The organism is Micromonospora sp. NPDC023888, from assembly GCF_040639415.1.
Classification (GTDB): domain Bacteria; phylum Actinomycetota; class Actinomycetes; order Mycobacteriales; family Micromonosporaceae; genus Micromonospora.
On the sequence record NZ_JBEZZW010000007.1, the window covers coordinates 56,605 to 113,253 of the forward strand.

A 56,649-nucleotide genomic window follows, 5' to 3' on the forward strand; every position below is an offset into this window, starting at 1 on the left:
TCAACGTGCCCGGCGCGATGAGCTGGAACGAGCTGGTCACCCCCGACCCCGAGGGTGCGAAGGTCTTCTACGAGCTGGTGTTCGGCTGGCAGCCCGACGACCAGGCGGTGGGCGGGATGACGTACACCGGGTGGCGGCTCGGGACGCAGATCGTCGCCGGGATGATGCCGCCGCTGGCCGACGACTTCCCGGCCGACCTGCCCGCGTACTGGACGGTGTACTTCGCGGTGACCGACGCGGACGCCGCCGCGGCCCGCGCGGCCGAGCTGGGCGGGACCATCCTCGTCCCACCCCGCGACATCCCGGCGGGCCGGTTCGCGGCGCTGCGCGACCCCCAGGGCGCCCTCTTCTCCGTCATCGACCTGGGCCCCTGACCCTCTCTCCCCCTCCCCCGCCCCGCCCCGCGTCCACTGTCAACCTCGACGATCATGGGGTTGACGGGTAGCTTCACCCTGTTCGCGCTCGCAAACCCCATGATCAAGCGTCAGGCGGGGTGGGAGTTGGGCCGGGCGGGGCGGACCGGGACCACCAGGGGGCCGTGGGCGCCGGGGACGACCCGCACGCTCGCCCGGTAGTGGGTGGCGAGCAGATGCTCGGTCAGCACCTCGGCCGGGGTTCCGGCGGCCACCACCTGACCGCCGGCGAGCATGACCATCCGGTCGGCGTACTCGCCGGCCAGGGAGAGGTCGTGCATCGTGGCGAGGACGGTCAGGCCGTGCTCGCGGCGGAGCTGGTCGACCAGCTCCAGCACCTCCTGCATGTGACCGATGTCGAGCGCGCTTGTCGGCTCGTCGAGCAGCAGCAACGTCGCGCCCTGGGCGAGCGCTCGGGCGAGGAACACCCGCTGCCGTTCGCCCCCGGAGAGGGTGGCCAGTTCGCGGCGCTGGAAGCCGGTGAGGCTCAACCGACTCAGCACGTCGTACGCGGCGTCGACGTCGGCTGTCGACTCCCGGCCCAGCGCCGGGATGTACGGGGTGCGCCCGAGCAGCACGTAATCGAGCACCGACATGCCGGGCGGTACCACCGGGGACTGCGCCACGGTGGCCACCACCCGGGCGCGGTCCCGGCGGCGCAGCGCGGCGCTCGCCGTACCGAACAGGGTGATCGCCCCCGGCGCGGGCAGCAGGCCGCCGACGGCGCGCAGCAGCGTCGACTTGCCGGCGCCGTTCGGGCCGATCACGGTGACCCATTCGCCGACGGCGACGGTGAGGTCGACGCCGGTCAGGATCGGCGTGCCGTCCAGGCTGACGTGCAGCCCACGTACCTCGACTGCCGGCGCGACGCCATCGACGGACCGGGCGCCGGTGGACGGGCCAGCGGGGGGTTCGGGACTCATGTGAGCGCCCGGCGGGCGGTTCGCAGCACGAGCACGAAGAACGGGCCGCCCAGCAGGGCGGTCACCACTCCGATCGGCACCTCGGAGGGAGCGGCGGCGGTGCGGGCCACCACGTCGGTAAGCGCCAGGAACGCACCGCCGAACAGCAGCGACATCGGCAGGATCACCCGGTAGCTCGATCCGGCGAGCAGCCGGACGGTGTGCGGCACGATGATGCCGACGAAGCCGATCAGCCCGGTCGCGGAGACCGCCGCTGCGGTGCCCAGGGAGGCGGCGGCGATCAGCAGGTAGCGGGTGCGCTGCGGGTGCAGGCCCAGGCTCCTCGCCTCGTCGTCGCCGACCGCGAGGACGTCCAGCTCGCGGCGGTGCAGCAGCACCACCACCGTGGTGAGCGCGGCGTACGGCAACACCAGCAGCACGTCGTGCCAACCGGCGGTGGCCAGCCGACCGAGCAGCCAGGAGTAGACCGGTTGGATGCTGTCGGAATGTCGTTGCAGCAGGTACGTCTGCCCGGCGGAGAGGAACGCGGAGACCGCCACCCCGGCCAGGATCAGCATCGCGGGCGAGCCGCGTCGCTCGCCCCCGCCGGCCGCCCCGAGCACGTAGGTCATCGTGACGGCCAGCAGCGATCCGGCGAACGCGGCCAGCGGGATGGTCATCGGTAGCCCGGATATCGCACCCGCCTGGCCGGCGCCGCCGAGGGCGATCGCCGCGGTGACGGCGAGGCCGGCGCCCGCGGCCACACCGAGCAGGTACGGGTCGGCAAGCGGGTTGCGGAACACACCCTGGTAGCACCCGCCGGCCATGGCGAGCAGGCCGCCGACGAGCAGGCCCAGCACCACCCGGGGCAGCCGCAGCTCGGTGACGATCGCGATCTCCCGCTCGGTCAGCCCGCTGTCGAGGTGCACCCCCGGGATGAGGTTGAGCAGCTCGGCGGCGACGCTGCCCGGGGGCAGACTCACCGGGCCGAGCGACACCCCGACGACGAGCGCGACGAGCACCGCGAACACCCCGGTCACCAGCCAGCGCATCCGCAGCCCAGCAGGCCGGGCCACGGACTGCTGCCCGACCGGCCGGGCCACGGCCGGCCGGCTGGTTGGTACCGGTTCGGACACCCGTGGTGACCCGCTCACCGGTTTACGACTGTCACGCGGGCACCTTGGCGACCGCGTCGATGATCACCCGGAGCAGGTCCACGACCCGCGGCCCCCAGCGGGACGCGACGTCGTCGTCAAGTGCGACCACCTGGTTGTTCTTCACGGCGGTGAGACCGGCCCAGCCACTGCGGGCCTTGACCGTGTCGGCGTTCTGCTGGCAGCACTTGGCGTCGGCCAGGAAGACGAAGTCCGGGTCGGCCTTGACGATGAACTCCTGGGACAACTGCGGGTAGCCGGCGTTCTTGCCGTCCGCGTCGGCCGGGTCGGCGATGTTCGTCAGACCGGCCTGGCTGTAGAGCGAGCCGATGAAGGTCTTGCTCGTCGCGCTGTACAGCTCCGGGCCCAGCTCGTGGAAGTAGGTGAGCTTCTCGGCGCGCTGCGGCAGGTCCTTGACCAGCTTGGCGATGTCGTCCTTCATCCGGGTGGTGACGTCGGTGGCCTGGTCGGCGTGCCCGGTCAGCGTGCCCAGCTCGGTGATCTGCCGGTACGAGTCGTCGAGCGTGGTCGCCGCCGGCGTCAGGTAGACCGGGATCTTCAGCTTGGCGAGCTGGTCGACGATCTTGTTGCGGTCGTCGGAGAGCACCACGAGGTCCGGGTTCTTACCGGCGATCGCCTCGGCGTTCGGCTGGAAGGCGGAGAGGTCGGTCTTCGGCGCGTCGGCCGGGTAGTTCGACTGGTCGTCGACGGCGGTCACCTGCGGGCCGGCACCGATCGCGAAGAGCATCTCGGTGGCGGTGGGCGACAGCGCGACGATCTTCTCGGGGCGCTTGTCGAGGGTGAGCGCGCCGACCGTGACCGGGTACGCGGCGGCAGCGGTGCCGGCACTGGGCTTGTCGTCGGCCTTTTCGGCGCAGGCGCCGAGGGCGAGCGCGGCGACCGCGAGGGTCGCGGCGAAGATCCGAGGGGTACGTCTGAACATGGGGGCCTCCTGTCGGTCGAGGAGTGTGGTGCTTCGCCGACAGGGACTTTCGTACGCCCGCCCACGAGGCGCCCTTCCTCGAGAGCGCGTATCGCGACCGATCCGTAGGCGACCTGGCTCGTCCCCACCGGGCGGTGGGGCATCACAGTTGCGGGACAGCGCCGGGTTTCGCACCGGCTTCGCTGCGGACTGGTCGCTAAGACGGTAGCGCACCGCCGGGACGTGCCGGATCGATCAAGGATCGATCGTCGCCCGTCGATCGGCCTGACAGCCGCAGGGAGGCATATGTCCCGGATCTGAAGGCTCGGGAGCGGGTGGTGGGGCCCCGTCGGGGGCGGGACGGGGCCCCACCCGATCAGGAGGACGTGATGGTGACGTTGTCCACAGCCGCCTCCACGAGGCTGGCTCCGGAGGCGTCCGCCGCTTCGACGAGGATGCGGACCGACTGGCCGGCGTACGGGCTGAGGTTGAGGTTGGACACCGCCCAACTCCCGTTACGGTTGGTCGCCGCGCCGGCCTGGGTGAGCAGCGCGGTCGTGCCGCCGTTGTGCACCACGCTCACCCGCAGGTAGTCCGCCGACGAGGCGTTCGACCCGTGCGCCAGGTACCAGGCCAGCGAGAGGGTGAGCGTTCCGGACGACGGCAGGGTCACCGCCGGGGACCGGGCGCTCGTCACGCCGCCGTCGAGGTCGTAGTCACCGGCGGCCGAGCCGGCGAGCCGGCCGGTGACCAGATCGTTCGATCCGGCGTACGGGGTGAGCTGCTTGGCGCCGGAGGACGTGGTCGCCTGGGCGGCACCCCGTTCCCAGGCTCCGAGGGTGGCGGTGTCGGTGCCGGCCGGGTTGATGGTCCACCCGGTGGCGGTCTCGAAGGTGTCCGACCAGACAGTGGTGCCGCCACCACCGCCGCAGTACTGCGCCTGCTTGCCGATGGCCCGGTACGGGCAGTCGGCGTACTCGCTGAGCAGCAGCACGGCCTCCCGGTTGCGGGTGGTCTGCGCGCTGATCACCTCGTCGGGCGGGTAGAAGCCGCCGCCGCCGGACGAGCCGGGGTACATCTCGAAGGTGTACGCCCAGATGTTGTGGGTGGCCCACATCCAGTCGAGGCTGTCCCCGTCGGTGATGTAGAGGTCGCTGGACTGCTCCGGGGTGTAGCTGTTGGTGGCCGCCATCTGCTGACCGATGGTGGCGAAGGTGTTGTACTGGTCCGCGCTCATCCCGGTCGCGGTGTTCGCTGTGGTGTAGCCGTACGGCCAGAGCACCAGCTCCGAGTACGTGTGGAAGTCGATGTTCGCCTTGATCTGCTGCACGCCGCCGACCACCCGGCCGTTGACGAAGTTGCGCAGCGCCTGCGTTTCGGGGGCGGAGAACGCCGACGGGCCTCGGTAGGTCTCCGACGAGGTGGTGCCGGACGAGCCGCCGCAGCAGCCCCAGTTGTAGCCCCAGTTGCGGTTCAGGTCGGTGCCGACGTTCGACGAACCGCTGTTGGGCTGCCGGTTCTTGCGCCAGGACCGGTACGACCCGGTGGCGATGTCGTATTCACTGCCGTCCGGGTTGACCGTCGGCACGATCCAGATCTCGCGGCCGTTGACGATGTTGGTGATCCGGGAGTCGTTGCCGTAGCTGTCGGTGAAGAGGTTGAGCAGGTAGATCGCCATCTCGACGGTCAGGTGCTCGCGGGCGTGCTGCTGGGAGTTGAACAGGATCTCCGGCTCGTTCTCGTCGGTGCCGACGTTGTCGGAGATCTTCACCGCCATCAGGTCGCGGCCCTCGTACGACGAACCGATGCTGATCTTGCGGGCGATCGCCGGGTGGTCGGCGACGACCTGGTTCACGACGGCTGTCAGTTCCGCGTAGTCGTGGTAGTTGGAGTCGGCGGGCGGGAAGGCCATGGTGCCGATCTCGCCGGCGCCACGCTCGGCGTTGGGCGGTGGGGCGAGGGGTTCGAGCCGGAAGCCGAGCTTGCCGATGGCGGCGGCCTCACCGGCGGTCGCCGAGATGTGCAGGACTCCGTGTTCGGAGTAGTCGATGGAGGCTCCGGTGCGGGCCACCGCGTTGCGGTCGGCGAGGGTCCGGGGGCCGAGCACCCGGTAGCTGGCGGCGGCCGGCTCGGTGGTGCGGTCCGGCGCCGGTTGGGCGGCGACCGGACCGGCGGCGACGGTGACGATGCCCAGCCCGGTGACGACGGCGAGCACCAGGACGCGGCGGAGAGGGATGGGCGTGCGGAGGGCCATGGACTACCTCCTCGATGGGCGGGAGATCCCGCTCGGTGAAGGACACTTCACCATCTGTCACATGGTCATATCAACATTGATCGTTATCTGGTCCATCCCAGGCGGATCATCACGGCGGCAATGATTTTCCATCCGTCAACATCTGGCGAAACTTCCTTCCGAGCGGAAAACTGACCTGCGACGATGTCCCCTCTCGACACCGCAGAGCACTCATGGCCAGATCCCGCCTACGCGCGGGCGCCCTCGCCGGCGTCACCGCGCTCACCCTGCTCGCCACCACCGCGCCCGCGGTGGCAGGCCGCCCACCCGTCACCGGTCACGACGAGCAGATCACCTTCCAGGACTGGTCCGGGCCCGCCGACTGGCACCGGGGCAGCCGGGCCGGCACCCGCGTGCTCCCCGGCGCCCAATCGGGCCTCACCCTGGCCCGCCCGGCCGGCACCACCGAGTACGCCGACCCACACACCGGCACCACCCGCACCTGGGAGTACGGCACCTGGACCTCACCGGTGACCCGGATCGGGTTCGACGCCACCGAACTGATCGCCTCGTGGAACGCCGAGACCCCCGCCGGCACCTGGATCCAGGTGGAGATGCAGGGCAGCTACACAAGCGGTGACCAGACCCCCTGGTACGTCATGGGTCGCTGGGCGTCCGGCGACACCGACATCAGGCGGACAAGCGTCAACAAGCAGGGCGACCCCTGGTCGACGATCTGGACCGACACCTTCAGCATCGACGACGCCACCGCCGGGGTGCTGCTGCGGTCCTACCAGCTCCGGCTGACCCTCTACCGGGCACCCGGGCAGACCGCCGCGCCGGTGGTCCGGATGGTCGGCGCGATGAGTTCGACAGTGCCGGACCGCTTCACCGTGCCGCCGAGCGCCGGGCACATCGCCTGGGGCGTCGAGCTGCCGGTGCCGCGCTACTCGCAGAACGTGCACGCCGGGCACTACCCCGAGTACGACGGCGGCGGCGAGGCGTGGTGCTCGCCCACCTCCACCGAGATGGTGGTCGAGTACTGGGGTCGCAAGCCGTCGGCGGCCGACACCTCCTGGGTGGACCCGACCTACCCCGACCCGACCGTCAACCACGCCGCCCGGATGACCTTCGACTACGCCTACGACGGGGCCGGCAACTGGCCGTTCAACACCGCGTACGCGGCCAGCTTCCCCGGGCTGGAGGGTCGCGTGACCCGACTGCACTCACTGGACGAGCTGGAACGTTTCATCGCCGCCGGCATCCCCGTCGTGACCAGCCAGTCCTTCCTCGCCAGCGAGCTGGACGGGGCCAACTACGGCACCTCCGGGCACCTCTTCGTGGTGGTCGGCTTCACCGCCGACGGCGACGTGATCGTCAACGACCCCGCCTCGTCGAGCAACGAGGTGGTGCGCAACGTCTACAAGCGCGCGCAGTTCGAGCAGATCTGGCTGCGGACCAAGCGCACCAACGCCAGCGGGGGCGTCTCCGGCGGCTCCGGCGGCGTCGCGTACCTGATCAAGCCCGTTTCGAAGCCCTGGCCCGAGGTCCCCAACTCCACCAACTGGTAACCCCACCCGGGTGATCAAGAGGTTTGCGTCACCGGAAGTCGACTCCCTGACGCAAACCTCTTGATCACCGCGCGGTGTCGGGGCCGTCGGTGGGGGGCGTGGGGTTGGGGGTCGGGTCCTGGTCCTCGCCGGCCAGGGCGGAGCGCAGGCGTTCCTTCTCCGTCCGGCGACGCTCGGTGGCGTCGGCCATCTCCCCCGCCAGCGCGTCGCGCCAGGGACGCAGCAGGAAGAAGGAGAGCGCGGCGGAGAAGACCAGCGCCAACATCAGCTTCAGGAACACGTTCATGTCGATCAGCCAGAGGCCCGCCAGCACGGCGACGAACAGCCCGATCCGGCCCAGCGTGTACTTGAGCGCGGCGCTCACCTGCACCACTCCGTTCTCTCCGTCGCCCGCCGGTGCCGGCGGTAAGGTCGATCCGCCCGGCGGGCGGTCCCGGTCAGCCGGTCCGGCGGGACAACCAGCGCACGCCCGGGAACCAGATCATCGCGTACGCCACGGTGAACGCCCCCGCCGCCAACGTCCCGGAGAGCAGCGTCGGCAGACCGGCGCCCAGACCGGCGATCAGCAGCCCGACGAACACCCCGACGGCGGCTGCCACGACCGCCGCCACCACCCGGGCCGCGCCGAACTCCCAGGCCCGAAAATCGTCCCAGAACAGCCAGACCGGCAGGATCACTGCCAACCAGCCGTTGGTGTGCCCGAAATCGCCGGCGCCGATCGAGGCGAACGCCCAGTCGAACAACACCAACGCCAGCGCACCGATCACCAGGCCGGCCAGGCAGACCCCGAGCAGATCACCAAGGGTACGAACGCGCCCCTCGGCGTCCCGGCGGGGGAACCCGCCCTGCTGCTCGGAACCACTCTGCTCGGTCATCGACTGCGAGGGTACGTGGCGGCTCAGGCCCAGACCTGCTGCGGCTCGGCGCGGCGCTCGGCAAGCGACGGGGCCTTGTCGTACTCGCGCACCACGTTGTAGCGGGTGTCCCGCTCGACCGGCTGGAAACCGGCGTCCCAGATCAGGTGCAGCAGGTCCTCGCGGTGCATGGTGTTCGGGGTGCCGTACGAGTCGGCGTCGTGCGTGATCTTGTATTCGACGACCGAGCCGTCGAGGTCGTCCACGCCGAAGTTCAGCGAGAGCTGGGCCACCGACAGCCCGTGCATCACCCAGAAGTTCTTCACGTGCGGCACGTTGTCGAAGAGCAGCCGGGAGACGGCGAACGTCTTCAGCGACTCGGCCGGCGAGGCCATCGTGGTGCGCGCCTGGATCCGGTTACGGATCTTGCCGTCCGCCGAGTCCACGAAGTCGTGCTGGTAGCGCAGCGGGATGAAGACCGCGAAGCCACCCGTCTCGTCCTGCAACTCGCGCAGCCGCAGCACGTGGTCGACCCGGTGACGGGGCTCCTCGATGTGGCCGTACAGCATGGTGGCCGGGGTCTTCATGCCCTTGCGGTGCGCCAGGGCGTGGATGCGCGACCAGTCTTCCCAGTGGCAGGCGTGGTCCACGATGTGCTGGCGGACCTCCCAGTCGAAGATCTCCGCGCCACCACCGGTCAGCGACTCCAGGCCGGCGTCCATCAACTCGTCGAGGATCTCGTCGGCGCTCAGGCCGCTGATCTTCTCGAACCACTGCACCTCGGTCGCCGTGAAGCACTTGAGCTTGACGTTCGGCAGCGCCGCCTTCAGCTCACGCAGCACCTTGGGGTAGTAACGCCAGGGCAGCGTGGGGTGCAGGCCGTTGACGATGTGCAACTCGGTGAGCTGCTCATCCTCCATCTCCTTGGCCTTGCGGACCGCCTCGTCGATGCGCATCGTGTACGCGTCCTTCTCACCCGGCTTGCGCTGGAACGAGCAGTACGCACAGGACGCCGAACAGACGTTCGTCAGGTTGAGGTGCCGGTTGACGTTGAACATCACCCGCTCGCCGTTCAGCTCGGTGCGCTTGTGGTGCGCCAACCGCCCCAGCCAGGTCAGGTCGTCGCTCTCGTAGAGGGCGACCCCGTCCTCCCGGGTCAGCCGCTCACCGGCGTACACCTTCGCTTCGAGCTCACGCTTGAGTCCGGCGTCCATGGCACGTCCCTTCCACCTGCGGTCTGATCGAGCGTACGTCGAGGGGCCGACCACCCCGGCGGCACGGTCGGTGACAGCGACCCACTTCACCAGACTCTCAGCCTCCCGTAACCCGGCAACGCATCGACATGAGTGGCGAGGTGCGGTAGTAACAAGGTGGGGCGGAACACACACACTGGTACCGTCCCGACGGTCGCGCCCACCGAGCGCGGCGACGAGCGGTTGGACGGGGAGCGGCATGGTCTACAGCGGGCGCGGGCGACGGCAGCGACGACGGAGCCCGGTGATCTCGCCGGTCCTGCGTCCGAAGCTCTGGGCAGCCCTGCTCGGCGCGATCGCCGCCGCCGTACTGGCGACCCCCGCGTACGCCGATCCGGCGGTGCCCACGACGGTGCCGGACACCGGCGCCCGCCCGCCGGCCGTCGGCGCGCTCCAACCGCCCGGCACCCCACCCCTCGGTGGCGTCCCGACCCCACCGGTGGGCGCCCTCGGCACCGGCCCGCTGGCCGCGCAGATCTACGCCGCCGAGACCCAGGTCGGCACGCTCGGCGAGGCGCTCCTGCAGAGTCGGCAGAAACGCACCGACGCCCAGGCCCAGCTCGACGCCGCCGGCAAGGTGCTCGCGACCACGCAGGACGCCCTGCTCCGGGCCCAGCAGGAGGCCGACGCGGCAGCCGCGGACGCCGTCAAGGCAGACGCCGCGCTGCCGCCCGGCGAGTTCGCCCAGGACCTGCGTGGGCTGAGCCGCCTACAGCAGATCACCCGCGGCGAGAAGGTCGACGGCGGCACCACCGGCGTGGCCGGGGCGTTGGCCCGTGCCCGTGCCGACGAGCAGGCCGCCTACCAGAAGCACACCGAAGCCAAGGACCTGCTCGCCACCGCCCAGGCGGAGTTCACCGCGGGCGAGACGGCACTCCGCACGGCCGAGGCGAGCCTGCTCAAGCTGCGCCGCGACAACGCCGACAAACTGATCGAGATCGAGCGCCAGCAGGAAGCCGCCGAGCAGCAGTACGGCGCGGGCTATGTCACCAACCAGAACATCAGCGGGATGGCCGCGCACCCCCGGGCGATGGCCGCGGTCCGGTACGCGCTGGCCCAGCTCGGCGACGACTACAAGTGGTCCGAGGAGGGGCCGGACGAGTTCGACTGCTCCGGTCTGATGTGGGCGGCGTACCGTTCCCCGGGCGCCGACTACTTCGACCTGCCGCGGGTCTCCCGCGACCAGTACGCCGCCACCCGGAGCCGGACGGTGCCGCAGAGCGCGCTACTCCCCGGGGACCTGCTCTTCTTCGCCTCCGGCAGTAGCTGGACGACGATCCACCACGTCGCCATGTACATCGGCAACGGCAAGATGGTGCAGGCGCCCACCAGCGGCGACGTCGTCAAGATCTCGGTCGTCAGCTGGTCCCGGCTGTATGCCGCGACCCGGGTGATCGGCGCGGTGCCGGCGCCGATCGTGACCGTGCCGACGCCGCCGGTCACGACGCCCAGCGTCAAGCCCACCCCGAAGCCGACGCTCACGCCCAAGCCCACGCCGACCACGAAGCCGCCGTCCACCCCGACGCCGACCGGGTCGGCCACCCCGACGCCCACCGGCAGCGCGACGCCGACGCCCACGCCCACGCCGACCGAGAGCGCCTCGCCAACCCCGACGGCGACCCCGGACGACACGCCGTCGACGCTGCCCCCACCCCCCACCAGCGCACCGGCCAGCAGCGACCCGCCCACCACCCCGAAGGCCAGCACGAGCGTGACGGGCAGCGGCAGCTCGGCGGGCAGCCCCAGCGCCACTGGCTGATCCGCCACGACCGGCTCCGGCTGTCCGCTCGGGGAGATCTGTGGCACCGTGACAACCAGGCACATCCGACCCGACGTCTCGGGTCCGGGTGCGAGCATGGCGCGGAGGGCGGAGATGGCCGAGCAGAGTGATCCGGCGGAGACTGTCGACCCTGTGGTCGACCAAGCCGACCCGTCAGGGCCGGGCACCGTCGACCCGGCGTCCACCAGCGACGCCTCCGCAGCGGCCCCTGCCGCCGGCCCGGCCACCACCGATGCCGACCCGGCGACCTCCGACACCGGCCCAGCCACCGCCGACCCGGCGACCTCCGACACCGGCCCAGCCACCGCCGACCCGACGGCCGCCGACACCGGCCCGGCTTCCGGCGGCACCGCCACCGGTGACGACGCCTCGGTCGACGCTGCTCCCGGTGGCAGCGACGTCGCAGCGGACGTTCCCGGCCCGCACGCCGGGAAGCCGGCAGCCGCCCATCCCAGCGCCGACCAGCCTGCGCCCGCGGACGATCACCCGGACCAGGCCGCCGCGCCGGTGCGCGCCCGCGCCAGCGTCGCGACCGCCGGGGCTCTGCGCAGTGACCTTCCGGCCAGCGCCCCGGTCACCGCAACCACCTACCGCGCGACCGGTGCCGCCGGCTCGACCGGTGCCGCCGGCTCTACCGGCTCAACCGGCTCGACCGGCTCAGCAGGTTCGCCCGGCTTCGCCGATGTCTCGATGCCGGTGCAGCGGACCGACTCGACCGCGCCGGCTCGGGCCAGTGCCACGGTTCGCGGCAGCAGTCGGGCCACGCCCGGTGCCCTGGGCACTCCGGACGCCCGGGGCAGCACTCCCGGCGTGTACCGGGCCGGGCCGGCACGCCCCGAGCCAGCCGACCCGGGGCACGCACCCGAGCCCGCCCAGCCGCCGGCACCGGAGCCGGAGCCGACACCCACGCCACCCGGCCCTGGGCCGACCCACCCGTCGCCAGCCGAACCGGAGCCCGCGCCAACCCCGGGGCCGTACCCGCCCGACCCGACGCCGACGCCCGGCCCCCCGCCCACGCCGCCACCCGGTCCGGTTCCGCCCGTCCCCGGTCCACCCATCCCGCCGCCATCGCCGATGCCGCCCATTCCGGGGCCGCCGGCACCGCCCATTCCGAGCCCGCCCGTGCCGCCACCCGCCCCGCCGGTGCCCGCACCGCCAGGCCCGCCCGGACCGATGCCGGCACCGCCGTTCCCGCCGCCGCCAGCGATGATCGACACGCCCGGCGTACGGGCCAGCGCGGCGGTTTCCGCACCGCCGGCCGGGTGGCCGTCCACCGCCGGAACGGCACGCCCGGCATCCGGCGACGGGCGGGCCGGGGCACCCGTCTCCGCGCCACCGGTGGTGCCCGCGCCGGCCTTGCCGAGCTGGCCGCCGTCCACCGCTGGCGCTTCCCGGAAGACCGGGAATGTCAGCGGAAACTCGCGCGGGGCCGCGTCGACGAACAAGCCGTCGATGGGCAAGCCGTCGGGAGGCCCTGCCGCCCAGGGCACGGCCGGTGCCGGCGGTGGTCGGCCCGACGGCGGCTCCGACCTGGCCGGCACCGTCTACGGCAGCGGCGAGGGGCCGGGCTTCACCACGATCGCGCTGCCCGCCAACGCGGTGGAGAATTCCGGGTCGTTGACCGGGCACATCCTGGCCCAGGGCTGGTCGGACACGCCTGCCGAACGGTCCCGGAACACCCGGGTGATGATCGTCCTGGCCGCCGCGCTGGGGCTGCTGGTGGCGATCAGCGTCATGGTCGTACTCCTCGCCGGTGACGCGCTCGACGGTCTGGTCGGCAACGTGCTCAACGGGTGAGCCGCCGAGCGGGACGATGGTGAGTCCGCCCACTACCGTCGGGCAACCGGCTGGCGGCTTCGCCGGATCGCCGTACACTTGCTGAGATCACTGACCCGGCGCGCGTGGTGTGCGCCCCTGGGCGATCTTGCGGGCGATCCGGCGGCATAGCCGCGGCAGGCCATCGCGAAGATGCGCCCCGCTCGAAAGGCTTTTGTTGACCACCTCTGCTGACCCCAGCACTGTTACGTCCGTTTCCACCGCCGCCCCGACGACCGATGCCGCCCGGGAGCAGTTCGACGCCTCCCCGAGCGAGGCTGGCACCGCGCCGGCCGGGACCGGCGCCCAGCCGGCCGAGGCCGCCGCGACGGCGACCGCCGATCCGATCAGCTTCGCCTCCCTCGGCCTGCCCGAGCCGCTGGTCCGCGCGCTGGCCCAGCAGGGCATCACCAGCCCGTTCGAGATCCAGCGGGCCACCGTTCCGGACGCGCTTGCCGGCCGTGACGTGCTGGGCCGTGGGCAGACCGGTTCGGGCAAGACGCTTGCCTTCGGTCTGCCGATGATCGCCCGGCTGGCCAACCGCAACCGGGCCCGGCCGATGCGTCCGCGCGCCCTGGTCCTGGTCCCCACGCGTGAGCTGGCCATGCAGGTCAACGACGCGCTCGTGCCACTGGGCAAGTCCGTCGGCATCTTCCTCAAGACCGCCGTCGGCGGTGTCCCGTACGACCGTCAGATCGACGCGCTGCGGCGCGGCGTGGAGATCATCGTGGCCACGCCGGGCCGGCTCGGCGACCTGATCGAGCGGGGCATCTGCCAGCTCGACGACGTCGAGGTCACGGTGCTCGACGAGGCCGACCAGATGGCGGACATGGGCTTCCTGCCCGAGGTGACCGACCTGCTGTCGAAGACGCCCGCGAACAGTCAGCGGCTGCTCTTCTCGGCCACTCTCGACGGTGACGTCGACGCGCTGGTCAAGCGGTTCATGACCGATCCGGTGACGCACTCCACGGCGCCGTCCACCGCGTCGGTGTCCACCATGGATCACCACATGCTGTTGATCCCGCCGCACGAGAAGTTCCCGGTGGCGGCCTCGATCGCCGCCCGCGACGGCCGGACGATGGTCTTCGCCCGCACCCAGCTCGGCGTGGACCGGCTGGTCGAGCAACTCGCGGCGGTCGGCGTACGCGCCGGTGGCCTGCACGGCGGCAAGACCCAGCGGATGCGTACCAAGACGTTGGCCGAGTTCCGTGAGGGCCGGATGAACGTGCTGGTCGCCACGGATGTGGCGGCTCGGGGCATCCACGTCGACGGCGTCACCCTGGTGCTGCACGTCGACCCGCCGAAGGACCCCAAGGACTACCTGCACCGCGCGGGGCGTACCGCTCGGGCGGGCGAGTCCGGCGCGGTCGCCACTCTGGTGCTGCCCAAGCAGCGCCGCACCACCCTGGCGATGATGGAGAAGGCCGGCGTCGCGCCGGCCGAGACCCGGGTGCGGGTAGGCGACGCGGCACTGGCCGAGCTGGTCGGTGCCCGCGAGCCAAGCGGCGTCCCGGTTCGCGTCGAGGCGGAGCCCCGGGGTTACGGGGACCGCTCCGGCGGCCCGCGTCGCTTCGACGACCGCTCCGGCGGCCCGCGCCGGTTCGGTGACCGCACGGGCGGCGAGCGTCGCTACGGCGACCGGCCCACCGGCGAGCGTCGCTTCGGTGACCGCCCGCAGGGTGACCGGCCCACCGGCGAGCGTCGCTTCGGCGACCGCCCGCAGGGTGACCGCCAGTACGGCGACCGCCCGCAGGGCGAGCGTCGCTTCGGCGACCGTTCCCAGGGTGACCGCCAGTACGGCGACCGCCCGCAGGGCGAGCGTCGTTACGGCGACCGGCAGCACAGCGACCGCCCTTCCGGCGAGCGCCGGTTCGGTGACCGGCCCACCGGCGAGCGGGGATTCGGTGACCGGCCGACCGGCGAGCGGCGTTACACCGATCGGGACACCCGGGGTTACAGCGACCGGCCGCAGGGCGAGCGCCGGTTCGGTGACCGGCCGCAGTTCGGCGACCGGGACGGTCGTCCGACCGGCGAGCGGCGTTTCGGCGACCGCCCGCAGGGTGACCGCCAGTACGGCGACCGCCCGACCGGTGAGCGTCGCTTCGGTGACCGCGACACTCGGGGTGGCTTCCGTCCGGAGAGCCGTGTTCGGGACGATCGTCCGCGCGACGACCGGCCCCGCGACGACCGGCCGCGCGACGACCGGCGCGGTTTCGGCGGGCGACCGCCGGCGCGTACCCACTGATCTGACCGTCCACCGAACGCCGTCGCGAAGCCCGTCCTTCGCGACGGCGTTCGCGCATGCCCTGCCGATGCCGGCGCGGTCGCGTAACGTCCGGCTCATGCCGACCATGCCGAAGTCGATCTTCTGGTCCCGGACGGACACCGCCGGCAGCGAGCAGGTGCTGCTCGACGACGGTCACGGGTTGACGGCCCGGGGCACCCTGCTCGCCGTGGACCCGATCCCCTGGACCGCCCGTTACCGGCTGACCACCGCGCCGGACTGGGCCACCACCCGGGTCGAGGTCGAGGCCGAAGGGCTGGGCTGGCTGCGCAGAGTGACGCTGGAACGGGCCGCGGACCGGTGGCGGGTGACCACCGCCGAGCAGGGCAACCTGGACGCGGCGCTGGTCGCGGCCGGTCATCCCCGGGCCGGCCTGCCGGGCACCGATGACCCGGACCGGCTGGCCGACGCGCTCGACGTCGACCTGAGCGGCTCGCCGCTGTTCAACACCCTGCCGGTCCACCGGCTCGGGTTGGCCGCCGAGCCGGCCGACGTGGCCCACCGGATCACCGTCGCGTGGGTGCTGCTGCCCGGCCTGGAGGTGGTGTCGGCCGAGCAGATCTACACCGGGCTCGGGCCGGGTCGGGTCCGCTTCGCCAGTGGCACCTTCACCGCCGACATCGATCTGGACGACAGCGGCTACGTGGTGCGCTACCCCGGCCTGGCCGAACGCATCGACCCGCGCTGACCCGGCAGGCTCAGGCGGGCCAGACCCCGTCGCTCAGGAAGCGGTCGATCGTCGCCAGGTGCGGTACCAGGTCGAGACCCTGGGCGGTCACCCAGTCGTCGGAGTAGTAGGTGTCGGCGTACCGGTCACCTGGATCGCAGATCAGGGTGACCACCGAGCCGGTCCGGCCCTCGGCGAGCATCCCGGCGATCAGGCCGAACGCGCCCCACAGGTTGGTGCCGGTGGAGCCGCCCACGCGCCGTCCGAGGAGCGCCGATCCGGCGCGCATCGCGGCAAGTGACGCCGCGTCCGGCACCTGGACCATCCGGTCCACCACCGAGGGCAGGAAGGAGGCCTCCACGGTGGGGCGGCCGATCCCCTCGATCCGGGAGCCCTTTCCGGTCCGCACCGACCAGTCGGCGGCCAGCCAGGCCGGGTAGAACGCCGAGTTCTCCGGGTCGACCACGCAGAGTTTGGTGGCGAGCCTGCGGTACCGGGCGTACCGGCCGATCGTCGCGCTTGTGCCCCCGGTGCCGGCGCCCACCACCACCCAGGTGGGGATCGGGTGCCGCTCCAACTCCAACTGCGCGTAGATCGACTCGGCGATGTTGTTGTTGCCCCGCCAGTCGGTCGCCCGCTCGGCGTAGGTGAACTGGTCCATGAAGTGCCCGCCGGAGTCCTCGGCGAGCCAGCGCGCCTCGACCACCACCGTCGCGGGGTCGTCCACCAGGTGGCACCGGCCGCCCTGGAACTCGATCTGCGCGATCTTCTCGGGCGAGGTGGAGGCGGGCATCACCGCGATGAACGGCAGGCCGAGCATCCGGGCGAAGTACGCCTCGGAGACCGCCGTGGAGCCCGACGACGCCTCGACGATCGTGGTGCGCGGCCCGATCCAGCCGTTGCAGAGCCCGTAGAGGAACAGCGAGCGGGCCAGGCGGTGCTTCAGCGAGCCGGTGGGGTGGGACGACTCGTCCTTGAGGTAGAGGTCGATCCCCCAGGCCCGGGGCAGGGGGAACGGCAGCAGGTGGGTGTCGGCCGAGCGGTTCGCGTCCGCCTCGACGGTGGCGATCGCCCCCGTCACCCAGGTCCGGCTGGCCTCGTCGCACCGGTCGAGATGAGTCACGCTCGGAAACGTAGCAAGCAGGCCAGGGCTGGTCAGCGCCGGTCCGGGGACGCGGTCCGGCGGCGTTGCCGGCGTTGGCCGGCCCGGCCGGCGGCCCGGACGAGCGGGGTGAGCGCGACGGCCACGCGGGGCAACGCGTCGAGCAGGCGCACCTGTGCTCCCCGCCAGCGGGGCAGGCTGACCACCGGGCGTGGCCGGCGGGCCAGCCGGACCGCCCGGGCGGCCACCCGCTGCGCGGTGAGCATCGACCCGGTGAACGAGGCCACCGCCCCCGGGTCGTCCAGCCGGTCGTGCAGCATCGGCGTCCAGATGCCGTCCGGGCAGAGGCAGGAGACGTGTACCCGCCGGTACCCGGCCATCCGCAGGTCGGACAGGGTGCCGAGGCTGAACGCCAGCAGGGCGTGCTTGCTTGCCGCGTACACCGTCTCGCCGGGCGCGGCGACCAGCCCGGCCAGCGAGACGACGTTGAGCACGTGGCCGTGGCCCTGCCCGCGCATGATCGCCAGCGCGGCGAGGGTGCCGTTCATGGCACCGTGGGTGTTCACGTCGAGCACCCGGCGGCGGGTCGCGCCGTCGTGCTCCCACGACGGCCCGGTGCGCAGGATGCCGGCGTTGTTGACCCAGAGGGTGAGGTCGCCCCGGCCGGCCGCGGTCGCGGCGATGCCGGCGCAGGCATCCTCGTCCCGGACGTCCAGGACGGCCGACCACCCGCCGAGCGGCGCCGCGGCGTCAGCCACCGCCCGGGCGTCGAGGTCGGTGAGCAGCACCGTCCAGCCGTCGGCGTGCAGCGCGGCGGCAATGGCGCGGCCCAGACCGCCGGCAGCACCTGTCACCACTGCCACTCGGCGTCCCTGCGGGGTCATCGGCGCACGCTACCGCCGGCCGATCCGGCGACACCAGGGGTACCCGACGGTCAGGCCGGGGGCGGGCCGACGGGCTGGGGGCGGTTCTCCCATTTGGTGGAGAGCGCGATGGCTGTGCGGGTGGAGGCGACCCCGGGGGTCCGGTTCAACCGCACGATCAACTGCTCCAACTCGGCGATCGTGCCGACCCGCGCCTTCAGCAGGAACGACTCCACCCCGGCCATGAAGTAGCAGGACTCGATCTCGGGCAGCACCCGCAGGGACTCGAGCATGTCGTCGCTGTCGGCGCCGGAGTCTTCGACGATGCCGATCAGCGCGGTGACTCCCAGCCCGATCGCCTCCGGGGCCACGTCCGCGCGGTAGCCGCGGACCACGCCGCTGCTCTCCAGCTTGCCGACCCGCTCGTGCACGGCCGGGGCCGAGAGGCCCACCTGCCGGGCCAACTCGGCGTACGACAGGCGGGCGTTGCCGCGCAGCAGGTCGACGAGGCTCAGGTCGATGGCGTCCACGGAGAGTGACCTTAGCCGGTTACGCGTAACGCGACGCCTTCAGCATCCGTTGGACCGAACAGTGAGTAACTGTTCACAAACCGACAGTCAAGGCAGGTGTTGCACCAGTACCATTTACTAACTTCCCACTCAGTGCATTTTTCGCGTTTGGCGGACACGCCAGGTCCCTGGTGCTGTAATTGCCATACGTCCCTCATGACGGCTCTGGGCTCGCACCAGCCGGGGGCAGTGTGTTCAGCCAGGGGCTTCGTCGACGCGAGGAGGGGGCTGTGGACACTGGAGATCGCCTGCTGACACCGGGTGAGGTCGCCGCGCTGTTTCGGGTGGACCCGAAGACTGTGACGAGATGGGCGGCGGCCGGCCGGATAGGAAGCATCCGGACTCCAGGCGGGCATCGCCGGTTTCGGGAATCCGAGGTGCGAGCCCTGCTTGAGGGGGAGGGCATGCTGGACGAAGTGGACGAGGTCGGTAAGCCACGCAATGTGGGACCGGCCGCATCCACGGGGCCGGGTCCGGCCAACGCCGGCATGTACTGAACTGGTGCGGACTACGCCACGCGGACCGGACGACAGTCCGGTCCGCGTACCACTTCGACCGAATCGGGTCGGGCGGCACGACGACTCGCGCTGAGCCGACAGCTCAGCCCCGGGCCGCGCCGAGCTGGCCGGACCACCTCCGGAACAGGGTGTGCGGGACGCCGAGCGCGTCCAGCACCTTGCCGGCCACGAAGTCGACCAACTGCTGGGCGCTGGCCGCCGCGCCGGCCCCGTAGAAGCCAGGGCTGGCCGGCAGCACCACCGCGCCGGCGTCGTGCAACGCGATCAGGTGCTCCAGGTGGCTGCGGGTCACCGGTGTCTCCCGGGGGACCACCACCACGGGCCGCCGTTCCTTGAGGTTGACCTCGGCGGCACGCTGCAACAGGTCCTTGGACAGCCCGATCGCGATGCCCGCGCAGGCTGCCGTACTGGCCGGGACCACTGCCATGCCGCGTACCCGGTAGGAGCCGCTGCTCGGCCCGGCGGCCAGGTCGCCGGCCGACCAGTACCGCACGTCCGCTCCGGTCAGGTCCCGGTCGAGCCACCCGGCGAGGTCCTCGGCCCAGTGCCCGTCGCGGAACGGTCGGCCGGTCTCGTCGAGCACGGTGAGCCGGGCCGCCCGGGACACGATCAGGTCCACCGACTCGCCCGCGTCGAGCAGTCCGCCGATGACGGCCGCCGCGTACGGCGTGCCGGAGGCCCCGGAGACCCCGACCACCCATGGTTCCCGCATGCCCCCAGCCTGCCTGGTCCGGCTGGTCCGCTGGTGCGCGCCCCCCGGACCCGCGTCCGACATGTCCGATGGGTGGATGGGCGTCCCGCCGACCTGACATGCTGCCGCTGGCGATTCGCACCGGACCCATCTCGCACAGGAGGCAGCGGTGACGACCGGCGAGATCCTCTGGGCGCTACGTGCCGACTGTCCGATCCCACCGCGGCTCTCACCACACGCCGACCAGGTGCAGGAGTGGCTGCTCGGCCTGCTGCCCACGCTCGACCTGCCGCTTGACGACACCTCGCTGCGCCGACTGTCCCGGGGAGCTTTCGCCAGGTACGCGGGGCGGCTCTACCCGGCGGCGACCGAAGCTGACCTGCGGGTGCTGACCGCCCTGTTCACCTGGTTCTTCCTCGTCGACGACGCCTGCGACGGGCCGGACCGGCTCGCCCCGGAGCAGATCCGGGCGCTGCGCGACGGCACGCTGGCGCTGCTGCACGACGGGCCGGGGTCACGACACCCCGGGCTGACCGGTCCGCTCCGACGACTGCTGGTGCTGGCCTGGCAGGAGCCGCACCAGCGGATGCCGGCCCGGTGGCGGCTGCGCTTCGCCAACGCGGTGGCCCGCCATCTCGACGGCACCTGGCAGGAGGCGGTCAACAAGGAGGCCGGCCGCCGACCCGGCGTCAACGAGTACGTCGAACTGCGCCGGGCGACGTCGGCGGCGGAGGTGTCGTACCCGCTTGTGGAGTTCGCCGGCGGCCGACCGTTGCCCGATCCGGTCTACCAGCACCCGCTGCTGCGCGAGATCGCCCACCTCGGCAACGACCTGCTCTCCTGGTACAACGACCTGGCATCCCTGGAGCGGGACCGGGACACCGCGGGCGGGCACAACCTGGTCCTGGCCATCGAGGGCGAGCTTGCCGTGTCGTCGGCGGAGGCGGTCGAGCGCGCGGCCGGGCGCTGGCGGGAGACGATGCGGCGCTTCGTCGCGCTGCGGGCCGGGGTGCCGTCGTTCGGCCCGGGGTTGGACGAGGCGGTCACCGACCATCTCGACGGGGTCGCGTACGCCGTCCGGGGCACCATCGACTGGACCGTGGAGAGCGCCCGCTACCCCGCCGCCGCCGTCCAGCCCGCCTCAGGGGCGTAGGTCGAGCCGGATCACCAGGTCGAGTAGGGCGAAGACGAACAGCGCGATGCCGACGAACCCGTTGGCGGTGAAGAACGCCCGGTTGACCTTGCTGAGGTCGGTCGGGGTGACCACCACGTGCTGGTAGGCGAACGCCACGGCGGTCAACGCCAGCCCGATCCACCAGAGCCAGCCGAGACCGATCAACGCGCCGAACCAGATGAACAGGGCGAAGGTCACCACGTGCGCGACTGTGGAGGCGTGCAGCGCGAAGCGCCGACCATACCGGGCGGGCACGCTGTGCACGCCGATCTCCCTGTCGATCTCGGAGTCCTGGCAGGCGTAGATCAGGTCGAAGCCACCGATCCACAACCCGACCGCGGCACCGAGCAGCCAGGCCGGCCCGGAGCCGTCCAGGGTGCCGGTGACCGCCAGCCACGCGCCGACCGGGCCGACCGCCTGGGCGATTCCGAGGATGGCGTGCGGCCAGTTGGTGAACCGCTTGGCGTAGGGGTAGACGACAAGCGGCACCACGGCGAGCGGCGCGAGCACCAGGCAGAGCGGGTTGAGCAGGGCGGCGGTGGCGAGGAAGACCACCAACGCGACCAGCGCGCCGGTCCAGGCCGTCCGCACGCTCACCGCGCCGGTCACCAGTTCCCGGCCGGCGGTACGCGGGTTCCGCGCGTCGATCCGCCGGTCCAGGATCCGGTTGGCGGCCATCGCGAACGTCCGTGCTCCGACCATCGCGACCGTGATCAGGAGCAGGTCGAGCCACCGCACGTGCCCGCCGTTGACCTGCATGGCGGTCAACGCCGACAGGTACGCGAACGGCAGCGCGAACACGGAGTGCTCGATCGTGACGAGCTTGAGGAAGGACTTGACCCGGCCCGGCTTCTCCACCGGTGCGTCGAGGACGGCCATCAGATCCCGTATTCCTTCCAGCGCTTGTCGACCAGGGCCGCGACTTCCGGGGCCATGGTCATCTCCTCCGGCCAACCGCGGGTGTAGCCCTCGGTGGGTAGCTTGCGGGTCGCGTCGACGCCCGCCTTGCCGCCCCAGAACTGCTGGTACGACGAGTGGTCGAGGTGGTCCACCGGGCCCTCGGTGAGCAGCAGGTCGCGTGCGTAGTCGACGTTGCCGAAGGCACGGAAGGCGACCTCGTTGTAGTCGTGCACGTCGCAGTCCTCGTCGACGATCACGATCAGCTTGGTGAGCGACATCAGGTGGGCGCCCCAGATCGCGTTCATCACCTTCTGCGCGTGCTTCGGGTAGCGCTTGCGGATCGAGACGATCGCGCAGTTGTGGAAGACACCGGCGGCCGGCAGGTCGTAGTCGACGATGTCCGGGATCATCAGCTTGAGCAGCGGCTGGAAGATCCGCTCGGTGGCCTTGCCGAGGCCGTGGTCCTCCTGCGGCGGCTTCGAGGTGATGATCGAGTGGTAGACCGGCTTGCGCTGCATGGTCATCGCCTCGATGTGCAGCACCGGGAACGGCTCGACCGGGGTGTAGTAGCCGGTGTGGTCGCCGAACGGGCCCTCGGGCAGCCGCTCACCGGGCTCCAGGTAGCCCTCCAGGACGATCTGCGCGTGCGCCGGCACCTGCAACGGCACGGTGAGGCAGTCGACCATCTCCACCCGTTCGCCGCGCAGGAACCCGGCGAACAGGTATTCGTCGATGTCGCCGGGCAGTGGGGCGCTTGCCGCGTACGAGACGACCGGGTCGCAGCCGATCGCGATCGCGACCGGTAGGCGCTGCCCGAGTCGCTCGGCGACCGCGTGGTGGGCTGTCGAGTCCTTGTGGATCTGCCAGTGCATGCCCAGGGTGTTGCGGCCGTGCTGCTGGAGTCGGTACAGGCCCAGGTTGCGCTTGCCGGTCTCCGGGTGCTTGGTGTGGGTCAGCCCGTAGTTGTGGAAGATCCCGCCGTCACCGGGCCAGACCTGGAGCCCTGGCAGCCGGTTCAGGTCGACGTCCTCACCCCGGTAGACGACTTCCTGGCAGGGCGCGGTCTTCACCTTGCGCGGCGGCACCGACTTGAGCTGCATGACCTTGCCGAGGCCCTCCCGGATGCCGGACCAGCCGACCGGCAGCTCCGGCTTGACCAGCGCCCCGATCCGGGCGCCGATCTCGTCAAGTGACTCGACGCCGAGCGCCATCGCCATCCGCTTCTCGGTGCCGAACAGGTTGATCGCCAACGGCATCTCGCCCCGGGTCGGGCGCTCGAAGAGCAGCGCCGGACCGCCGGCCCGCACCGTGCGGGTGACCACCTCGCTGATCTCCAGGGTGGGGTCGACCGGGACGTCGACCCGGCGCAGCTCCCCCGCGCGCTCAAGCGCCGCGAGGAAGTCCTTGAGATCGGTGTACGGGAAGCCACGAGCCGCCATGCCGCCCAGTCTCCCGCACCGGCTCCCGGGCGACCCAGGCCGGGTGCTGTGACGCTCGCGATCTGCGGCCGGTGGCGGGCCGCGAGGTCTAGATCGACTCGGTTTCCAGGGAGTCGCGGTGTCCTGCGGCCTGGAACAGCGCGGTTTCCTGTAAACCGAGTGGATCAACCGGCAGGACCGAACCTCGCGGGCATGGCGGGCGGTTGAGCGGGTAGCCGGGCAGCCGGCAGAGGGCGCGGGGCGGACGGCGGACGGGGGCGGCGATGGGCGCGGAGCGTGTTCCGGCGGGGTTCACCGAGCAGCGGGCGCGGGTCGGCCAGATCACCACGAACTACGTCCGGGGCGGCAGCGGTCCGCCACTGGTGCTGCTGCACGGGTACCCGCAGTGCTGGTACATGTGGCGGCACCTGCTGCCCGAGTTGGGGCGCTCGTTCGACGTGGTCGCGCCCGACCTGCGCGGCTTCGGGGCCAGCGACGCCCCGGCCGGTGGGTACGACAAGAAGACCGTCGCCGCCGACCTGCACGGCCTGCTCGACCAACTCGGCCTGACACGTGACCTCCGACTGGTCGGGCACGACCTGGGGACGATGGTGGCGTACGCGTACACGGCCGCCCATCCGCAGCGGGTGAGTCGGCTGGTGCTCACTGAGGCGCCGATCCCCGACGAGAGCATCTACACGTTCCCCGCGCTCACCCCGGCCGGCCCGGGGGTGTGGAACTTCGGCTTCTTCTCGATCGGCAACGGGCTCCCGGAGGCGTTGGTCAGCGGGCGGGAGTCACTCTGGGTGGATCGGTTCACCGACGCGCTGATGGTGCGCAAGGGCAGCATCGCCGCGCCCGACATCGAGGAGTTCGCAGGTCACCTGCGCGACCCGGCGCACCTGCGGGCCAGCTTCGCCTACTTCCAGGCGTTCGACCGGGACAGCGCGGACAACGCGGCGTACCGGGCGACCAGGCTGACGATGCCGGTGCTGGCGGTCGGCGCAGCGGCAAGCCTCGGTGGGCAAATCGCCGAGCAGGTCCGCCGGTACGCCGACACGGTCCGCGGCGAGGTGATCGAGGACTGCGGGCACTGGCTGTACGAGGAGCGCCCGGACGAGATGCTCGCCCTGCTGCGCGACTTCCTCGGAGCGGCCTGAGCACCCACCCGCCGTCTCCCGTCGCCGCTGGCAGCCCGTTCGCCGGCTCGCGGCCGTGGACGTCCTGGTCGTCAACGAGGCCGCACCCGTTCACGGTCAGGCTGCGGGCGTCCAGGCGTAGGCGGCCAGGGGCGGGTCGAGCGGGGCGCGGGTGAGTCGGTTGGCAACTGTCGACATGGTGTACGCGCCGATGCCGAGCACCACGTCCAGCGCGTGCCGGGGCTGGTAGCCGGCGGCCAGGAAGTCGTCAAGCCCGGCGTCGGGCACCGCGCCCCGGTGCGCCAGCACGGCCAGCGTGAACCGGCGTAGGGCCTCCAACCGTGGCTCCGGCAGCGCGGTGCCGGCGCGCAGCGCGGTGACCAGCTCGGGGCTCGCATCGAGTCGGGCAAGGGTGCCGGTGTGCAGAGCGACGGTGACGGGGCATTCATTGGTGGTGGCGACGACGAACGCGACCACCTCCCGCTCCAGCGGCGCGAGGTCGGTCTGCTCGAAGCCTGTGTTGGCGGCGAGGAAGCCGGCGAGCAGTTCGGGCGACTCGGCCAGGAGCGCCACCGGTGTGGGCAGCCAGCCGAACCGGTGACCGATCCCCTCGATGGTCGCGCGGGCGGCGGCGGGCGCGGTCTCGACTGTGTGCGTGGTGAAGACGGACACGGTTACCTACTTTCCAGAGTTCGGGCGAGGCACGCTACGATAGTCAACGTGGTTGACGAAATAGTAAACGTGGTTGTCGAACATGGCAACCACTGACCCCGCCCGGCCCGGCTTCGCGCTGCCACTGCTGCTGCTCGCCGGTTTCCGGACGCTTATCGACGACCTACACGCCGAGCTGGCCCGGGAGGGGCACCCCGAACTGCGACCGCTGCACGGGTTCGTGCTCCAGGCCGTCGGCGCGGACGGCACCACCGCAACCGAGCTGGGCCAACGGCTGGGCATCTCCAAACAGGCCGCCGGCAAGACGGTCGACCGGCTGGTCGCCGTCGGCTACCTGGAGCGGGCCGACGATCCCTCCGACGCCCGACGCCGGCTGGTCCGGGTGACACCGCGCGGTGCCGACGGGCTACGCCGCTCGGCCGAGATCTTCGATCGGCTGCGCGAGCGGTGGGCCGACACTCTCGGCCCGGGCCGGGTCGACGCCATGGAAGACGACCTGCGCACGATGGCCTCGGCCAACTGGTTCCGGCTGGACGTGCCCGGCTGGTTCGGCGGCTGAACCGCTGGCACGGCCACCCCGCCGCGCGGAACGACACGGCCACGCGGAACGGCACGGCCGCGCGGAACGAAACGGCCACGCGGAACGAGACCGCCGCGCGGAACGGAACGGCCACGCGGAACGGAACGACCGCGCGGAACAGCACGGCCACGCGGAACGGCAAGATCCACTCGGGTTTCAGGAAGTTGGTGCCTCTGGCCCGTGGGAAACCGCGACTTCACGGAAACCGAGTGGATCAACGGGCGACCGGACGAGCGACACCGCGACTTCCCGGGAAGCCGAGTGGATCAACGACCGGCCGGGCGCGAGACACCGCGACACTGCCGGCCAGGGCCGGGTCAAGCCCGGCTGACACATCTCACCCTTTGTGGCGGCTCGGCGGGATGCGGGGGCAGGGTGGACCCATGTCGGACGCCTTCGTCGTCGGCGACCCGGACGGGTTGTCCCCCCTGCTGGTCGCGATTCGCGACGCCATCGCCCGGGAGCTGCACGCCCAACTGGCGCTGCGCGGCGAACGGATCGAGCTGGCCGACCTGCCGGAGGTGTCGTACCAGGTCACGCTGCGCGTGGATGAGACCCTGCGCAGCACCCGACATCCTCCCCAGCGATTCCGACGCTCTCAGTCGCCCGAATAGAGCCGCAACGGATCGACGAGGACGACATCGGGACGCTGACTGGCCTCGTGCCGCAGTTCGTCGGTGAACCCCGCAGCACTCGCGAGCAGCAACCGGCTGTCCCGCACGTCCAGGCCAGGACGCGCGGTGAGCAGGTCACGTGCGCGGCCCAGTCGTTCCAACTCGGGCCGACCCAGCGTGCGACCCCACTTGACCTCTCCGATGGCGAGCAGCGGCCGAGGGCCGTCGCCGAACGGCGGCTCGCCGAACGCCACCAGGTCGAGTTCCAGGCTGGTACGGGTGGCGGGATCGGTGAGGACGGCCGCGCTGGCGTCCGCGACGACACCACCGAACGTCTCCGGCGTGGCGAAGCGCAGAGCCCACTGCCGGACGATCTCCTCGAACGCTGGCCCCAGCACCGCGCTCGAGTACCGGCGGCTGGAACGCCTCCAGACGTCCGAGCCACGCCGTTGCTCCAAGGCCGTCCAGGAGGGCCGCATGACAGCCTGATAGAAGGTGATCAGGGGTTCGGCGATGCGGTAACGGCTGCGCCCACTGCGGAGCGGATCGGGCTCGCGGATGAGGAGACCGGCATCCTCAAGGACGGTGAGCGGATGCTGGAGGTCGGTGGCCTTCCGTCCGATGTACCCGGCGATCCCGCCTCGGGTGCCGTTGCCTTCGGCGACCGCGGACAGCACGGAATGGTAGAGAGCGGTGTCCCGCAGGTCGGGATCCTCGGCAAGCAGATAGCGAGCCTCGCGGAACAACGGGCGGGCCGGATTCAGGACGGCGCGTACGACCCAGTCGTCGAAATCGTCTGGTCCGTCGGGCACATCGTCCTGGACGTACTCCCGCCGGTAGGCCGGTGTGCCCCCGACGATGGCGAACACGCGGGCAGCGAGTGAAGGATCATCGATCCCCCAGAACGTCCTCGCGGCCCGATAGTCCAGCGGTGGCACGGGCAGTTCCAGCCCTGCCCGTCCGCGCAGCGGGGCCGAACCGGCGAGCAGGCCACCCATGAACGACAGTGCCGAACCGCACAGCAGCAGGCGCGTACGGGATTCGGTGCGCTCGATCCGGCCCGGCGTGAGGGCGTGCTGAATGATCGACGGAAGATCCCGACTGGATCGGGCAAGATAGGGGAACTCGTCAATCACCACGGTGACCGGGCGGCGCTGGCCCAGCGCAAGCAGTGCGTCGATCGCGCCCGACCAGTCGTCCAGGCGAAGCGGACCAGGCGCGTCGGTGTGCCGGCCAAGAGCCTCTCCGAGTCGACGCAGCGACTCCACCGGGGTCGCCTCGGTCGCCCCGAAGTAGAAACCGTCGGTGGCGCGCGCCAACTCGTACAACAGCAGGGTCTTGCCCTGCCTGCGACGGCCGCTGACCACGCCCAGCGTCGCACCTGGGCGGTCGTCCGTGGCAAACCGGACCAGCTCCGCCCATTCGACGTCCCGGTCGAAAATCTCCGCTGGTTTGGAGAGCTTCACTGCCACATCCCCGCAGAATATAGAACTACGCTTCTAAGAAGTGTAGTTCTATATTCTGCAACTGTGGTTCAGTCCAGCCCGCCGTACGAGTGCAGGCCGGTGAAGAAGATGTTCACGCCGAACAGGTTCATCAGCATGGTGAGGAAGCCCAGCACCGCCAGCCAGGTAGCCACGTTGCGCCTGACGCTGGGCGTGGCCCGGGCGTGCAGGTAACCGGCGTACACGACCCAGGAGATGAAGGCCCAGGTCTCCTTCGGGTCCCAGCCCCACGGCCGACCCCACGCCGCCTCGGCCCAGATGGCCCCGGCGATCACCGCGAAGGTGAAGATCGGGAAGGCGAAGGCGTGCAGCGCGAAGGTCAGCCGCTCCAGGCCCACCGCGCCGGGCAGGCGCTTGGCCAGGGTGTACGGGAAGCTCCGCTTGCCCTTCTCGTACCCGTTGCGCATCAGGAAGCCGACCGCCGGCACCACACCGAGCAGGAAGATGCCGGACGCGAAGACGATTGTCGAGACGTGGATGACGAACCAGTACGAGTTCAGGGCCGGCACCAGCGGCACGATCGGCACGTACAACACCAGCTCGGCGGTGGCGACCAGCAGCACCATCACCAGGGTCAGGAACAGCCCGAGTTTGCGCAGCGTCGGCCGCTTCCAGAGCACCACCAGCCAGGCGGCGACACCGATGAACGTCACCGTGAGCACGAACTCGTACATGTTGCCCCACGGCATCCGGTCCGCGGCGAGGCCGCGCGTGACAAGCGCCGCCAGGTGCAGCACGGCGGCGACCGCGGTGCCACCCACCCCGACCAGGCCCGCGAGCCGGGCACGCCGGGCGGAGCGGTCGGGGGCAGCCGGCGCCGGAACCTTCACGGGCGGCATCGCGACGGGACCGCCGCCGGCACCCACCAGCTCGCGGACCGGAGCCGCGGCGGCGATCCGGGTACGCGCGTTGCCCAGCGCGTACTCCACGGCGTGGCCGATCATCGCGACCAGGTACGCGAGGATCGCGAAGGTCACCAGATTGTCGGAGAGTGCGGACATCACTCGGCTCCTTCTCGCACGCCGGCCCGGTCAGTGTCAGTGGCGTCAGCTTCGGGCTGTCCGGCACCGTTGACCGCGGCGACGAGCTGGGTGAACTCGTCGGCGAACCCTGGGTAGTCGGTACGCGGCAACCCACCGACCTCCATCAAGCTACTACCGCTCGTCGGAGATTCTTCCCCGGGGTCACCCGGCACCACCCGGAAGAACACCCGGCGACGCCGACCGAACAGCGAGCCCATCAACCCGACAAGCAGAACACCGCAGCTGATCAGCAGCGGAGTGGCGCCGGGATCGTGCCGGACGGAGAGGGTGACGTACCGCTTGGTGTCCAGGAACTCGACAGTCGAGCCGTCGTCCAACGTCCAGGTCTCGCCCTTGCGGAGCAGTTTGGTGCCGACCTCCTTGACCTTGCCGGTCCGCACCTGCCGCTGGTCGAGTTGGTAGATCGAGCCGGGGATGCCGGCGTCCCGGCCGAGGTTGCCCCGGTAGGCGACCAGGTTCAGCGCCGGGTTGCGCTCGGCCGGGTACTGGGAGCGCACGAACGGCCCCTGCTCGGGTGCCGTGGGCAGGTAGATGCCGGTGAACGCCATCTGCTGATCGGGTGCGCGCTGCCCGGTGGCCGGGTCGACGTTCGCGTCCGGGAAGGCCGCCAGCCCTTCGCTGGTCAGACCCATGTCACCGGTGGTGAGGAACGGGTCGTCGCTGAGCTGGCTGTTGCCGAACCGGTCGGTGTAGCGGATCACCGGGGCGTACCCGTGGCCGAGCAGGTAGACGCTCGCGTCCTTCAACCGCAGCGGCGAGTTCACCGAGAAGTTGGCGCTGCGGGTGGGCTCGTCCGGGCCGTCGACGGTGACCGTGGCGTTGAAGAACTCCGGCTGGCCGGACGGCAGGAACCGGGCCTGGAAGTCGTCCAACCGCAGGCAGAAGCGGGGCAGGTCGGCGCTGTCCACCCGGGGGCCGAGCTTGGCCTCGGCGAACTGCTGGCGGGTGTTGCAGAACGTGTTGTCCGCGCCGGCCACCAGCAGTCGGTTGCCGCTCCAGCCGTACCACGAGCCGAGCCCGACGCCGATCAACACCGCGATCAGCGACATGTGGAACAGCAGGTTGCCGGTCTCCTTGAGGTAGCCCTTCTCGGCGGAGACCTCGTTGCCGCGCACCTGCACCCGCCAGCGGCGCTTGCGCAGCACCTCGGCGATGGCCGTGGTGCCACCGGCAGGCGCGGGCAGCACGGTGTGCTGCGGCAGCCGTGCCATCCGCTTCGGCGCGGCCGGCGGCCGGGCGCGCAACGCCCGGACGTGGTCGCGCAACCGGGGCGTGATGCAGCCGATCAGGGAGGTGAACAGCAGCAGGTAGATCGCGGAGAACCAGACCGAGCCGAAGACCTCGAACGCGCCGATCCGGTCCAGCCGGGGTGCCCAGTCCGGGTGGTCGACGAAGTACTGGTTCACCTTCTCCGGGCTGATCCCGCGCTGCGGCAGCACCGAGCCGGGGATCGCCGCGACCGCGAGCAGGAAGAGCAGGATCAGCGCCGTACGCATGCTGGTGAGCTGCCGCCACGAGTTGCGCAGCAGGGCCAACAGCCGGTTGGGTCGCCGCCGTGGCGCCGGGGCCACGGTCTCCGGTCGGTCGTCGACGACAGTCATCAGATGCTCACCTCGCCCACCCCGACGGTGGTCTGCAACCAGATCACGAAGCTCTGCCATCCGCCGGTGACAAGCGCCAGGCCGATCAGGATGAGCAGGGCGCCGCCGACCCGGGTGACCCAGCGGCTGTTGCGCCGGACGGCGCGGAAGACCCCGAGCAGGCGTTCGAAGCCCAACCCGAAGACGACGAACGGTATCCCCAACCCGAGGCAGTACGCCACGGCGAGCACCATGGCGCGGTCGGTCTGACCGCTGGTGGCGGCCATGCCCATCACGGCGCCGAGCGTCGGGCCGGTGCACGGCACCCAACTCAGTGCGAAGACCGCCCCGAAGACCGGTGCGCCGAGCAGCCCGGCCGACGGCAACCGGGAGATCCGGAACTCCCGTTGCAGGGCCGGGATCATCCCGAGGTAGCTCAACCCAGCCACGATGATCAGCACGCCGACGCCGATCTGCAACTCGCGCTTGTAGTCGAAGAACACCCGGCCGATGCTGGCGAAGAGGATCGCGGAGGCCACGAAGACGACTGTGAAACCGCCGATGAAGAGCAGCGTCCCGGCGAAAACCCGGCCCTTGACCGCGCCGACCCGCGCGACCCGCTCCTTGACCGCGACACCCCCGGTGGCAGGTGCGGGATCGACCGCCGGCCGGCGGCCCTCCAGGTCGGCGCCGGCCAGACCTGTGACGTACGACAGGTAGCCGGGGACGAGTGGGAGCACGCACGGGGAGAGGAAGCTGACCAGGCCGGCGAGCGCCGCCGCGCCGATGGCGAGCAGCAGCGGCCCGCTGAAGGCCAACTCCTTGAAGGTCTCGCCCATCAGCCCGACGCCGGCTTCTCGGCCGCGATCCGCTCGACGATGGGCCTGAGCTCGTCCGTCGTCACGGCGCGACGGATCACCACGGCGATCCGGCCGTCGCGGTCGAGGACCACTGTCGCCGGCGTGGCGTTGGGCGGGATGTCGAAGTTCAGCGCCTGGCTGCTGGACGGGTCGAAGATGCTCGGGTAGGTGGCCCGCCCCTGCTCGAAGGCGATCGCCTTGTCCTTGTCGTCCTGCACGTTGACCCCCAGGAAGGTCACCCCGGACGCCTTGGTGGCCTGGTAGGTGGTCTCCAGGTCGTCGGCCTCCGCGCGGCAGGGCGCGCACCAGGAACCCCAGAAGTTGACGACCACGACCTGGCCGCGTGCCTGGGAGACGTCGTACCGGCCGCCGGTGAGTAGTTCGCCGATCACCTTGGGGGTCTTCGACCGCTGGTCCGGCGCACAGGTGACCGTGAGGCCGTCGCTGGCGCAGCGCTTCTCGCCGCCGCCCCCGGAGGAGCAGCCGGCCAGCGCCACCGTGGCGACGACGGCGAGCAGACCCGCGGTCCACCTCCGGGCGGTCATCAGGCCCCCTTGGCCGTCCGGGCGGTCGCGGAGAGAGCGATCAGGTGCGCGGCCGGCTCGCTGTAGCCGATGCCCGCCACCTTCGCGCCGTCGAAGTGGAACGAGGTGAGACTCGCCAGCCCGCACTGCCGCTTGCGCGGGTCGTGCCAGAGCCGCTTGCGTTCGACGTAGCGGCGCAGCGTCCAGATCGGGAGCTGGTGCGAGACGAGCACCGCCTCGCGTCCCTCGGCGGCGACCCGGGCGGCGTGCACGGCGGCGAACATCCGCTCGGCGATCACCCGGTACGCCTCACCCCAGGACGGGGTCACCGGGTCGCGCAGCACCCACCAGTTACGCGGGTCGCGGAACGACCCGTCCCCCGGGGACACCTTCTTGCCCTCGAACCAGTTGGCGCTCTCGATCAGCCGCTCGTCCACGCCGACCGGCAGCCCGAACTGGGCGGCGATCGGCTCGGCGGTCTGCTGGGCGCGCTCCAGCGGGCTGGCCACCACGTGCACGATCTCCCGCTCGGCCAGGCCCTGCGCGGCGGCCTTGGCCATCTGCACACCCAGCTCGGAGAGGCGGAAACCGGGCAGGCGACCGTAGAGGATCTGGTCAGGGTTGTGCACCTCGCCGTGCCGGAGCACGTGGACCACCGTCTTGCTCACCGCTCGTTACCCCCCGTGACCAGCCGCTGCCGCCGCGTTCGCCGCCGTGGGCAGCGCTGCGGCGATGTGCTCCAGAGCGGCGTCGTCGATCGCCGCCGACACGAACCACGACTCGAACGCGCTCGGCGGCAGGTAGACGCCGGCGGCGAGCATCGCGTGGAAGAACGCCTTGAACGCCGGCACCTGCTGGGTGCGGGCGCTGTCGTAGTCGACCACGTCGGCGTCGGTGAAGAAGATCGAGAACATGCTGCCCGCGTACGACAGTCGGTGCGGGACCCCGGCGGCGGCCAGCGCGTCGGACGCGAGCTTGCCCACGACGGCGGCCGTGTCGTCGAGGCGGCGGTAGAGCGTGTCGTCGGCGAGTCGCAGCGTGGCCAGGCCGGCGGCGCAGGCCAGCGGGTTACCGGAGAGCGTGCCGGCCTGGTAGACGGGGCCGGCCGGCGCGAGCCGCGCCATGATGTCCGCCCGCCCGCCGAACGCCGCGGCGGGCAGGCCACCACCCATGACCTTGCCGTACGTCCACAGGTCGGCGTCGGAGGCGTCGAGGCCGTGCCAGCCGGCGCGGGAGACCCGGAACCCGGTCATCACCTCGTCCACCACGAGCAGGGCGCCGTGCGCGTGCGCGATCCGGGCGAGCTGCTGGTTGAAGCCGTCGCGGGGGGCGACCACGCCCATGTTGCCGGCGGCGGCCTCGGTGATCACCGCGGCGATGTGCGGGCCCTCGGCGGCGAAGGCCTCCTCGACGGCGCGGATGTCGTTGTACGGGAGCACGATCGTCTCGCTTGCCGCCGCGCCTGTCACGCCGGGCGAGTCGGGCAGGCCCAGGGTGGCCACGCCGGACCCGGCGGCGGCGAGCAGCGCGTCGACGTGACCGTGGTAGCAGCCCGCGAACTTGATGATCTTGGATCGGCCGGTGAAGCCGCGCGCCAGCCGGATCGCCGACATGGTCGCCTCGGTGCCGGAGTTGACCAGCCGGACCTGCTCCATCGGGGTCCGGTCGACGAGCTCGGCGGCCAACTCCACCTCACCCGGGGTGGGGGTGCCGAAGCTGGTGCCCCGGGCGGCGGCGGCCTGCACGGCGTCCACCACCTCGGGGTGCGCGTGCCCGAGGATCAACGGACCCCACGAGCAGACCAGGTCGACGTAGCGGCGGCCGTCGGCGTCGTACAGCCACGGACCCTCGCCACGGACCATGAAACGCGGGGTGCCGCCGACCGCCTGGAAGGCGCGCACAGGGGAGTTCACCCCGCCCGGCACGATGGCGCGGGCGCGGTCGAACAGGGCCTCGGAGGCCGGCGCTTCGGCTGGGTAGCGGCCGGACCCGGCGGGAAAGATGTCGGTCACGATGCCGCCATTGTGTCAGCGCCGCACGGTCAACCAGCAGCCACCCCGCGGTGGGGTTACCGGGCTCACCCCCGGCCGGCGGTGGACGGCAGCGGCTGCGCGGGGCCGAGGTGACGGCTCGTGACCTCGGTCGGCGGCGGCTCGCGGCCTCAACAGGCCGGGCCGGGCGGATCGCGCTAGGCTGACCGGGTGGATCGTGCCGAACTGTCCATCACGGTACACCGGACGGGCGACGAAGCAGTGCTGCGCCTGGCCGGTGAGATCGACATGCTCACGGCTGCCCAGCTCTCCACGGTGGTGAACGAGGTGCTGGCGGACCCACCCCCGCGGATCGTGCTCGACCTGGGCGGTGTCACCTTCTGCGACTCGCAGGGCCTGGGCACCCTTGTCGTGCTCAGCCGCAAGGCCAGCCACGCGCAGAGCCTGCTGATGCTCACCCACGTGGGTGATTTCCTGATCCGCGTCCTGGACATCACCGGCCTCCGCAGCGCCCTGATGATCCGCAACGACCAACCCACCGGCTGACCCGCCCGCCCCCTGCTCTCTCGGGCTGATCATGAGATTGACGGGTCATTCGGGCACCAGATCGCCCGTCAACCTCATGATCAACGCGGCGAGAGCGCGGGTCGGAGCGTGGGTCAGGGGGTGGGGATGTTTCTGGTGTGGAAGGTGCGCAGGGCCAGGGCGAGCAGGGTTGCCGTCAGGGCGGTCAGCAGGGCCAGCGGGGTTGCCGTCCAGTTGTCGCCGAGGACCTGTGGGGTGTGCGTGAACGGGGACAGGTCCAACGCCCACTGGTCCAACCCCAGCACCGCACCGAGCTGACCGAGCAGCAGACAGCCGGCGAGCACCGCCCAGGCACCCCCGGAGAGCCGGGGTAGCCAGCCGACCAGCAGCGCCGCCAGCCCGGCCAGCACCCACGCCGCCGGCACCTGGGCCAGCCCGGCGCCGACCAGTCGGGGCAGCTCACCACCGACGTCGCCCACGCTCAGGCCGTACGCCAGCCCGGTCGTCAGGCCCGCCACGGCCAGCACCACCGCCGGGCCGAGCAGCGCGAAGACCAGGTGCGCCGCCAGCCAGCGGGTCCGGCTCACCGCCGTCGCGAGCAGCGGTTCGGCCCGTCCGGCGGTCTCCTCCGCCCGGGCCCGCAACGCGGCCTGGATGCCGTACCCGGCGGCGGCCAGCGCGGTCAGGCTCAACGTCCCACCGAGGTACGCCTCGGCGAGCGCCGACGTGCCACCCAGACGGGCCATGATGTCGGCGATCTGCTCGTTGCCCTGCACCGCTTCGCCGGCCGCGTCCGCCGCGCCGCCCAGCACCAGACCGAGCAGCCCGAAGCCGACGGTCCAGCCGAGCAGTTGGCCCCGGTGCAGCCGCCAGGCCAGGCCGAAGGGACCGGCCAGCCCCGGGCCGGCGGTGGCCGGGCCGAGCCGCGGCGGCAGCACCCCTGCGCCGAGATCACGGCGCACCGAGACGGGGTACGCGACGAGCGCGACCACCCCGGCGAACAGCACCGGCAGCAGCAGCACCCACCATCGCTCACCGGCGAAGGCCCGCCCCCGGGGCGCCCAGCCCAGCGGCGAGAGCCAGCTCAGCCACTCGGCCTTTCCAGCGGTGCCGCCGGACCCTCCGGCGTCGCCCGCCAGCCGCAGCACGAAGGCCAGCCCGACCACACCCAGGCCGATACCGCGTGCGCCGCCGGCGCTCTCGGTGAGCTGCGCGGCCAGGCCGCCCACCGTGGCGAAGGCGACACCGGTGAGCGCCACTCCGGCGCCGAAGAGCAGCGAACCCGCGCCGGGCAGACCCGCGGCGACCAGACCGCCGGCGATGAGCAGGCCGAGCAGCACATTCGCGGCGTACGTCACCAGCAGCGCGGCGGTCAGCCCGGCGTACCGGCCGAGGACCGTCGCGCCGAGCAGCTCCCGCCGGCCGGCCTCCTCCTCGGTGCGGGTGTGCCGCACCACCATCAGCACGCTGACCAGCGCGGCGATCAACACCAGCAGACCGGCCCGCTGGACGGTGAGCGCGCCGATACTGTCGCCGAACACCGGCCCGAGCAGCGCGACGATCGACGGGTTGCTCGCGGTGCCGGCCAGGTACGCCGCCCGCTCGGCGGCGGTCGGGTACAGCTCGGTGTACGCGCTCGCGTAGCTGGCCGGCAGCACCGCCAGCAGCAGGACCCAGATCGGCAGCAACACCCGGTCCCGGCGCAGAATGAGGCGCACCAGGTGCCGCGTCCCGGTGAGGGCCGTCATGACCGCACCTGCTCGTCCTGGTAGTGCCGCAGGAACAGCTCCTCGAGTGTCGGCGGCTGGCTGACCAGACTCCGTACGCCGATCTCGGTGAGCTGGCGCAGCGCGCTGTCCAGCGCGGCAGTGTCCACGTCGAAGCGCACCCGTTGCCCGTCCACCCGCAGGCCGTGTACGCCGGCGAGCTGGCCCAGCCCGTCCACCGGGCCGGTCAGCTCGGCGTCGATCGAGGTGCGGCGCAGGTGACGCAGCTCGGTCAGGGTGCCGGTCTCCACGTTCCGCCCGTTGCGGATGATCGTCACCCGGTCACAGAGCGCTTCCACCTCGGCCAGGATGTGGCTGGAGAGCAGCACGGTGCGACCGTCGGCCTTGGCCCGGCGAACCCAGTGTTGGAACACCTCCTCCATCAGCGGGTCCAGCCCGGAGGTCGGCTCGTCCAGGATGAGCAGTTCGGCGTCCGAGGCGAGGGCCGCCACCAGGCCGACCTTCTGTCGGTTGCCCTTGGAGTAGGCCCGTCCCTTCTTGCGCGGGTCCAGCTCGAAGGAGTCCAGCAGCTCGGCCCGGCGGGCCGGGTCCAGCCCGCCGCGCATCCGGCCGAGCAGGTCGATGACCTCACCGCCGGAGAGGTTGGGCCAGAGCGTCACGTCGCCCGGCACGTACGCCAGCCGGCGGTGCAGGGCCACCGCGTCGCGCCACGGGTCACCGCCGAGCAGGCGGACGTCCCCCGCGTCCGTCCGCAGCAGGCCGAGCAGGGCCCGGATGGCAGTCGACTTGCCGGCGCCGTTCGGGCCGAGGAAGCCGTGCACCTCGCCGGTGCGGACGGTCAGGTCCAGACCGTCGAGTGCGCGGGTCCGGCCGAAGGTCTTGACCAGCCCGGACACCGCAATGGGAGTTTCCATGTATCGGAAGCTACACTCGTTTCACAAAGTTGTGAAGACTGTGAGACCTAGGCAGCATCATGGGTCACACAAGCACGTAGGAGGGGACCACCATGGCAGCCGGCGACAGCCACGATCCGGTGCACCTCTTCGTCGAGCGGATGGCCCTGACCTTCGCCGAGGTCGGCTTCCCACGAATGGCCGCCCGGGTGCTGTTCACCGTGATGAGCGCGGACGACCCCCTCACCGCCGCCGAGATCGGCGATCGGCTCGGGGTGAGCGCGGCGGCGGTCAGCGGCGCGGTCCGCTACCTCACCCAGTTCGGCATGCTGATCCGCGAGCCGGTCCCCCGGTCCCGACGTGATCGCTACCGGATGCCGGACGACCCCTGGTACGAGGCGACCATCACCAAGACCGGGATCTACAAGACCTTCATCGACGTGGCCGAGGGCGGAGTGATCGCCCTCAACGGCCCGGAGACGCCGGCCGGCGAGCGGGTGGCCGAGATGCGCGACTTCTTCATCTTCGTCCAGGAGGAGATCGACTCGCTTGGCGAGCGGTGGCGGGCCCGCCGGGCCGCCACCGGCCACACCCGACCCGGCGAGGCCTGAACGTCAGGCCGTGTTGCCCCAGCGGGCCTGCTCAAGCATGCGCACCGCCCGGTCGTGGGCCGCCACGTCGTCCGAACGGAGCAGCGTGGTCGCCTCGTCTACCGCGTCGGTGAGCCGCCGCCACTGCGTGTCGCGCTCCCGGACCAGATCCGACTGGGTGGCCAACTGCCGGGTCTTCACCCACAGCTCGACGAAGACCGACACCTTGGCCCGCAGCACCCACGGGTCGAACGGCTTGGTCAGGTAATCCACAGCGCCCACCTGGTAGCCCCGGAGAGCGAGCTGGGCATCCCGGTCGGCGGCGGTGAGGAAGATGATCGGCACGTGCCGGGTCCGCTCCCGGCGCTTGATGTGGCTCGCCGTCTCGAACCCGTCCATGTCCGGCATCTGCGCGTCCAGCAGGATCACCGCGAAGTCGTCCACGAGAAGCTGCTTGAGCGCCGCCTCACCGCTCTCCACCGCCACCGACTGAACCGGCAGACCCTGGAGGATCGCCTCCAGGGCCGTCAGATTCTGCCGCCGGTCGTCCACGAGCAGCGCCTTGGCGATCTGGGTCACGAAGTCTCCTCGGTCCGGCTGCCGTTGATCCAGGACGACATCAACTCGATCAGGTCATCCAGGTCCACCGGCTTGGTGATGTAGTCGCTGCCGCCGGCCGCGAGGGCCGACTCCCGGTCGCCCGGCATGGCCTTCGCGGTCAGGAAGACCACCGGCAGATCGGCGAACCGATGGTTGCGGCGAATCTGGCGGGTGGTCTCGTAGCCGTCCTGGTCCGGCATCATGGCGTCCATCAGCACGATGTCCACCTCCGGATGCTCGGCCAGCAGGCGGACACCGTCCGCCCCGTTGTCCGAGTACAGCACGGTCATCCCGTGCAGCTCCAACGCGCTGGTCAAGGCGAAGACGTTGCGGACGTCGTCATCCACGATCAGCACCGTGGCGCCGTCAAGCTGACGGGTGGCCGGCGCCTCCGGCCGCTCCGGCAGCAGTTCCAGCGGCGGCATCAGCAGCGACGACGGCAGACCGGCACGCTGCGGAGACGGAAGCTGCGGCGCGACCACGGCATCCGGGGCCAGCACCTGCGGCACGAACAGGGTGAAGGTCGAGCCCTGACCGGGAGCGGACGACACGGTGATCGTGCCGCCGATCAGCCGGGCCAGATCGCGGCTGATCGACAGACCCAGGCCGGTGCCGCCGTAACGGCGACTGGTCGTGCCGTCCGCCTGCTGGAACGCCTCGAAGATGATCGACAACTTGTCGTCGGAGATGCCGATCCCGGTGTCGATCACGGTGAACGCGATCACCTGCTGGGCGTTCGTCAACGCCGGCACGTCGAAGACCGCGTTCTCCGCCGCCGGGGCGATCCGCAACGTCACAGCGCCGTTGTCGGTGAACTTCACCGCGTTGGAGAGCAGGTTGCGCAGGATCTGCTGCAACCGCTGCGCGTCGGTCACCAGCGCCGGCGGCAGATCCTTGCTCACCCGTACCTGGAAGTCCAGGTTCTTCTCCTCGGCCTGCGGCGCGAACGCCTGCTCGACGTAGCCGCGCAGCTCGGCGAAGCGGATCTCGGTCGGCTCCACGTCCATCCGACCCGCCTCGATCTTGGACAGGTCGAGGATGTCGTCGATCAGGCGCAACAGGTCGGAGCCGGACCCGTGGATGGTCTTGGCGAACTCGATCTGCTTCGGGCTGAGGTTCTGCTCCGAGTTCTCCGCCAGCAGGCGAGCCAACAGCAGCAACGAGTTCAGCGGCGTACGCAGCTCGTGGCTCATGTTCGCCAGGAACTCCGACTTGTAGGCCGAGGCCCTGGTGAGCTGCTGCGCCTTCTCCTCCAGGCCCAGCCGCGCCAGCTCGATCTCCCGGTTCTTGGTCTCGATGTTGCCCTTCTGCTCGGAGAGCAGAGTCGCCTTCTCCTCCAACTCGGCGTTCGTGCGCTGCAACTCCGCCGACTGCTCCTGCATCTCGTGCGCCAGCCGCTGCGACTGGGCCAGCAGCTCCTCCGTACGCCGGTTGGCCTGGATGGTGTTGACCGCGATGCCGATGGTGAGCACCAGCCGCTCCAGGAACGCGAGGTGCAACTCCGAGAAGGCCGACACGCTCGCGAACTCGATCACGCCGAGCAGCTCACCCTCGAACAGCACGGGGAGCACCACCAGGTCGGACGGCGGTGTCTCGGCCAGACCGGACCGCAGGGTGAGCCGAGTGTCCGGAGAGGCGCTGACCCGGATCGTGCGACGGGACAGCGCGGTCTGCCCGACCAACCCCTCACCCGGCCCGAAGGTGACGTCGTTGCCCCGCGCCACGTACCCGTACGACGAGGTCAGCCGCAGCCGCATGCTGCCGTCGGTGTCGTCGGCCAGGAAGAAGGCACCGAGCTGGGCGTCGACGAGCGGGGTCACCTCCATCATGATCATGCGGCAGACCTCGCCGAGGTCACGCTGGCCCTGCAACAGGCCGCCGATGCGCGCCAGGTTGGAGTCCAACCAGCCCTGCTCGGCGTTCTTCTTTGTCGTCTCCCGGAGGGTGACGATCATCTGGTTGATGTTGTCCTTCAGCTCGGCGACCTCGCCCTGGGCCTTGACGGCGATCCGCTGGGTCAGGTCGCCCCGGGTCACCGAGGTGGACACCTGGGCGATGGCCCGTAGCTGCGTGGTCAGTGTCGAGGCGAGCTGGTTGACGTTCTCGGTCAGGTCGCGCCAGGTGCCGGACACGCCCTTCACCTGCGCCTGACCGCCCAGCTTGCCCTCGATGCCGACCTCGCGGGCCACCCGGGTCACCTCGTCGGCGAACGACGAGAGCTGATCCACCATCGTGTTGACAGTCGACTTCAGCTCCAGGATCTCGCCCTGGGCGTCCACTGTGATCTTCTGGCTCAGGTCACCCTTCGCCACGGCGGTGGTCACCGAGGCGATGTTGCGGACCTGGCTGGTCAGGTTCGACGCCATCGAGTTGACGTTGTCGGTGAGGTCCCGCCACGTACCGCTCACGCCCTTGACCTGGGCCTGGCCGCCGAGCTTGCCCTCGGTGCCCACCTCACGGGCCACCCGGGTCACCTCGTCGGCGAACGAAGACAGCTGATCCACCATCGTGTTGACAGTCGACTTCAGCTCCAGGATCTCGCCCCGCGCGTCCACCGTGATCTTCTGCGACAGGTCGCCCTTCGCCACCGCTGTGGAGACCTGGGCGATGTTGCGGACCTGGGCGGTCAGGTTCGACGCCATCGAGTTGACGTTGTCGGTCAGGTCCCGCCAGGTGCCGGCGACACCGCGCACCTGGGCCTGGCCGCCGAGCTTGCCCTCGGTGCCCACCTCACGCGCCACCCGGGTCACCTCGTCGGCGAACGACGACAACTGGTCGACCATCGTGTTGACAGTCGACTTCAGCTCCAGGATCTCGCCCCGCGCGTCCACCGTGATCTTCTGCGACAGGTCACCCTTCGCCACCGCAGTGGTCACCGAGGCGATGTTGCGGACCTGGCTGGTCAGGTTCGACGCCATCGAGTTGACGTTGTCGGTCAGGTCCCGCCACGTACCGCTGACGCCCTTGACCTGGGCCTGGCCGCCCAGGTTGCCCTCGGTGCCCACCTCACGGGCCACCCGGGTCACCTCGTCGGCGAACGACGACAACTGGTCGACCATCGTGTTGACGGTGTTCTTCAGCTCCAGGATCTCGCCCTGGGCGTCCACGGTGATCTTCTGCGACAGGTCACCCTTCGCCACCGCCGTGGAGACCTGGGAGATGTTCCGCACCTGGCTGGTCAGGTTGCCGGCCAACTGGTTGACGTTCTCGGTGAGGTCGCGCCAGGTGCCGGAGACCCCGCGCACCTGCGCCTGACCGCCGAGCTTGCCCTCGATGCCCACCTCACGGGCCACCCGGGTCACCTCGTCGGCGAACGACGACAACTGGTCCACCATCGTGTTGACGGTGTCCTTCAGCTCCAGGATCTCGCCCTGCGCCGCGACGGTGATCTTCTGCGACAGGTCACCGCGCGCCACCGCCGTGGAGACCTGCGCGATGTTGCGGACCTGGGCGGTCAGGTTCGACGCCATCGAGTTGACGCTGTCGGTCAGGTCCTTCCAGGTGCCGGCCACGTTCGGCACCTCGGCCTGGCCGCCCAGCTTGCCCTCGGTGCCCACCTCGCGGGCCACCCGGGTCACCTGCTCGGCGAAGAGCCGCAGCGTGTCGGTGAGGTAGTTCATCGTGGCGGCCAACTCGGCGACCTCACCGCGCGCGCCGACCGTGATCTTCTGCGACAGGTCGCCCTTGGCCACAGCCGTCGCCACCTGCGAGATCGACCGCACCTGGCCGGTCAGGTTCGACGCCATGGTGTTCACCGAGTCGGTGAGGTCCTTCCAGGTGCCGGCGACGCCCCGCACGTCGGCCTGCCCACCCAGCTTGCCCTCGGTGCCGACCTCGCGGGCCACCCGGGTCACCTCGTTCGAGAACGAGGACAACTGATCCACCATCGTGTTCACCGTGCGCCCGATGCGCAGGTACTCACCGCGCAGCGGTCGGCCGTCGATCTCCAACGCCATGTGCTGGGACAGGTCTCCGTCCGCGACCGCCACGATGACCCGGGCGATCTCGGTGGTCGGCCGACCCAGGTCGTCGATCAGCGAGTTGATCGCCCGCTGCCCCTCCGCCCAGGAGCCGTCCAACCCCTCGTCGTCGAGCCGCTCGGTGAGCCGGCCGTCGCGACCGACGATCCGGCTGATCCGCCGCAGGTCCAGGTACTGGCGCTCCTGAAGCGAGACCACCTCGTTGAAGGCGTCCGCCACCTCACCGGCCGCCCCGGCGCGGCGGGGAAGCCGGACCTTCAGGTCGCCGCGACCGATCCGTCGCAGTGCCTCGGTCAACTCACCGAGGAGCGCCTCGTGGTCGGGCGCGGACGGATCCGCCACCGACTGCTTCGCCGTGGTCATCATTCCTCGCTCCACTCGGGGGCCGCCGGTCCGTACAGACACACCGGCACCCCATATTGTGCCCGCGCGCGCCGTAGTGCCAGGGTGCGCGACCCGCCAGCTTGCCCCGACCGCCGTCCGATCCGCCCGATCGGGACGAGGTTGCCCCGGGGCTCCGCAGACCTCGCAGAGCCGCCCACCCGCCGCGCGGACGCAGCCCTGGCACATCCTGGGCGATCGGCCTCCGATGGTGGGGAAAAGCGGACGCGTTACTGATGATCGGCTTGGCACCCGATGGGGGGACGGTGGAGGATACGAGGGTGTCAGCCGAGGCGGGGCCCGCGACGGCCGGGGCCCGGGACGGGGCTACCCGGCGCGTCCGCCTGCCCGCCGACCGCCGTACGCCAGCCGCCGCCCGTGCCGTGGTCCGCTCGGTGTTGACCGAGTCACACCTGGACGAACTGGTGAACGAGGCCCTGCTGCTCACCACCGAGCTGACCACGAACGCCGTCGAACACGCCCGCACCGAGCTGGACATCGAGGTCGTCGCCGACCACATCGGGCTGACTGTCACCGTCTCCGACTTCGCCCCGGGCTCCGGCGACGAGTTGACAGTCGGCTCCCGCAACGACTCCACCGAGATCGACGAGGTCTCCGAACGGGGCCGGGGTCTGCTGCTTGTCGACCACTTCGCCAGCCGCTGGGGCACCACGTACCTGCCCACCGGCAAGGGCGTCTGGTTCCGGCTGGACCGCCCCGGCACCGACCCGCGGGCCGAGGTCGCCACCGGTGGCGACCCCCAGGCGAGCACCGACAAATCCACGCCGAGCGCCAGCGCGATGAGCGAACTCATGCAAACCGCCCCCGACCTGTACGCGGACGACCCGCTGCCCGACTTCGCCACCAACCTGCTCAGCCGGGTCGCCGAGATGGTGGGAGCGGCCGGCGGGGCGATCCGCCTGGACCGGGGTGACGGGCAGGGACGCCAGGTGTTGGCCCGCTTCGGTCGGCCACCACGCGCCGACAGCGAACTGCTCCGGGTGCCACTGACGGTGCACCGCCCGTACGCCGGGGAGCTGGAGTTGGACGCCGCGCCGTCGGCGTACGCCCGGCCGCTCGCGGTGCTCACCGCCGAGCGGCTGTCGCTGCACCTGGAGAACGACAGGCTGCGCCGGGCCGACGTCCGCCGGCAGGTGTGGTTGACGTTCCTGGCCGAGGCGAGCGAGCTGCTCGCCCAGTCGTTGGACGTCGACCTGACCATGGCGCTGGTCCCGCAGTTGGTGGTGCCCCGGCTCGGCCAGTGGTGCGCGGTGCACACCGCCGACGAGTGGGGCCGGCTCCGGCTGGCGGCGGCCAGCCACGCCGACGAGTCGATGCTGCCGCAGCTGCACAAGGTGCTGGCCGAGACCGGGCCGGACTCCATCCAGGCTCGGCTGCGCGAGGCGTCCCGCAGCGCCGCGCAGATCCCCCTGGGCGGGCCGATGGAGGGCTTCGCGGTCCCGCTGATCGCGCGAGGTCAGCGGCTCGGGACCCTGGCCGTGGGTCGGCACCAGCGGCACCGGCACGACCCGGACGAGGTGGCCGTACTGGAGGACGTGGCCCGGCGGGCCGCGCTGGCCATCGAGAACGCCCGGATCCACGCCGAGCGTCGCCGCGTGGCGCAGACGCTTCAGCAGTCCCTGCTGCCGCCGGTGCTGCCGCTCGTGGACGGGATCGGCTTCGCCGCCGAGTACGTCCCGACCGGCGACGACGCCGAGGTGGGGGGCGACTTCTACGACGTGGTGCCGCTGCCCGACGGGCGTTGGCTGGTGGTGATCGGTGACGTCTCGGGCAAGGGCGTACAGGCCGCCGCGGTGACCGGGCTGGTCCGGGACGTGATCCGGGTGCTGGTCGGCGACGGCAAACCGTTGCCGGAGGTGTTGGCGCGGCTCAACGAGACGCTTGTTGAGCGGGGCGGCGGCCGATACTGCACGTTGGCGCTGGCGGCAGTCGGGTCCGGCCAGGGCGATCAGTTGGACGTGTCGCTGCATCTGGCCGGGCACGACCAGCCGGTGCTGCTGGCCGCAGCGGGTGGCGCGGGGTTCGTCGGCACCAGCGGCACCGCGCTCGGCCTGCTCGACACGATCACCTCGCCAACGGCGAAGATCACGCTCGCGCCGGGCGACTCGCTGATCTTCTACACCGATGGCGTCACCGAACGGCGGCGCGGGCGGGAACTGTTCGGCACCGACCGACTGCGGGACGCGGCCGCGCCCCTGGCCGGATATTCGGCCGACGTGGTGGCCGCCCGGCTGCGCTCCGCCGCGATCAACTTCTCGGTGGAGCCACCCCGGGACGACATCGCCATCCTGGTGCTCCGCAACGACGCGACCTGACCGTCACGCGCGGGCCACGGATCCCGGGTGGCAGTTGTCGCCCGGGAACGCGGGGCTCTCCCCCGGGCGACCCGAGCGCTGCTGCTGGCCGGCGCGGCCGGCACCCTGCTGGTGCTTGCGGCCCGCTTCACCCCACCGCTGGTGGACATGCACCGCTGGTGGATGGACTGACCCACCCGGGGGCGGGGCTCACAGACCGCCGGGGAGACGCCCGGGGGCGAGCCGGTGTTCCGGATCGAGGTGCGCCTTGGCCTCCCGCAGTTGGGCCAGGCCGGCCAACTCGCCCCACAGGTCGACGGCCTGGCGGACCGCCGCCGGAGCGGAGACCACCACACAGCGGCCCTGCCGGGCCAGCAGCACCCCTCGGACGGCGGCCAGGATGGACGCCACCCGATCGGGGGCCATCGCCCCGGGCAGTGCCGCGTGCACCACGCCAAGCCCGGCGGACCCGCGCACCGGCACCGGCGCGCCGGCCGCGTCGCGCAGCGCGTAGACGGCGGCGTGCAGGTCACCGATCGGAACCTCCAGGCGCAGCGCGGTGTCGCCGGGCGCGAACGGATAGCGACGCCACCACGTCGGCGCGGAGTGGGCGATCGTCGCCTCCCCGTGCAGCAGGCCGACCAGGCGCTCGGCGCGTTCGGTGACGTCGGCGGGGCCACCCTCCAACAGCACCACCAGGCTGCCCGCCCGGGACGGCGCACCGGCCCGGCCGGACATCGACGGGTGACGCTCCCGGGCGGTGGCGGCCGGGTGACCGGGCGGGTACGGCGTACGTGGCCGTGGCGTGCCTCCGGGCAGGTCCAGCTCGATGGCCGCCGGCTCCAGTCGGGCGGCGAGGATCGTCCGGACCAGGTCGTGCACCTCCAGTGGTGTCCACACCGGGCGGGACACCCAGAGGCGGCTGGCCGGCATCGGCTGCACCCGCAGACTCGCCGAGACCAGCACACCGAGCGCGCCCTGGGAGCCGCAGAGCAGCCGGGCCAGGTCGAGACCGGGCGCGCCACCCCCGGCGCTCACCAGCTCACCGTCGGCGGCGAGGTAGCGGACGCCGAGCAGTTGGTCGCACGGACTGCCGTGGCGGTGGCGCAGCGGGCCGGCCTCGCCCGCGGCGAGCACGCCGCCGAGGGTCGCGCCGGGTGACGGGGCGTCCATCGCCAGCCGCTGCCCGGTGCGCTCCAGGGTGGTCTGCACCGCTCGCAGCGGGGTGCCGGCGCCCACCTCGGCCACCGGCGCGCCAACCGGCTCGTGACCGATGCCGGCCAGCCGGCCGGTGTCGAGCATGATGTCGACCTGCACGGGAGTGGCGCCCCAATCGATCTTCGTGCCGGCACCCCGGGGAACCACCGCCAGGTCGTGCGCGGCAGCCAGCCGCAGCACCTCGGCGGCGGCGTGCGGACCGCCCGGCACCGCCACCCAACGCGCCCGCCGCCCCGCCACCTCGTCGGCCGCACCGCCGAGCCGGGAGAACGGCGGACCGCAGATCGCCGCCAGTCGCCTGGTGATCTCGAGAGCGCCGGACCGATCGAGGGAACTCGCTGCTGCCGCCATGCCGGCTATCGTACATGTGTTCGAAAGCCGAGGTGGGGCTGATCGGGATGCCGCTGGTACGGCTCATCGTGGGCGTCGGCCGGTAACGTGGCCGCCGTGACCACCGAGACTGCCCCGCCCGCGGCGAAGCGGGTGCCCAGCGAGCGCAGGCACCACGGCGACACCGTCGTCGACGAGTACGCCTGGCTCGCCGCCAAGGACGACCCCGAGACGATCGCCTACCTGACCGCCGAGAACGAGTACACCGACGCGCGTACGGCGCACCTGGCCACGCTTCGCGAGGAACTGTTCGAGGAGACCCGCCGACGCACCCGGGAGACCGACCTGTCCGTGCCGACCCGCAAGGGCGGGCACTGGTACTACACCCGGACCGTCGAGGGACAGCAGTACGGAGTGCAGTGCCGGCGCGCGGTACGCGACGGCGAGATCGAACCGCCGGTCAGCGCGGACGGCGCCCCGCTCGACGGTGAGGAGGTGCTGCTCGACGGCAACCTGCTCGCCGAAGGGCACGACTTCTTCTCGCTTGGCGCGTTCGACGTCAGCCCGGACGGTCGGTGGTTGGCCTACTCCACCGACTTCTCCGGCGACGAGCGGTTCACCCTGCGCGTGAAGGACCTGACCACCGGTGAGTTGCTGCCGGACGAGGTACCTGACACGTTCTACGGCACCGCCTGGTCGACGGACGCCTCGGTGCTGTTCTACGTGACGGTTGACGACGCCTGGCGGCCCAACCGGGTCTGGCGGCACACCGTCGGCTCCGCCGCCGCCGACGACGTGGTGGTCCACCAGGAGGACGACGAGCGGTTCTGGGTCGGCGTGGAGCTGACCCGGTCGGAGAAGTTCATCCTGATCGACATCCACAGCAAGGTGACAAGCGAAGTCCTGGTGATCCCCGCCGGCAACCCGACCGGCGCGCCGGCCGTCATCGCCCCCCGCCGGCAGGGCGTCGAGTACGCGGTGGAGCACCACGGCCACCGTTTCCTGATCCTGCACAATGACGGCGCTGAGGACTTCGCGCTGGCGTTCACCTCGGCGGACGCGCCCGGCGACTGGGTGCCGGTGATCGAACACAGCCCCGGCACCCGGCTGGAAGCAGTGGACGCCTTCGCCAACCACCTGGTCGTGTCACTGCGTACCGACGGGCTCACCGGGCTGCGGGTGTTGCCGGTGGGCAGCGACGACTCGTACGACATCGACTTCCCCGAGCCGCTGTACAGCGTCGGCCTGGACGCCAACCCGGAGTACCGCACCGGACAGGTCCGCCTGCGGTACTCCTCGCTCGTCACGCCCGACTCCGTGTACGACTACGACCTGGTCACCCGGGAGATGGTGCTGCGCAAGCAGAAGCCGGTCCTGCCCGGCCCGGACGGACGGCCGTACGACCCGGCCGAGTACGAGCAGCACCGGGACTGGGCGCTCGCCGACGACGGCACCCGCGTGCCGATCTCGCTGGTCTGCCGGGTCGGCACGCCCCGGGACGGCTCGGCACCCTGCGAGCTGTACGGGTACGGCTCGTACGAGGCAAGCATGGATCCGTGGTTCTCGGTGGCCCGGTTGTCGCTGCTGGACCGGGGCGTGGTCTTCGCGGTGGCGCACACCCGGGGCGGCGGGGAACTGGGTCGACGCTGGTACGACCAGGGCAAGCTGCTGTCCAAGAAGAACACCTTCACCGACTTCGTCGCCTGCGCCCGACACCTGGTCAAGGCCGGCTGGACGGGCAGCGACCGGCTGGTCGCCCGCGGGGCCTCGGCCGGCGGCCTGTTGATGGGCGCGGTGGCGAACCTGGCGCCGGACGCGTTCACCGGCATCGTCGCGCAGGTGCCGTTCGTGGACGCGCTCACGTCGATCCTCGACCCGTCGCTGCCGCTCACCGTCACCGAGTGGGAGGAGTGGGGAAACCCACTTGAGGACCCCGAGGTGTACGCGTACATGAAGTCCTACACGCCGTACGAGAATGTCGCCGCTGTGGACTACCCCGCGATCCTCGCGGTGACCAGCCTCAACGACACCCGTGTGCTCTACTCGGAGCCGGCGAAGTGGATCGCCCGGCTGCGGGCGGTCGCCCCGAACGGCGACTACCTGCTCAAGACCGAGATGGGCGCCGGGCACGGTGGTCCGAGCGGTCGCTACGACTCCTGGCGTGAGGAGGCGTTCATCAACGCCTGGATCCTGGACCGCCTGGGCCGGGCCTGACGACGGGCGGCGGCCATGACCGACGGGAACGAGCCGGGGCGGACGCCCCGGCGGGCGTCCGCCGGGATGATCCTCGCGGTTGTCGCCGCCGCTCTGCTCGTCTGCTGCTGCTCCGCCGCGGTCGGCCTGTTGATCTCCTGGTCGGCCGGGCTCTTCCACACCCCGACCTGACCGGCCGACGGCTGACGCCGCCTTGAGATGGCGTCAGCCGCGGCCGGCCCCGACCAACGCCGCCGCCTCACCGGTCCGCACCATCCGCTGCCAACGCAGCCGGTTGCCGATCAACGCGGTGACCACCGACTGCACCACCACCAGGTACATGAGCTGCCGGTAGACCAACTGCTGGAACGGCAACGTCCACAGTGGGCCGTACCGTTCCCGGTCCAGTCGCAGCGCGTACGCGGCGGTGGCCGCCTGGAGCAGCAGCAGTCCCGCCCAGGCCAGGGCGAGGGTCGACCAGGGCAGGAAGAGCAGGCCGTAGACGGCGAACACGTCGACCGCCGGCGCGGTGAGCGGCAACACGATCTGGAACACCGTCAGGTACGGCAGGCCGCGTCGCCCCAGCTTGCCTCCGGCACCCGATTCGCGCAGCGCGTGCCGGTGCTTCCACATCGCCTGCATGGTGCCGTAGCACCAGCGGTAGCGCTGCCGCCAGAGCTGACGCAACGACGACGGGGCTTCGGTCCAGGCGATGGCCGACTCCTCGTAGACCACCCGCCAGCCGGCCCGGAGCACCTTCATGGTGAGGTCCGTGTCCTCGGCCAACGTGTCCGACGGCACCCCTCCCACCCGCAGCAGCACCTCGCGGCGGAACGCGCCGATCGCTCCGGGGATGGTCGGCATGCACTCCAGCACGTCGTACATCCGCCGGTCGAGGTTGAACCCGATCACGTACTCCAGGTGCTGCCACCGACCGAGCAGCCGACGCCGGTTGGCGACCTTGGTGTTGCCGCTGATCGCGCCCACCGACGGGTCGGCGAAGCCCTGCACCAGGCGGTGCACGGTGTCCGGCTGGAAGACGGTGTCCCCGTCGACAAGTACCAGCAGGTTCGCCCGCGCCGCCCGGATGCCCGTGTTCAGCGCCGCAGGCTTGCCGGCGTTGGCCTGCCGGATCACGCGTACCCCGCGCAGTCGCATCCGCTCGACGATGTCGGCGGTGCCGTCGTCCGACCCGTCGTCCACCACGATCACCTCCAGCGCCGGGTACGCGCTGGCCAGCAGGGAACGCACCGTGGCGGCGATGTTCGCGGCCTCGTTGTACGCGGGCACGATCACCGACACCGGCACCCGCACCTCGGGACGACCCCGGCGGGGCCGGCGGACCCGGTGCACGTGCCGCTGGGCGCAGAACACCTGCACGGCCAGACGCGCCACCCCGAGCACGAGTGCGGTGGCGAGCAGGACGTTCATCACCTCGGCGGACCAGCGGGCACCGGTCTGGGTCCAGCGCAGTGCGGTGCCGCTCAGCCGGGTACCAGTGCCCGCCGGAACCATCGACGGCGAGGCGTCGATACCGGCGGAGACGGTGGTGAACCGGTAGCCCTGATCGCCGAGCGCGGGCAGCAGACGGTCCAGCGCGGCGAGGGTCTGCGCCCGGTCACCGCCGCCGTCGTGCATGAGCACCACCGCCCCCTGTCCCCGCCTCGGGGTGGCAGCCCGCACGATCTGGTCGGTGCCGGGCCGCTGCCAGTCCTTGGTGTCCAGGTCGCTGAGCACCGCGACGTGCCCGGCGTCGGCGGCGGCGCGCAACGCCACGTACTCGGACCCGGTCAGCGCCGTCGGCACCGAGGAGAAAGGCGGGCGGAGCAGTGTCACCTCCCGGCCGGTGGCCGACGCCACCGCCTTGCGGGTCAGCGACAGTTCGAGGTCACGCCGCCACGGCGACACCTTGGCGAGGTCGGCGTGGGTGAACGTGTGCGACCCGATCTCGTGGCCCTCGGCGAGGATCCGCCGGACCAGTTCGGGGTGCTCGTTGACCCGGGCGCCCACCACGAAGAAGGTGGCGTGCGCGCCGTGCCGACGCAGGACGTCGAGGACCTGTGGCGTCCAGCGCGGGTCCGGCCCGTCGTCGAAGGTCAGCGCGATGGTGCGGGCCGGCAACGCCCGGCTGACCGGTTCGGCACGATCCAGCCGTAGCACCGGGCCACCCGAGCCCACGGCGGCCGGGACGTCCGGCGCGGGTCCTGCGGTGGCGTTTCCCGAGCCGCCCGCGAGACCGGTCAGCAGACCGTTGACGGTGAGCGCCGCAAGCAGCAGGAGCAGCCCGAGCAGGAGCAGCAGCCAGTGCGCCCGAGGGTCTCGCCGGGCCACGTGTCTCGCCATCATCACTGCGGCTTGCCGGGCGACCTGCTCGGCTTGGCGGTCCTGCGGTGCTCGTCACCACGGCCCGGTTGGTCTGTGGCGGATGGCGTCCCGGTGGCCGTGGCGGTCGTGGTCGGGGATCGGTCGCTGGTCGGGGTGGCCCGCGGCATCGGCGCCGACGTACGGGCCGCCGGTGACGGCGACGGCGACTCGGCCACCCGGGGCGGGCTGACCCCGTCCACGCCGGCCTCCACCGGCCGCGTCCCCCGGGAGTCGTCCGACCAGCCGGGCAGCGGCACCGACGTGTCCAGGAAGAGCCCCGCGGCGATCAGGGCGAGGCTGGTGAGCAGGCCAAGGCCCATGGCGGTGCCCGCGATCATGGTCAGCCGGCGGCGACGCCCGGTGCCGTCGACGAACACCGGTGGGACAGAGCCCGGTTGACTGTGCATCTGGCAAACTCCCACCGTCACCACGCCGGCAACCGACGTCGGGGACCCGATGGGCCGGGTCTCCGTTGCACACAGCGGCACCGCCACCAGCGGTGTTACATCGACTCAGGCCGTGCGCAGCTCGTCCAGGGCGGTGCTGGCGCGCAGGAAGAGCAGGCCGACACCGACCGTCACCAGCACGGCGGCCAGGGCACCGGCGCCGAGCCACGCCAGTTGTTCCAGGGGCACCGGCACCGCTCGCTCCAACCCGGGGGTCTCGATGACCCTGGTGTACTGCTCACTGGTGGCCGGGTCGGCACACAGCGCCGCCGAGGCCTCGCAGACCGACGTCGACGACCCGCCCGTCCCCGCCGTGGGGAAGAGCCCTCGACCGAGCAGCGCGCCCACGGTGAGCGCGAGCAGGATCGCCGGTGCCGCCGGGGCCAACGCCTGCCAGGCCACCGAACGGCTCAGCGTGGCCCGGGGCACCCCGGTGGCGACCAACGCCGCGTACGCGCGTCGGCGGGCGACGATCCCCTCGACGAGCGCGACGATCAGCCCACCCGCCGCGATCAGGATGGCAAGCGCGACCGCGGCGTCGACCAGGTCCATGGTGGACAGGTAGAACGAGTCCGCGCCCCCGCGCGCCCCGGCGAGCCGGTCCTGCTCCTCGTCGAGCTGGTCCTGGATGACGAAGTAGGCGCGCAGCGCGGCCGCACCGGCACCGAACATCAGGGCGGCGAGCAGCGCCGCGAAGGTGCGACTGCCCGCCCACGGGTCGGCCATCAACCGGCCCGCCGCGAGCAGGGCCGCGGGCCGGCGGGCGTGCCGACGCAGCATCCGCCCGGTGTGGTACGAGATCCAGCCGGTGCCGATCACCACCCCGATCATCGCCGCGAACCCACCCACCAGGAACAGCAACGGCACCAGCCAGAACAGCAGGTCGTCGTTGCCCCTGAACTGGTACGTCACCGGGCGGACCGCCACGAACGAGGCCACCCCGAGCCCGATCAGGATCCCGGCCCACGGCCGCGGCCCGCGCTCGCGGGAGGCCTTGCGGCTCACCCCGAGCGGGCTGGTGGTGACAGTGCGCAGCAGCAGGCCGGCGGCCAGCGCCGCGACGACCGGCAGACCGAGGACCACTGCGGCCAGTGCGCCGGCCGACGGCAGCACGTCGGTGGGCAGGGCCAGTTGACCCAGCCCGTCCGGTCGGTGCAGCAGCCTGCGGCCGACCAGGTAGGCACCCAGGCCGGCGAGCGTGCCGAACAGGGCGGCCACCCCGGTCTCCAGCACCACCAGCCGGGTGACCTGGCCCGGGGTGGCACCGGCCAGCCGGATCGCGGCCAGCCGGCGGTCCCGCGCCGGCGCGCCGAGCCGGGCGCACTGGCCGGCCAGCGCCAGCACCGGGATCATCAGCATCAGCAGCGCGAACGCCGTCCCGCCGCGCAACCCGGGCTCACGCAGCAACGCGCTGCGGTACTGCTCGGACTCCGTCCAGGCGTCGCCCGCGGGCTTCTCGATGGCCAGCACGGTGAGCGCCGCGAGCCCGGCCAGGGTCGCCAGCAGGGCGCTGAGCGCGGTGAGCACCACCCGCGCGGTGTCGGTGCGCGTGCCGGCCAGCGAGAGACGGACAAGCGTCGCCGGTCTCACTGCGCGCCCCTGGCCGACGGCACGTCGAGCCCCAGGCCGGTGTGGTCCACCAGGCCGTCGCGCAGCACGATCTCCCGATCGGCGTACGCGGCGATCCGCGGCTCGTGGGTGACGAGCACGACGGCGGTGCGCTGCTCACGGGCGAGCCGGACCAGGTGGGTGAGCACCTGCTCGCCGGTGAGCGTGTCCAGTGCGCCGGTCGGCTCGTCGGCGAAGAGCACCCTCGGCTCGGTGACGAGCGCTCGTGCTGTGGCGCAACGTTGCTGCTGGCCGCCGGACATCTCACCGGGCCGGAGGTCGGCCAGCTCCGCCACGCCGAACCGTTCCAACCAGGTGAACGCCGCCGTCCGCGCCTCTCGCCGCCCCGTGCCGGCAAGGAGCAGGGGAAGGGCGACGTTCTCCGCGGCGGTCAGCTCGGCGACCAGTTGGCCGAACTGGAACAGCACCCCGAACTCGGTGCGCCGCAGCCGGGAACGGGCCGCCTCCGACCAGGTGTCGATGCGGTGCCCACGCCAGGTGACCTCGCCGACGTCCGGCCGGAGGATCCCGGCCAGGCAGTGCAGCAGTGTCGACTTGCCGCAGCCACTCGGACCGGTGATGGCGACGATCTCGCCCTCGGCCACGTCGAGTGTCACGCCGCGCAGCGCGGGTGTCCGGCCGTACGCCCGAACCACGCCGCGAGCCTGGAGTTGTGTCACGGATGCACCTCCCGGTGCCAGTCGGCGACCCGACCCAGGGTGGTGTGCAACCACCGCAGGTCCGCGTCGAGGTGGGCGATCGCGAAGTCGGCCGCGACCACATCGCTGAGGGTGGCGGCCGGGTCTCCCTTGACCGCGGTCAGCTCACGCAGTCGTGCGGTGTGCGCGGCACGCTGAGAGATCAGGTAGGAGCGGGCCCGGTCGACGTCGGCGGCCAGCAGCGCCACCACGACCTTGACGAACAGCGTGCTGGCGACGTACGGCATCGGGGGTTCCACTGTGGACAACCACTGGTCCAGCGTGGCCCGGCCCTGATCGGTGAGCGCGTACGCGGTGCGGTCCGACCGGAGGCGCGGTCCTGCCCGGCGGCAGCCACCAGGCCGTCGCGTTGCAGGCGGCCGAGAGTGGCGTAGACCTGCCCGAAGGCAAGCGGCCGGGCCCGGGGCAGCCGCTCGTCGTGTGCACGCTTGAGCTCGTAACCGTGCCGGCTGCCAGCAGCCAACAACCCGAGCAGAACATGCGGCGTGGACACCCGGCTAACTATTCACCGAGCGAATAGCCAAGTCAACAACCCCCCACCCACCCCCCACCCATCCCGCCTGGTTGATCAAGAGGTTTGCGTCACGGAGAGGTCGGAATTTGACGCGAACCTCTTGATCACCGAGGAGCCGGTTATGGGGTGGTGGGCCAGGTGGGGTTGCGGCCGGTCTGGGTCAGCAGGTGGGCCAGGTCGGGGGTCGGAGTCGGGGTTGCGGGGATGGACACCGGCTCGGCGAAGACGCCCATCTTGCGGGCGGTCGGGCCCAACTGCTCGACCAGCCCGTGCAGCTCGGCCACCGCCTCCGGGGCCGGCTGGTACGCCTGGCCGGTGGCGACGGCGAGGTCCCAGCCGTGCACGGTCAGGTCCAGCAGAGCCATCCCGCCGATGACGGGCTGCGGCAGGCCCATGCCCGGTGACACACCCTCCAGGGTGGACGGGTCCGACCAGGCGGCGATCAACCGAGAGGTCTCCACCTCGAACCGGTCCCGCCAGCCGTCGACCAGGTGGTCGGGCTTGTCGGCCCATTCCACCTGCCGCTTGACGGCCAGGTCCTGGAAGTTGACCACCACCTCGAACAGGTGGTTGAGCAGATCGCGCACCAGGTAGTCGCGGCACGGGGTGGGCAGATCGAACTGGTCGTCGGCGATGCCGCGCACCACGTCGACGGTTCGCGGCGCGGCAGCCGCCAGCAGGTCGCTAGTCTTAGTGGTCATAGGGCCAGCGTATGAGGGTGGTCTTGAAGAAATGCGACACCGACCGCGTGGCGACAGCCGGGGGATTCTCGACCCCGGGCGGATGCTGCGCGAGGTGCGGTTCCGTCGGCGTCTGCCGGTCGAGGCGCTACGCCCCTGGGTGGAGCACTACTGGCTGATCGACTGGGCGTTGAGCACACCCTTCGAGCAGCGCGTCGTGCCGCATCCGGCGGTGAACGTGGTGTTCCGGCGGGACGGCGACGGACCGGAGTCCGCCGAGGTGGCCGGGGTGGGCGACGACCTGTTCCGGATCACGCTCACCGGCACCGGCCGGGTCTGCGGGGTGCAGTTCCGCCCCGGTGGGTTCCACCCGTTCTGGCGTCGGCCGGTCAGCGAACTGACGGGGCGCCGGGTGCCGCTGCCCGCCGGTCGGCTGCCACCTCCCGACTTTCCGGTGTGCGCGGCCACCGACGACGAGCGCTGCCGTGCGCTGGACGCCCTGCTCACCGCCTGGAGCCCGGAGCCCGGCCCGCTGGCCGAGGAGGCCGTGCGGCTGGCCGAGGCGATCCGCACCGACCGGACGGTGCTGCGGGTCGACGACTTCGCCGCGCGGCACGACCTTCCGGTTCGCCGGTTGCAGCGACTCTTCATGGAGTACGTGGGGGTCGGGCCGAAGTGGGTGATCCGCCGCTACCGGCTCCAGGAGGCCGTCGAACAGGCCGCCGGCGGCCCGTTGAGGTGGGCGGATCTCGCCGCCGACCTGGGCTACAGCGACCAGGCCCACCTGGTCCGCGACTTCACCGCCGTGGCCGGGGTGTCACCCGCCGCGTACGCCCGCTCGGTGCGCTGAAGCCGGCCGACCAGGCTCAGCGGCGGCGCAGGACGACCACCGCGACGTCATCCTGGATCTCCGGTGGGGCCAGCTCCACGAGCAGCCGGGCGCAGAACCGGTCCAGGTCGTCGTCGACAGTGGCGGCGACCGCGGCCAGCGCGGCCAGTCCCTCGTCGATCGTGGCGTCCCGTCGCTCGATCAGCCCGTCGGTGTAGAACACGAGCGTGGCACCGGCCGGCAGCACGAACTCCAGGTCGGCCGGGCGAGGCGCGCGGACGCCGAGCAGCGGCGCGGAGTGCTGCACGAACTCGACAGTGCCACCCAGGTTGAGCACCGGCGGAAGGTGCCCGGCGCTGGCCAACCGGACCCGCCCGGTCGGCGGGTGCAGCAGCAGCACGCAGAGCGTCGCCAGTTCGTTCGGCAACAGGGTCCGCATCAGCTCGTTCACCCGGTGCAGGATCTCCCCCGGCTGGTGCCCCTCCACGGCGTACGCGCGCACCGCGTGCCGCAGCTCGGCCATCACTGTCGCCGCGTGCAGCGAGTGGCCGGCCACGTCGCCGATCGCCAGCAGCAGGTGCCCGTCGAGCATCACCAGCTCGTAGAAGTCGCCGCCCACCTCGGTCTGCGCGCTGGCCGGCTCGTAGCGCACCGCGAGATCGAGCCCGGCGACGGTGGGCAGCCCGCGCGGGAGCAGGCTGCGTTGGAGGGTGACCGCGATCCGGTGCTCCTCGTCGAAGGAGCGCTGTGCCTCCACGGCCGCCGCCACCGCCTGGGCGAGCTGCTTGAGCACCGGGGTCCGGGCGGTCTGGGTGGCGGTCGGGACCACCACGTACAGCGGGGCTCGATCCTCCCGCAGCCGGGCGGCGGCGATCGTCACCGTGTCGTCCGCCGGCCAGTCGACCAGGGCCCAGTTCGCCGGGGCCTCCACCCGTACGGTGGCACCGGTCGGCACTCCGGTGTCGTCGACGACCCACGGCACCACCTCGACCGAAGCGCCGGGACCGGCGCAGATCCCGGCGAGACAGTCACCGTCGAACGTCTCGGCGATCACCGCCGCGGGGCTCTTGAAGATCTGGGCGGCCCCCTCCGCAGCGGCCTCCAGCAGGCGTGCGAAGGTCGGCGCGGCGTGCACCGCCACTGTCG

50 protein-coding genes and 1 pseudogene (2 of these 51 cut by a window edge) are annotated in these 56,649 nt (G+C 71.6%); 18 read left to right on the top strand and 33 right to left on the bottom strand.

The window, feature by feature from the left end; all coding sequences use genetic code 11:
• Positions 1-374 carry the end of a VOC family protein gene (locus tag AB0F61_RS08320; protein ID WP_357805176.1) on the top strand. 391 nt of this gene lie to the left of the window's left edge, so only the last 374 of its 765 coding nucleotides appear in the window; the start codon falls outside the window, past its left edge; the stop codon is at positions 372-374.
• 110 nt (positions 375-484) lie between these two features.
• Here AB0F61_RS08320 and AB0F61_RS08325 read toward each other — a convergent pair whose 3' ends face one another.
• From AB0F61_RS08325 to AB0F61_RS08340, 4 genes are all read right to left on the bottom strand, one after another.
• On the bottom strand, positions 485-1,336 hold the full coding sequence (locus tag AB0F61_RS08325) for an ABC transporter ATP-binding protein (protein ID WP_357805178.1): 852 nt from the start codon (positions 1,334-1,336) through the stop codon (positions 485-487).
• Complete coding sequence (locus AB0F61_RS08330; protein WP_357805931.1) at positions 1,333-2,367, bottom strand: iron ABC transporter permease; 1,035 nt, start codon at positions 2,365-2,367, stop codon at positions 1,333-1,335. The genes AB0F61_RS08325 and AB0F61_RS08330 overlap by 4 nt, the downstream gene beginning before the upstream one ends.
• 115 nt (positions 2,368-2,482) lie before the next feature.
• The gene (locus AB0F61_RS08335; protein WP_357805180.1) at positions 2,483-3,412 is read right to left on the bottom strand and encodes an ABC transporter substrate-binding protein; all 930 of its coding nucleotides are present in this window, start codon (positions 3,410-3,412) and stop codon (positions 2,483-2,485) included.
• 355 nt (positions 3,413-3,767) lie between these two features.
• The gene (locus tag AB0F61_RS08340; protein WP_357805183.1) at positions 3,768-5,645 is read right to left on the bottom strand and encodes a M14 family zinc carboxypeptidase; all 1,878 of its coding nucleotides are present in this window, start codon (positions 5,643-5,645) and stop codon (positions 3,768-3,770) included.
• Positions 5,646-5,857: 212 nt separating this feature from the next.
• On the opposite strand from AB0F61_RS08340, the gene AB0F61_RS08345 reads away from it, so the two are divergent.
• A complete protein-coding gene (locus tag AB0F61_RS08345; protein WP_357805186.1) occupies positions 5,858-7,195 on the top strand; it encodes a C39 family peptidase in 1,338 nt (445 codons plus the stop codon).
• Positions 7,196-7,259: 64 nt separating this feature from the next.
• On the opposite strand, the gene AB0F61_RS08350 is transcribed toward AB0F61_RS08345, so the two are convergent.
• The 3 genes from AB0F61_RS08350 to mqnE form a co-directional block, all read right to left on the bottom strand.
• Positions 7,260-7,559, bottom strand: a complete 300-nt coding sequence (locus AB0F61_RS08350; protein ID WP_357805189.1) for a DUF4229 domain-containing protein — start codon at positions 7,557-7,559, stop codon at positions 7,260-7,262.
• Positions 7,560-7,632: 73 nt separating this feature from the next.
• Positions 7,633-8,070: a hypothetical protein gene (locus AB0F61_RS08355; protein WP_357805191.1), complete on the bottom strand. Its 438-nt coding sequence runs from the start codon at positions 8,068-8,070 to the stop codon at positions 7,633-7,635.
• Between the two features lie 23 nt (positions 8,071-8,093).
• Positions 8,094-9,263, bottom strand: coding sequence for an aminofutalosine synthase MqnE (gene mqnE, locus AB0F61_RS08360; RefSeq protein WP_357805194.1), 1,170 nt, complete (start codon positions 9,261-9,263; stop codon positions 8,094-8,096).
• Positions 9,264-9,501: 238 nt separating this feature from the next.
• On the opposite strand from mqnE, the gene AB0F61_RS08365 reads away from it, so the two are divergent.
• The 4 genes from AB0F61_RS08365 (at position 9,502) to AB0F61_RS08380 (ending at position 15,869) form a co-directional block, all read left to right on the top strand.
• Positions 9,502-11,061: an NlpC/P60 family protein gene (locus tag AB0F61_RS08365; protein WP_357805197.1), complete on the top strand. Its 1,560-nt coding sequence runs from the start codon at positions 9,502-9,504 to the stop codon at positions 11,059-11,061.
• 114 nt (positions 11,062-11,175) lie between these two features.
• Positions 11,176-12,879: a hypothetical protein gene (locus AB0F61_RS08370; protein WP_357805200.1), complete on the top strand. Its 1,704-nt coding sequence runs from the start codon at positions 11,176-11,178 to the stop codon at positions 12,877-12,879.
• Positions 12,880-13,243: 364 nt separating this feature from the next.
• Positions 13,244-15,142, top strand: a complete 1,899-nt coding sequence (locus tag AB0F61_RS08375; protein ID WP_357805935.1) for a DEAD/DEAH box helicase — start codon at positions 13,244-13,246, stop codon at positions 15,140-15,142.
• A 106-nt stretch (positions 15,143-15,248) separates the two neighbouring features.
• Positions 15,249-15,869 (top strand): putative glycolipid-binding domain-containing protein, encoded by a 621-nt coding sequence (locus AB0F61_RS08380; protein WP_357805951.1) that lies wholly within the window; start codon positions 15,249-15,251, stop codon positions 15,867-15,869.
• A gap of 10 nt (positions 15,870-15,879) precedes the next feature.
• On the opposite strand, the gene AB0F61_RS08385 is transcribed toward AB0F61_RS08380, so the two are convergent.
• The 3 genes from AB0F61_RS08385 to AB0F61_RS08395 are packed head-to-tail and all read right to left on the bottom strand — an operon-like array spanning position 15,880 to position 18,343.
• Positions 15,880-16,971, bottom strand: a complete 1,092-nt coding sequence (locus AB0F61_RS08385; protein WP_357805203.1) for a PLP-dependent cysteine synthase family protein — start codon at positions 16,969-16,971, stop codon at positions 15,880-15,882.
• Positions 16,972-17,003: 32 nt separating this feature from the next.
• Entirely contained in the window at positions 17,004-17,834 is an 831-nt protein-coding gene (locus tag AB0F61_RS08390) for an SDR family oxidoreductase (protein ID WP_357805206.1), read from the bottom strand.
• A gap of 50 nt (positions 17,835-17,884) precedes the next feature.
• Complete coding sequence (locus AB0F61_RS08395; protein WP_357805210.1) at positions 17,885-18,343, bottom strand: Lrp/AsnC family transcriptional regulator; 459 nt, start codon at positions 18,341-18,343, stop codon at positions 17,885-17,887.
• 269 nt (positions 18,344-18,612) lie between these two features.
• Here AB0F61_RS08395 and AB0F61_RS08400 point away from each other — a divergent pair, with 269 nt between their 5' ends.
• Complete coding sequence (locus AB0F61_RS08400) at positions 18,613-18,879, top strand: BldC family transcriptional regulator (RefSeq protein WP_007454516.1); 267 nt, start codon at positions 18,613-18,615, stop codon at positions 18,877-18,879.
• 103 nt (positions 18,880-18,982) lie between these two features.
• On the opposite strand, the gene AB0F61_RS08405 is transcribed toward AB0F61_RS08400, so the two are convergent.
• Positions 18,983-19,612, bottom strand: a complete 630-nt coding sequence (locus tag AB0F61_RS08405; RefSeq protein WP_357805213.1) for a UbiX family flavin prenyltransferase — start codon at positions 19,610-19,612, stop codon at positions 18,983-18,985.
• A gap of 148 nt (positions 19,613-19,760) precedes the next feature.
• On the opposite strand from AB0F61_RS08405, the gene AB0F61_RS08410 reads away from it, so the two are divergent.
• Entirely contained in the window at positions 19,761-20,744 is a 984-nt protein-coding gene (locus tag AB0F61_RS08410) for a terpene synthase family protein (protein WP_357805216.1), read from the top strand.
• On the opposite strand, the gene mqnP is transcribed toward AB0F61_RS08410, so the two are convergent.
• Both mqnP and AB0F61_RS08420 read right to left on the bottom strand, forming a co-directional pair.
• Positions 20,733-21,644 (bottom strand): menaquinone biosynthesis prenyltransferase MqnP, encoded by a 912-nt coding sequence (gene mqnP / locus AB0F61_RS08415; protein WP_357805218.1) that lies wholly within the window; start codon positions 21,642-21,644, stop codon positions 20,733-20,735. The genes AB0F61_RS08410 and mqnP overlap by 12 nt on opposite strands.
• Entirely contained in the window at positions 21,644-23,104 is a 1,461-nt protein-coding gene (locus tag AB0F61_RS08420) for a menaquinone biosynthesis decarboxylase (protein WP_357805220.1), read from the bottom strand. The genes mqnP and AB0F61_RS08420 overlap by 1 nt, the downstream gene beginning before the upstream one ends.
• 263 nt (positions 23,105-23,367) lie before the next feature.
• Here AB0F61_RS08420 and AB0F61_RS08425 point away from each other — a divergent pair, with 263 nt between their 5' ends.
• On the top strand, positions 23,368-24,243 hold the full coding sequence (locus tag AB0F61_RS08425; protein ID WP_357805223.1) for an alpha/beta hydrolase: 876 nt from the start codon (positions 23,368-23,370) through the stop codon (positions 24,241-24,243).
• 96 nt (positions 24,244-24,339) lie between these two features.
• On the opposite strand, the gene AB0F61_RS08430 is transcribed toward AB0F61_RS08425, so the two are convergent.
• The gene (locus tag AB0F61_RS08430) at positions 24,340-24,894 is read right to left on the bottom strand and encodes a carboxymuconolactone decarboxylase family protein (protein ID WP_357805226.1); all 555 of its coding nucleotides are present in this window, start codon (positions 24,892-24,894) and stop codon (positions 24,340-24,342) included.
• 82 nt (positions 24,895-24,976) lie between these two features.
• Here AB0F61_RS08430 and AB0F61_RS08435 point away from each other — a divergent pair, with 82 nt between their 5' ends.
• Both AB0F61_RS08435 and AB0F61_RS08440 read left to right on the top strand, forming a co-directional pair.
• Positions 24,977-25,453: a MarR family transcriptional regulator gene (locus AB0F61_RS08435; protein ID WP_357805229.1), complete on the top strand. Its 477-nt coding sequence runs from the start codon at positions 24,977-24,979 to the stop codon at positions 25,451-25,453.
• 404 nt (positions 25,454-25,857) lie between these two features.
• Entirely contained in the window at positions 25,858-26,088 is a 231-nt protein-coding gene (locus tag AB0F61_RS08440; protein WP_357805233.1) for a hypothetical protein, read from the top strand.
• Here AB0F61_RS08440 and AB0F61_RS08445 read toward each other — a convergent pair.
• From AB0F61_RS08445 to hemL, 7 genes are all read right to left on the bottom strand, one after another.
• Positions 26,073-27,554: an ATP-binding protein gene (locus AB0F61_RS08445; RefSeq protein ID WP_357805236.1), complete on the bottom strand. Its 1,482-nt coding sequence runs from the start codon at positions 27,552-27,554 to the stop codon at positions 26,073-26,075. The two genes, AB0F61_RS08440 and AB0F61_RS08445, sit on opposite strands and share 16 nt — an antisense overlap.
• Before the next feature lie 68 nt (positions 27,555-27,622).
• A complete protein-coding gene (gene ccsB / locus AB0F61_RS08450) occupies positions 27,623-28,594 on the bottom strand; it encodes a c-type cytochrome biogenesis protein CcsB (protein WP_357805239.1) in 972 nt (323 codons plus the stop codon).
• Entirely contained in the window at positions 28,594-30,237 is a 1,644-nt protein-coding gene (locus tag AB0F61_RS08455; RefSeq protein ID WP_357805242.1) for a cytochrome c biogenesis protein ResB, read from the bottom strand. The genes ccsB and AB0F61_RS08455 overlap by 1 nt, the downstream gene beginning before the upstream one ends.
• On the bottom strand, positions 30,237-31,055 hold the full coding sequence (locus AB0F61_RS08460) for a cytochrome c biogenesis protein CcdA (RefSeq protein ID WP_357805244.1): 819 nt from the start codon (positions 31,053-31,055) through the stop codon (positions 30,237-30,239). The genes AB0F61_RS08455 and AB0F61_RS08460 overlap by 1 nt, the downstream gene beginning before the upstream one ends.
• Positions 31,055-31,621, bottom strand: coding sequence for a TlpA disulfide reductase family protein (locus AB0F61_RS08465; RefSeq protein WP_357805247.1), 567 nt, complete (start codon positions 31,619-31,621; stop codon positions 31,055-31,057). The genes AB0F61_RS08460 and AB0F61_RS08465 overlap by 1 nt, the downstream gene beginning before the upstream one ends.
• On the bottom strand, positions 31,621-32,268 hold the full coding sequence (locus AB0F61_RS08470; protein WP_357805250.1) for a histidine phosphatase family protein: 648 nt from the start codon (positions 32,266-32,268) through the stop codon (positions 31,621-31,623). The genes AB0F61_RS08465 and AB0F61_RS08470 overlap by 1 nt, the downstream gene beginning before the upstream one ends.
• 6 nt (positions 32,269-32,274) lie before the next feature.
• Positions 32,275-33,612 (bottom strand): glutamate-1-semialdehyde 2,1-aminomutase, encoded by a 1,338-nt coding sequence (gene hemL, locus AB0F61_RS08475; protein ID WP_357805253.1) that lies wholly within the window; start codon positions 33,610-33,612, stop codon positions 32,275-32,277.
• A 189-nt stretch (positions 33,613-33,801) separates the two neighbouring features.
• Between hemL and AB0F61_RS08480 the strand changes: the two genes are divergently transcribed.
• Positions 33,802-34,137, top strand: coding sequence for an STAS domain-containing protein (locus AB0F61_RS08480; RefSeq protein WP_357805256.1), 336 nt, complete (start codon positions 33,802-33,804; stop codon positions 34,135-34,137).
• A gap of 113 nt (positions 34,138-34,250) precedes the next feature.
• On the opposite strand, the gene AB0F61_RS08485 is transcribed toward AB0F61_RS08480, so the two are convergent.
• Both AB0F61_RS08485 and AB0F61_RS08490 read right to left on the bottom strand, forming a co-directional pair.
• Complete coding sequence (locus tag AB0F61_RS08485; RefSeq protein ID WP_357805258.1) at positions 34,251-35,864, bottom strand: ABC transporter permease; 1,614 nt, start codon at positions 35,862-35,864, stop codon at positions 34,251-34,253.
• Positions 35,861-36,757, bottom strand: a complete 897-nt coding sequence (locus tag AB0F61_RS08490) for an ABC transporter ATP-binding protein (RefSeq protein ID WP_357805261.1) — start codon at positions 36,755-36,757, stop codon at positions 35,861-35,863. The genes AB0F61_RS08485 and AB0F61_RS08490 overlap by 4 nt, the downstream gene beginning before the upstream one ends.
• A 92-nt stretch (positions 36,758-36,849) precedes the next feature.
• On the opposite strand from AB0F61_RS08490, the gene AB0F61_RS08495 reads away from it, so the two are divergent.
• Positions 36,850-37,347, top strand: a complete 498-nt coding sequence (locus tag AB0F61_RS08495; protein WP_357805263.1) for a helix-turn-helix domain-containing protein — start codon at positions 36,850-36,852, stop codon at positions 37,345-37,347.
• Positions 37,348-37,350: 3 nt separating this feature from the next.
• On the opposite strand, the gene AB0F61_RS08500 is transcribed toward AB0F61_RS08495, so the two are convergent.
• Both AB0F61_RS08500 and AB0F61_RS08505 read right to left on the bottom strand, forming a co-directional pair.
• A complete protein-coding gene (locus tag AB0F61_RS08500; protein ID WP_357805265.1) occupies positions 37,351-37,905 on the bottom strand; it encodes a response regulator in 555 nt (184 codons plus the stop codon).
• A complete protein-coding gene (locus tag AB0F61_RS08505; protein ID WP_357805954.1) occupies positions 37,902-42,269 on the bottom strand; it encodes a HAMP domain-containing protein in 4,368 nt (1,455 codons plus the stop codon). The genes AB0F61_RS08500 and AB0F61_RS08505 overlap by 4 nt, the downstream gene beginning before the upstream one ends.
• A 299-nt stretch (positions 42,270-42,568) precedes the next feature.
• Here AB0F61_RS08505 and AB0F61_RS08510 point away from each other — a divergent pair, with 299 nt between their 5' ends.
• Both AB0F61_RS08510 and AB0F61_RS08515 read left to right on the top strand, forming a co-directional pair.
• Positions 42,569-44,623: a SpoIIE family protein phosphatase gene (locus AB0F61_RS08510; RefSeq protein WP_357805268.1), complete on the top strand. Its 2,055-nt coding sequence runs from the start codon at positions 42,569-42,571 to the stop codon at positions 44,621-44,623.
• A 27-nt stretch (positions 44,624-44,650) separates the two neighbouring features.
• Positions 44,651-44,794, top strand: coding sequence for a hypothetical protein (locus tag AB0F61_RS08515; protein ID WP_357805270.1), 144 nt, complete (start codon positions 44,651-44,653; stop codon positions 44,792-44,794).
• Positions 44,795-44,812: 18 nt separating this feature from the next.
• Here AB0F61_RS08515 and AB0F61_RS08520 read toward each other — a convergent pair whose 3' ends face one another.
• Positions 44,813-46,171: an FAD-binding oxidoreductase gene (locus tag AB0F61_RS08520; protein WP_357805273.1), complete on the bottom strand. Its 1,359-nt coding sequence runs from the start codon at positions 46,169-46,171 to the stop codon at positions 44,813-44,815.
• Positions 46,172-46,267: 96 nt separating this feature from the next.
• Here AB0F61_RS08520 and AB0F61_RS08525 point away from each other — a divergent pair, with 96 nt between their 5' ends.
• Together AB0F61_RS08525 and AB0F61_RS08530 are read left to right on the top strand one after the other, a co-directional pair.
• Positions 46,268-48,364, top strand: a complete 2,097-nt coding sequence (locus tag AB0F61_RS08525) for a S9 family peptidase (protein WP_357805276.1) — start codon at positions 46,268-46,270, stop codon at positions 48,362-48,364.
• 15 nt (positions 48,365-48,379) lie between these two features.
• Positions 48,380-48,535 carry a hypothetical protein gene (locus AB0F61_RS08530; RefSeq protein WP_357805279.1) on the top strand — a complete coding sequence of 52 codons (156 nt, stop codon included), beginning with the start codon at positions 48,380-48,382 and terminating at the stop codon, positions 48,533-48,535.
• A gap of 33 nt (positions 48,536-48,568) precedes the next feature.
• On the opposite strand, the gene AB0F61_RS08535 is transcribed toward AB0F61_RS08530, so the two are convergent.
• The 6 genes and pseudogenes from AB0F61_RS08535 to AB0F61_RS08560 all read right to left on the bottom strand — a co-directional run bounded on the left by AB0F61_RS08535 (position 48,569) and on the right by AB0F61_RS08560 (position 54,695).
• Positions 48,569-50,674: a bifunctional polysaccharide deacetylase/glycosyltransferase family 2 protein gene (locus AB0F61_RS08535; RefSeq protein ID WP_357805282.1), complete on the bottom strand. Its 2,106-nt coding sequence runs from the start codon at positions 50,672-50,674 to the stop codon at positions 48,569-48,571.
• Between the two features lie 14 nt (positions 50,675-50,688).
• Positions 50,689-51,114: a hypothetical protein gene (locus AB0F61_RS08540; RefSeq protein ID WP_357805284.1), complete on the bottom strand. Its 426-nt coding sequence runs from the start codon at positions 51,112-51,114 to the stop codon at positions 50,689-50,691.
• 105 nt (positions 51,115-51,219) lie between these two features.
• Positions 51,220-52,743 carry an FtsX-like permease family protein gene (locus AB0F61_RS08545; RefSeq protein ID WP_357805285.1) on the bottom strand — a complete coding sequence of 508 codons (1,524 nt, stop codon included), beginning with the start codon at positions 52,741-52,743 and terminating at the stop codon, positions 51,220-51,222.
• Complete coding sequence (locus AB0F61_RS08550; RefSeq protein ID WP_357805287.1) at positions 52,740-53,441, bottom strand: ABC transporter ATP-binding protein; 702 nt, start codon at positions 53,439-53,441, stop codon at positions 52,740-52,742. Before AB0F61_RS08550 ends, AB0F61_RS08545 begins: the two co-directional genes overlap by 4 nt.
• Positions 53,438-53,973, bottom strand: a pseudogene (locus AB0F61_RS08555) (PadR family transcriptional regulator). Before AB0F61_RS08555 ends, AB0F61_RS08550 begins: the two are co-directional and overlap by 4 nt.
• 140 nt (positions 53,974-54,113) lie before the next feature.
• Positions 54,114-54,695, bottom strand: a complete 582-nt coding sequence (locus AB0F61_RS08560; RefSeq protein ID WP_357805290.1) for a TIGR03086 family metal-binding protein — start codon at positions 54,693-54,695, stop codon at positions 54,114-54,116.
• A gap of 31 nt (positions 54,696-54,726) precedes the next feature.
• Here AB0F61_RS08560 and AB0F61_RS08565 point away from each other — a divergent pair, with 31 nt between their 5' ends.
• Entirely contained in the window at positions 54,727-55,524 is a 798-nt protein-coding gene (locus AB0F61_RS08565) for an AraC family transcriptional regulator (protein WP_357805293.1), read from the top strand.
• A gap of 16 nt (positions 55,525-55,540) precedes the next feature.
• Here the strand turns inward: AB0F61_RS08565 and AB0F61_RS08570 are convergent, their stop codons facing one another.
• Positions 55,541-56,649, bottom strand: partial view of a SpoIIE family protein phosphatase gene (locus AB0F61_RS08570; protein ID WP_357805296.1) — the 3' portion only. Its footprint extends 421 nt past the window's final position; the window shows 1,109 of its 1,530 coding nt (coding positions 422-1,530); the start codon falls outside the window, past its right edge; its stop codon occupies positions 55,541-55,543.

Bases quoted from the DNA above. Each gene is read 5' to 3' on its own strand.
- ccsB (WP_357805239.1), bottom strand. From the start codon at position 28,594: ATGTCCGCACTCTCCGACAATCTGGTGACCTTCGCGATCCTCGCGTAC.
- AB0F61_RS08355 (WP_357805191.1), bottom strand. From the start codon at position 8,070: ATGACCGAGCAGAGTGGTTCCGAGCAGCAGGGCGGGTTCCCCCGCCGG.
- AB0F61_RS08340 (WP_357805183.1), bottom strand. From the start codon at position 5,645: ATGGCCCTCCGCACGCCCATCCCTCTCCGCCGCGTCCTGGTGCTCGCC.
- AB0F61_RS08325 (WP_357805178.1), bottom strand. From the start codon at position 1,336: ATGAGTCCCGAACCCCCCGCTGGCCCGTCCACCGGCGCCCGGTCCGTC.
- AB0F61_RS08520 (WP_357805273.1), bottom strand. From the start codon at position 46,171: ATGGCGGCAGCAGCGAGTTCCCTCGATCGGTCCGGCGCTCTCGAGATC.
- AB0F61_RS08460 (WP_357805244.1), bottom strand. From the start codon at position 31,055: ATGGGCGAGACCTTCAAGGAGTTGGCCTTCAGCGGGCCGCTGCTGCTC.
- AB0F61_RS08370 (WP_357805200.1), top strand. From the start codon at position 11,176: ATGGCCGAGCAGAGTGATCCGGCGGAGACTGTCGACCCTGTGGTCGAC.
- AB0F61_RS08420 (WP_357805220.1), bottom strand. From the start codon at position 23,104: ATGGCGGCTCGTGGCTTCCCGTACACCGATCTCAAGGACTTCCTCGCG.
- AB0F61_RS08565 (WP_357805293.1), top strand. From the start codon at position 54,727: ATGCGACACCGACCGCGTGGCGACAGCCGGGGGATTCTCGACCCCGGG.
- AB0F61_RS08390 (WP_357805206.1), bottom strand. From the start codon at position 17,834: ATGACCCCGCAGGGACGCCGAGTGGCAGTGGTGACAGGTGCTGCCGGC.
- AB0F61_RS08405 (WP_357805213.1), bottom strand. From the start codon at position 19,612: ATGCGGGAACCATGGGTGGTCGGGGTCTCCGGGGCCTCCGGCACGCCG.
- AB0F61_RS08330 (WP_357805931.1), bottom strand. From the start codon at position 2,367: ATGCGCTGGCTGGTGACCGGGGTGTTCGCGGTGCTCGTCGCGCTCGTC.
- AB0F61_RS08560 (WP_357805290.1), bottom strand. From the start codon at position 54,695: ATGACCACTAAGACTAGCGACCTGCTGGCGGCTGCCGCGCCGCGAACC.
- AB0F61_RS08440 (WP_357805233.1), top strand. From the start codon at position 25,858: ATGTCGGACGCCTTCGTCGTCGGCGACCCGGACGGGTTGTCCCCCCTG.
- AB0F61_RS08490 (WP_357805261.1), bottom strand. From the start codon at position 36,757: ATGGAAACTCCCATTGCGGTGTCCGGGCTGGTCAAGACCTTCGGCCGG.
- AB0F61_RS08495 (WP_357805263.1), top strand. From the start codon at position 36,850: ATGGCAGCCGGCGACAGCCACGATCCGGTGCACCTCTTCGTCGAGCGG.
- AB0F61_RS08465 (WP_357805247.1), bottom strand. From the start codon at position 31,621: ATGACCGCCCGGAGGTGGACCGCGGGTCTGCTCGCCGTCGTCGCCACG.
- mqnP (WP_357805218.1), bottom strand. From the start codon at position 21,644: ATGGCCGTCCTCGACGCACCGGTGGAGAAGCCGGGCCGGGTCAAGTCC.
- AB0F61_RS08335 (WP_357805180.1), bottom strand. From the start codon at position 3,412: ATGTTCAGACGTACCCCTCGGATCTTCGCCGCGACCCTCGCGGTCGCC.
- mqnE (WP_357805194.1), bottom strand. From the start codon at position 9,263: ATGGACGCCGGACTCAAGCGTGAGCTCGAAGCGAAGGTGTACGCCGGT.
- AB0F61_RS08505 (WP_357805954.1), bottom strand. From the start codon at position 42,269: ATGACCACGGCGAAGCAGTCGGTGGCGGATCCGTCCGCGCCCGACCAC.
- AB0F61_RS08530 (WP_357805279.1), top strand. From the start codon at position 48,380: ATGACCGACGGGAACGAGCCGGGGCGGACGCCCCGGCGGGCGTCCGCC.
- AB0F61_RS08345 (WP_357805186.1), top strand. From the start codon at position 5,858: ATGGCCAGATCCCGCCTACGCGCGGGCGCCCTCGCCGGCGTCACCGCG.
- AB0F61_RS08365 (WP_357805197.1), top strand. From the start codon at position 9,502: ATGGTCTACAGCGGGCGCGGGCGACGGCAGCGACGACGGAGCCCGGTG.
- AB0F61_RS08425 (WP_357805223.1), top strand. From the start codon at position 23,368: ATGGGCGCGGAGCGTGTTCCGGCGGGGTTCACCGAGCAGCGGGCGCGG.
- AB0F61_RS08435 (WP_357805229.1), top strand. From the start codon at position 24,977: ATGGCAACCACTGACCCCGCCCGGCCCGGCTTCGCGCTGCCACTGCTG.
- AB0F61_RS08540 (WP_357805284.1), bottom strand. From the start codon at position 51,114: ATGCACAGTCAACCGGGCTCTGTCCCACCGGTGTTCGTCGACGGCACC.
- AB0F61_RS08380 (WP_357805951.1), top strand. From the start codon at position 15,249: ATGCCGAAGTCGATCTTCTGGTCCCGGACGGACACCGCCGGCAGCGAG.
- AB0F61_RS08485 (WP_357805258.1), bottom strand. From the start codon at position 35,864: ATGACGGCCCTCACCGGGACGCGGCACCTGGTGCGCCTCATTCTGCGC.
- AB0F61_RS08455 (WP_357805242.1), bottom strand. From the start codon at position 30,237: ATGACTGTCGTCGACGACCGACCGGAGACCGTGGCCCCGGCGCCACGG.